Source organism: Enterococcus sp. NBRC 3427, assembly GCF_007996925.1.
Taxonomy (GTDB): Bacteria; Bacillota; Bacilli; order Lactobacillales; family Enterococcaceae; genus Enterococcus_B; species Enterococcus_B lactis.
Map to the genome: position 1 here is coordinate 1 of NZ_BJLL01000003.1, position 57,671 is coordinate 57,671.

Sequence of the window (57,671 nt, forward strand, 5' to 3'; positions counted from 1 at the left end):
ATTCGGAAAAGGGCTGTGACAAGATTATTGTCACAGCCCTTTTCCTAGTATGTTTTAGAGTTAAGCATTATTTTTTAGGCTTCAACGGTAATTGGACTTTAAAATCAACTCCTTGTGGAAGATAATTGGATACAGAAATTTGTCCGTGGTGCTGTTTGATTATCTGTTTTGCAATCGCCAAGCCAAGTCCGTAACCGCCAGTTTCCTTCGCACGAGATTGATCTTCCCGATAAAATCGATCAAAGATTCTTACTTGATCTTCTTCACTGATAGAAGGGCCAGTATTCTTTACGTGAATCAGCCATTCTTTATGGTTAACAGACGAATCCAAAATGATTTTATCTTTTGGATTCGTATATTTTAAGGCATTATCTAGCAAAATAACCAAAACTTGATGGATCTTTTTTTCGTCAATTGGTATTTCTGATGTTGCCTCGTTATGAAGGATAAACTCTTTTCCGTCTATGATGGCCATCTCTTGAAATGGTTTAACAAGATTTTCGATATATTCCTGTGTATTAATCATTTGTTTTGAAAGTAGCTGCTGATCAGAATCGTTTCGGGCAATCGTCAGCAGATCCGAAGTCAATCCAGTGAGCCGTCTCGTCTCTGACAATGCTTGAGCAATACTTTCAGATTCCTCAATGATGGTATGATCAGGTTTGGTAAATAGATGTTCCAAACTATTTTGAATAATCGTTAACGGTGTACGTAATTCATGAGAAGCATTTTCGACAAATTCTTTTTGCCTTCTCCAAGAAAGAATGATAGGGCGCATGCTTAGACTAGACAAGTAGTAACTAATGCCAATTGAGATAAGCCAGAAAACAACCATACACAAAATCATAATTGTGCGAAAAGTCGCTAATGAATCCTTGATTTGATTTGTATTTTCTAAAATTTGGATATAGGCAACGCCAACTTGATTCGTCTCTGCTTTTTTCGTAATCGAACGGAAGGAGAGAGTAGACGAGTCGTTTTCTTCATTTAATTCAATATTTTGGATGGTATTCAGATTTTTCGTATCCATTTTTAATTCTTTGATCTGATTGAAGCGTCCACCAATAGCTGCCTTATTCAATATCTCACCTTTTTCAGACCACAAGATCACTTGAGTGTTAAATCGGTCATTTGATGGTTCCATCAATGGTTGTTCCATGTTGGGTCTGTTTTGTTCCGTTTGTGTCTGGTTCAAAAAGGGATCACCTTGCTGATACCTTTGTATCTCTAATTGCACTGTCCGAGAATCAAAATCTGTTTTCTCTAATGAAAGATCCGTTTCTCTGTATGCGGATTGGTTCAATATCTGTAAAGTAATGAACCCCAGAAGAAAAAAGATCAAGGCAAATGCTGCTACATTCGTTGCAAAAAAACGGCTGCGCTGCTTGCGTGTAATATCTCCATTCATTTCATCACACCTCTTGCAGTATATAACCGACGTTACGTAAGGTTTTGATTTCTTTATCCAATCCAGTACTTCGCAGATGTTTTCGTAAGTTGCTCATATAAACTTCAATAACTGTAATCGTCGTATCAGAATCAAATCCCCAGATCCGGTCAAATATCTGCTCTTTTGTCAAAATGATTCCTTTATTTTGCAAAAAATAAACGAGCAATTCAAACTCTTTTCCTTGTATGGGCAAAACTTGTTCTTTATACAAGACTTCATTGCTTTTTAAATCACAACTGATATCCTTATACTTCAGAACGTTTTCATCAAAGAGACCTAGCGAGCGTTTCAATAATGCTTTCACGCGCATGATCAATTCTTCTCGATAGAACGGTTTTGTCAGGTAATCATCTGCACCACGTTCAAATCCTTCAATCTTATCCTCCAAACTATCTTTTGCTGTCAAAATCAATACAGGAGTCTGTATTTTTTCTTTCCGTAGCTTTGCTAAGACTTCATAACCATTCATTTCCGGCATCATCAAATCCAAGATTGCAAGGTCGTAAACACCGCTTTCCAACTCAAATAGTCCTTCACTACCGTTATAAACTTGTGTTATCTCACCAATTGTAGTGAGTATTTCTTTTATATTATTGGATAATACTTTATCGTCTTCTACTACTAATAGTTTAATCATTTTCCCACCTCATTGATTTGGTCACTTTAGTTTATCATGGAAAGCATAAATAAGACTTAAATAATCCTATTATGCCACATGTTAAGATTTTATGGAAAGATGTCTTAGACAATTTATTGATAAAAAATCCAACAGAAGTGACAAAATGTCACTTTAGAGTTACACTATTCAACGAGTGACATTTTGTCACTATCAACATATCATAGGGAGGAAAACCAAATGTTTCTAGCTATTAAAGAAATTCGCTATTCTAAATTACGGTATGGCTTGATCATCGGGATCATGTTCTTGATTGCGTATGTCGTATTTATGTTATCTGGACTAGCAAATGGGCTTTCTGAAGAATTCAAGAAAGCAATCGATGATTGGGATGCACAAGAGATTGTTTTATCAGAGGACGCCAATCAAGTATTTGCTGCTTCACAATTAACAAGAGAAGATCTGACATATATTGAAGGAGGAGAAAAAGCACCGATTGGATTATACAGCGGTGCAGTCAAAGGAAAAAACAAAGAAAATGTCACAGTTTTCGGCACGTCAAAAAAAGCATTCTTATTACCAAAACTCACGAAAGGGCATGAATTCAAAACAAAGAATGAAATCATCATTTCGCAAAACCTGGCTGATTCAGGTTATAAAATCGGAGATACAATCAAAATTGGCAGTTACAACGATCCTTTGACGATTGTTGGTATCTTTCCTGCAACTTATTACACTGTTTCTCCAGTCATCTATACATCTCTTGATACGTGGACTGCTTTGAAGTATGGAAAACAGCCATTTGCTTCTGAAGAGGAACAGCCAATCAATGGAATCGTTACAAAGAATTCTGCTAAAATTTCGAAAGAAAAAGCATCAAAGGAACTACAGTTACTAACTATTGAGACGTTCATTGAAAGCATTCCTGGCTATTCTGCCCAAAACATGACCTTAAACGCGATGATCTACTTTTTGTTCTTAGTAGTCGCTGCCGTGGTCGGTATTTTTATGTATGTGATCACTCTTCAAAAAACCGCTATTTTTGGAGTAATGAAAGCACAAGGAATCAAAAATTCCTTCATTGCTAAATCTTTAGTCGCACAATCATTTATTGTGGGGTTAGTAGGCGTACTGATTGCTCTTGTGTTTGCTTATCTGACTAGTCTGATTTTACCAAGTGCGATGCCTTTTGCTGTTTTTTGGTCCCAATGGCTGCTATATAGTGGGATTTTGATCATTGTCGCGATGCTAGGCGGTCTCTTTTCAATCCGTACAATAACAAAAGTAGACCCAATTACAGCAATAGGAGGTTAATAAAAATGAAAGAAATATTGACGATGAAAAAAGTTACCAAGACATTCGGTTCTGGTCATACAAAGGTCTCAGCTTTGAAAGGAATTGATTTTTATGTAAAGGAAGGGGAATTCGTCAGCATTATTGGTCCTTCTGGTTCAGGTAAAAGTACGTTTCTCACCATTTCAGGAGGATTGCAAACACCGACTTCCGGAGAAATAGTGATCAACGGTCATTCATTAACCGAACTTCCAGAAAAAAAACGAGCAGATTTGCGTTTTCAAGAAATTGGATTTATTCTCCAAAGCTCTAATCTGATTCCTTTTTTAACGGTAAAAGAGCAATTTGAACTAGTTGATCAAGTCACTTCAAAAAAAGATGTTTCCAAAAAAAGCGATTCTTTACTGCAATCTTTAGATATCCAGTCACTAAAGAACAGTTATCCTAAAGATCTTTCTGGTGGGGAAAGACAGAGAGTGGCAATTGCTCGCGCTTTATATAATGAACCGAGCTTGATCTTAGCGGACGAACCAACAGCTAGTTTAGACACCGATCATGCATATGAGGTCGTGAAATTACTGGTTAAAGAAGCTCATGAAAAACAAAAAGCAACTATTATGGTTACTCATGATGTCCGTATGATTCAGTGGAGTGATCGCGTTTATCGAATGGAAGATGGGTACTTGACAGAAGAAGAGAAAGAGAAAAAATGAGTACTTCATGACAAGGATGGGCAATCCACGTATAATCAGAGATAAAGGAGAGATGTGGATGCCAAAAGAAACTTTTTTCAATTTGCCGAAAGCAAAGAAACAGCGAATCGACGACCTATTGTTAGAGATATTTTGCTCACAGCACATCAGCCAAGTAAAAGTCTCAGAAATTGTTGAGAAGATGGGAATGTCGCGCGGCGCTTTTTATAAATATTTTCAAGATCTAGAAGATGCTTATTTGTATACGATCAAAAACAGTTCTCGTATAGTACATCAAGATATCTTGACATTCATTAGTGAAAACAAACAACATTTCTTTTTAGGGATCGAAAAGTATTTGGAGTGGTGCAGCAATTTAGATCACAATAGTATCTATTGGCAAAGATTATACTTGTTGACCCAGAGAAATGATCAGCAGACAACCAAACGCAGAGAGCTAACTGCTGATTCTCCTATGAACGACAAATGGCTAGAATTACTAAAAATTAATCATTTTACCATTCAATCGTCGGAAGAAGCAGTTAGCTTCTTATACTTTTCCATGTCTCTCGTAATGAACTCATTGACGGATCTCATTGCAAATGGCTGGACAAAAGAAGAACTATTAAAAGATTTTCGCTATAAATCTCGTTGGATTGCGGAAGGTATACAATAAAAAGAAACAGCTATGTCTATTTGTCCTGATATTTTTATCAGGATGGTAGAGTATACATAGCTGTTTTTTGATTGTTTATAGTTCAAATAAGCGGATCAACTCTTCTTCATTTGCGAATGACACACTATCATCAATCAACATATAAGGAACATGGGTATTCGGAATTGGTTGATTCGTGACGATCAGATCATACTCAAGAAGATTGTACTTCGAAAGTTGATTTTCAGTGATAGCAGTTGTCTCAGAGTGAATCTTATGCACAGCAAGAACATCACTGACATATTCTTCAATGTATCGACTATGTCGAAGACTTAAGTCACTGACGATCAGTATTTTTTTATCGGAAGTATAATGGTGTATTTCAGGATTACCAATAAGCATCCAAAATATATAGCTAGATAAATAATAAATCAAATTTCGATTCAGTAGGGTGGAATAAAATTGAAGTTCTGCACGAAATCCAGCATATAGACGTATATGGCGATGTTGCATCTGTTCCGCAAAGAAAGTGGCACGGATCGTCAAATGAGTCGTATCGTATGGAAAAATACGTGAGAAAAAATAAATTTGAGTTAAGAGTCGAACAACAAATTCTTCGTTTTTTTCTTTGCAATCAGCAGATGAAAATGAACAATAGGATATATTTTTTCGTATCTGTTCACTGATTTCATTTTTTTCTTTCTCCGAAAATTCCGAAAAAATCGTATTGACAAAATAGTTCACTACTTTTATATAGCTGCTGTACTTCAATTTCCCTAAAAGATTTTTCAAGATCAAAAAGTCTTTTTTATCTATATTTATCAACTTTACATAAGGGTCTCCAGCTTTCCATTCGAATGGATTTCCTTGTGATTCCCGCATAAGATGCACAACAAAATACATAATAAAGAAAGATTGCTCATAAGGACTTTCTAAACACAAAGGTACACTTCCTTCAACAGGTGGTAAGGGAATCTATCTTTATATTGGTGCAGGAGTGATCCTTCTATTGATTGCTGGATTGTACTTTGCTAGACGCAAGCATAGTCAGATTTAATCTTTGTACATGAATTGGAAAGAGGAGCAGTGGCTTACGCAATTGCTCCTTTTTCTTTTATTAACAACTAGCCAGCACAAGGAGAACACAAATGAAACAAAAGAAAAGGAACTATCTAGATCTGCTAATGATCCTTCTGCTTCTGTCAGGGATAGGCGTCTTAGCTTATCCCTTCGTTAGCGATGCTCTGAATAACTACTTGGATCAGCAAATCATCTCTCATTATCAGCAACAAGCAGTAAAAGAAAATGAAGCAGTCATGGCCAAAACCAAAAAAAACATGACAAAGAAAAACCAGCAATTAGCAAAAAAAGGAGGAAATCCCGGTGTCGATCCCTTTACTAAGAAAAAGGAACCAGTGAAAACGGACAAAACCTATTTTGAAAAACATACGATCGGCGTTCTGACGATTCCTGAAATCAATGTCCATTTACCGATTTTTGACGAAACAAATACCGTGCTGCTAGAAAAAGGTGCTTCGTTATTGGAAGGGACATCTTATCCTACTGGGGGAGAAAGTACACACGCCGTTATTTCTAGTCATCGGGGACTGCCTCAAGCAAAGTTGTTCACTGACTTGCCAAAACTGACTTTAGGTGATTCTTTCTATATCGAGATCAACGGACAGACACTTGCTTATCAAGTCGATCAGATAAAGACGGTAGAACCAACTGATACAAAAGACCTGAGTATCGAAAAAGGAAAGGATTTCGTGACACTATTGACTTGTACACCTTATATGATCAACAGTCATCGCTTACTTGTCAGAGGGCATCGCGTTCCTTATCATGCAAAAGAAGTGCAGAAAGAAGTACAGAAAGTATCTGAGAACAAACGTTTCTTCCTGTACGGATTGATAGCTATAAGTATACTGATTTTTCTGTTTCTTATTTATCTTTTTCGGCAAACATTTAAAATAAGAAACAGAAGGTAACTGTGTCTCTTTTCTATGATAGATGTATTCAAAGCAATGCGTAAACAAATAGACTGGCTGAAGTTTGAAAAAGAAAACTTCAGCCAGTCTATATTTATAACGATATCAAAGAAAGCTTGTCTCAATTTTTCCGATATTCTTTAAGAAGGCCTTTTTGCATCAATTCTTGTTTGTTTTTCAAGTTGCGGATATTCTCTTCAAAATTTTGAGAATATATCACTGAGAATAACGTATTTAATACGTAATCGAAGGCAATTTGAGAGGAGAAAGTCGCTACTTTAGCAAAATCATATTCCTCCTGCGATATAACAAGACACATATCAGCCTGTTTGGCCATTTCTGAATGCTGATTTCCGGTAATCAATAATGTTGGAGCTCCTACATGCTTTAGATAGGTCATTATCCGTTCATAATGATGGATACGACCGCTGTAGCTAATAAAAACTGCGCAATCCTCGCTAGTCAAATTGGCTGCATTCCAAGAAGAATCACTATATTCTTCGGCCAAGATCAAAAATTTATTCAACTTGACCATTTTATTCTGGAACTTCCTTGCCGTGATTTGGGAATCACCTTTTGCAAAAAGAAAAATTCGCTGTGCATTGTTCAATACTTTACTGATGTTATCCAAATCTTGATGCTCGATCTGCAATTGCGCTTTTTTTATTGACTGGATCGACAAATCTGCCATTTTCTTTGCAATTTGCTGTGTGTTATCTTCACTTGAAAAAGGAAAATTAGGATCGACTGTTTGATTAAACTGGGCAATCAATTGATGAACTTCCCGTCCTAATTCGAAACGAAATTCTTTAAATCCGCTGAAGCCCATTTTTTTGCATAAACGAATAATAGCTGAATGGGAAGTATACGTAGCTTTTGCTAATTCTTCAATCGTCATGTAGACTGCGGCTTCGATATTCCTCCGAATATAATCAGCAATCCGTTTCTCTGTCGTGGTAAACAACTCTTGTTTGGTTAATTTTTCTTCAATAAGCATGATCTGACCTCCAAATTCTATCTTACTGATAAATGCTTGGTTCCGCCACTCTCTTTTTGATTTTTTACCTTACTTTGAACATAAATTTCACCAAACCAAATGATAACAAATGTTTTTCTGAACTTTTTTGCCAGAATGGCTATTATAGACACTTTCTATATTTTTCTAAGATATACTGAAAACAACAATAAAAGGAGGCATAAATCATGCTTACAATCGCTTATCTCGGCAATGGAAAGAGTACAAATCGCTATCATTTGCCATTTTCAAGAAAACTTACGGATAAAATCAATATCAAAAAAATTTTTTCCCCATCTAAACCAGTATGGGAAACATTTGAAGACATCGAATATACCGATCAATTGTCTGATCTTTGGAATGATCCTGAGATCCAATTAGTTGTCATTACTACGCCAAGTCAATTTCATTATGAATATGGAAAAATGGCACTCGAACATGGAAAAAATGTATTGGTAGAAAAACCTTTTGCAGAAACGTCAAAGGAAGCAGAAGAGTTATTTGCATTAGCAAAAGAAAAAGGGCTATTTATCCAATGTTACCAAAACAGACGGTTCGATTCTGACTTCTTGACAGTCCAAAAAGTAATCGAAAGCGGAAAATTAGGGGATATTTTAGAAGTAGAAATGCATTACGATTATTTCAGACCAGAAGTACCAGAAACTACACATGAATTTTCTACTGCAAACAGCTATTTATATGGACATGCTTGTCATACAGTAGACCAAGTTCTTTCTTATTTCGGCGAACCAGATGATATCCGTTATGATGTTCGTCAACTATTAGGGAAAGGACGAATGAATGATTACTTCGATCTGGACTTTTTCTACGGAAACATGAAAATTTCGATAAAATCCAGCTATTTCCGTATCAAAGAACGTCCGAGTTTCGTCGTTTATGGAAAAAAGGGGATGTTCGTGAAACAAACGAAAGATCGGCAAGAAGAACATCTTAAAATGTTTTATATGCCTGATCATGAAGACTTTGGGATCGACTTGCCCGAGCACTACGGTGTATTGACTTATATAGATGAACAAGGCGATTATCATGAAGAAAAAGTGATTTCCGAGGTCGGTGATTACAGTCGCGTCTACGAAGGCATTTACGAGACATTAGTCAATGGCGCAGAAAAAGTCATTAAAGATGAAGAAACAATCTTACAGATGAAAATTTTGGAAGAAGGAATCAAAGGCATTCAAGAATCAGAAGGTAAAAGATGAAAACATGACATATTTGTAAGAATCGGGTTTGTTTTTTGACGCACAAACTGTCTTATTGTACGATGAAAAAGTATAGAATTACTAGGAGGAACCAATATGACAAATTATGATGGTGAAAAACACAAACGATTAAGAGGTTCAATGGCCCCTAAAACGGAAGAGGAAGTAGCTCTAGCAGGTACTAATTCTGGTGAAACAGAAGATAAAGAAGAATCATTAGCTGGCACAAACTCCGGTGAAACAGAAAACAAAGAAACAGCTTTATCCGGTTCCAATTCTGTAGAAGAAGAATCAGAGTCTAACGAACCTAATCGCTTTGAAAAAGATATCGAAAAAGCGGTTGAAGAGGTCAAAGAAAAATTTGAAGAACTGACTTCAAAAAAGAAACACGATCATCATTGATCGAACGAAATTGATTGAAATTTATTCATAAAAGCAGGGAGCCATTTGGTCACCTGCTTTTTTTCTGTAACTCGATAGAGGTCGTTTGGTACAGTCGTAAAAAAAATCTAACTGTAAGTTGTACCAAACGACCCTCGATTTAAAAGCGGTATCATACTAGAATACAAATAGGAGGTGAACAGCGCTGTGAACTACAAAATTAGTTATCTCCTGAAAACACCCAGAGAAATCAGTCTAGAAAAAGCAGCCGAGATCATCGAAGTAAATATAGACGAGGCAATCAAACAACTTGCTCCCTTTGCCGAATATATGGATGAGACCCATGTCCGTCTGAAAAAATTTCGAGCGATCGACTGGGCAGAAAAATACGTGAATATCACTCGCTTTGAAGCGGTGTACACCGAACAAGAGCGTAGAGATCTTCTTTATTTGATGGTCTATTCGAATACCATACCTATTTCTGTATTTCATTTTCAAGACTTTCTTCAGGTTTCTAAAGGAACAGTCCTATCGGGTATCAAAAAAGTAAGAAAGGAATTAGAAGGGGAAGAATGTCAGCTGACATATACTAGAAAAGCAGGCTTTAGGCTACTAGGGTCAGAAGTGATATTGAGAAGGGAAGCAAAAAATCGCACTGCTCATTTAATGCAATCGCTTGCTGGAAGATTTGGTCTTACGTATTTAACCGCAATGCTTTCTCTTGATTGTTATGCAAAAGCTAGAGATTTGTTAGACAACACAATCTCTCTATCAGATCTTCGCTTTGCACCCAATCGAATGGATGAGTTAGCGTATTATTTAAGTTTGACCACTAATCGAATGGGGAAAATATCTGTAGAAAAGGTAAAAGATGCTGAACTTTTAGCTTCTCTTGCAATCAATGACATCAGCCGACAAATATTGACTGGCTTAGGCTACTCCGAACATCTAGAGTCAGAGATTCTATTTTTCTCTCTTTGCTTAGCCTCAATTGTTGAAGGAGATATCCAAGAGCCTGCGCTTGATTTTTTGCTGGAATGTTCTTCAGAAGTCATCCATCGCATGGAATTCCTGATGGCCATAGAATTTGATTCATTTCGTGAATTATTGATGAATGTCTTTTATCACTTGGTACCTGCCTATTTTCGTATTTCTTATTCTTTTTATTTGCCTAATGTGATGATTGATCAAATCAAACATCAATATGCTTCCATCTATGAAATGACAAGAAAAGCATTGCGTCCGTTAGAAAAACGGATAGGGAAGAGCATCCCTGAAGAAGAGGTTGGTTTTTTCACTATACTATTCGGCGGAGAAATAAGAAAAGTAGATGCAGAAGAGAGGAACAGAAAAATAAGAGCCGTGATCGTCTGTCCAAGTGGTATTAGCTCTTCATTGATCTTAAAAAGCGAACTTCAGCAATTATTCCCGATGATCCTTTTTACAGAGACCAATTCAGCTGATCGCTTGCACGAGATTGACGGAACTTCCTACGATATTGTTTTTTCTACTGTGCCTCTCACGCTTACGAATAAGAAAAAGTCATTGTATGTCCTACAACCAATCATGACTGACTTGGAAAAAAACCAACTGATCAATCAAGTACAAAGAGATTGGCTGATACCAGGATTCTCCATGCCTTCTGCTCAAGAATTGCTAGCTGCGCTACTTCCATATATCGAATTAAAAGAAGGTGTAGATGAAGAAAAGCTCTATCAAGTCTTAAATCGTAAAATGAACAAACTTTTAGAAAAGAAGGAGGATCAACGTCCTATGCTATCTGAATTATTAACAGAAGAAATGATCCAATTATCCGATCAACCAAAAAACTGGCAAGAAGCAATCACACTTGCCGCACAGCCACTATTATTAAAGAATAAAATAGAGGAGAGTTATATCAAAGCGATGATTGAACGTGTGAAGCAGTATGGTGCGTTTATCCACATCGGCGACCACATCGCACTGCCGCATGCTCGTCCGGAAGACGGTGTAAACGAAGTAGGGATGTCTTTGCTGAAACTTCAACAACCAGTTGATCTAATCGATGATCCTGCTCATCCCATCAGCTTATTTATCTGTTTAGCCGCTATCGATAACGAGGCACATCTTCGAGCGTTGGCAAATTTAACCAAGCTGCTTTCTAATAAACAAAATCTTCAAGAGCTATTACAAGCCTCAACAAAAGAAGAAATACTAGCAATCATAAAAAAAGGAGACGAATAACATGAAAATTTTTGCAGTGTGTCAAAGTGGATTAGGAACAAGTTTTATGGTAGAGATGAACATCAAACAAGCTCTTGCAGATCTTGGAGCAGATGTGGACGATTTCGAAGTAAGTCATACGGATGTTGGGAGTGTATCTAGCGATATGGCGGATTATTTCTTCATTGAACATTCTTTGAAAGATACACTTACTTCTATACCGGATGAAAAACTCGTGCCGTTGCAATCGATCATCGACAGTGATGAAGTAAAAGAAAAAGTAGGACAAATCTTGTCAAAAGAATAAAAATGATTCAAGGGAGGAAATATCAATGGATAAATTGTTGAATTTGTTTGTTTCAATCGTCAGTCAGCCCTCCATCCTCGTTTCTCTGATTGCACTACTTGGGCTTGTTCTGCAAAAGAAGAAGTTTTCAGAAGTGATCCAAGGAACCATCAAAACATTTGTCGGATTCTTAGTATTGATTGGCGGCGCTGGACTGATCAGTAATTCATTAACCCCTTTCGCTTCGATGTTCCAAACGGCTCTGCATACCCAAGGCGTGGTTCCAAGCAATGAAGCAGTAGTAGCGATTGCTTTACAACAATTCGGGACACCTACTGCCTTGATCATGCTAGTAGGGATGATCGTGAATATTCTACTTGCTCGATTCACAAGATATAAATTTATTTTTCTTACAGGTCAAGCGATGCTTTATGTTTCTTGTCTGACAGCAGTCATTTTAGTAAGCGCTGGATTTACTGCAAACGTGTGGATGATCTTATTAGGAGGGATTTTTGAAGGAACACTATTAACTATTACGCCCGCTCTTTGTCAACCATTCATGAAAAACATTACTGGGAACAACCAAGTTGCGCTGGGGCATACCGGCAATATCGGTTACGCGTCTAGCGGGTGGATCGGTAAGTTCTTTGGAAATAAAGACCGCTCTACGGAGGACATAAAGATTCCTAAAAGTTTCAGTTTTTTGCGAGATTCTACTGTATCGATCATGCTCTTGATGTCAATCGTATATGTCGCACTTGCCTTATTAGCAGGTCCTGGATTTGTTGAAAGAGAATTAAGCAATGGAGATAATGCTGTAATCTTTGCATTGATCCAAGCTGGAACATTTACAGCAGGGTTTGTTATCGTCCTTCAAGGGGTTCGGATGGTGTTGGCAGAAATCGTTCCAGCATTCCAAGGAATCGCTAAAAAGCTTGTACCTGATTCTAAACCAGCGTTAGATGTCCCTATCGTTTTTCCATATGCACCTAATGCTGTATTGATTGGCTTTTTTGTCAGCTTCTTTGTAGGAACGCTATCGATGTTTGCCATGATAGGCTTACAGACTACAGTCATCATCCCTGGAGTAGTTGGCCATTTCTTCTGCGGAGCTGCTTCTGGTGTTTTCGGCAACTCGACTGGCGGTAGAAGAGGGGCGGTATTAGGTTCTGCTTTCAATAGCTTATTGATTAGTTGGTTGCCATTATTTATCCTTCCGGTATTAGGAGATCTTAAAATCGCTTCTTCTACATTTGCCGATACTGATTATCTAGTACCAGGACTTGTACTTGGGAAACTAGGAGAATACGGTCAAATGGCATTGACAGTCGGAATCATCGCTTTCTTTTTACTTGTCGTATTATCTAGCTTTCTTTTTGCCGGAAAAAGAACAAACATTGTTTCTAAAGAACAGAATTAAGCAAGTTTCAAAATAAAAACTGCTTGGACAATATCAGAAGACGATTTAATGTTTTCTGATATGTCGCAAGCAGTTTTTTGTTTTATGCATTTATTGAAAGACTTATCCGTGTATTAACTAAACTCAATCAATAGAAGAAGAAAAAAGTTGATGGCACCATATAGGAGATAAGTTGCTATAAATGGATGTTTTAGTAGTGGCTGTTTCCACTTTTGCTTCTTTTCATTTGATAAATACTCACTAGTAAGCATACAGTGATGATAGATACGCTGATCTTTCTAACTTGGAAGATTAGCGTCCATAGATGAGAATCCATTGTTAATTGGACACGTGGCAGAAAAAAATAGAGTACACTCAAAAAGACATACTTTATCCAAGATGAACCATTGGACTTATTCTTCATAATATTCACTCATTTCAATAGATTCGTCAGACAGATAGACTTTTGTTTGGTACATCTCATAAGGTATATCCGATACTAGTGTACTCATTTCTTATCTTTCAATAAACATATAGAAGGAACAGTTTTTTCATAAATAAGAAAAAGCAGTTCCTTTTTTAAACTTCTTTTATTGTATCCTTTAGATAATGTGATTGAAGAAGGGAGGAGGAGATGAAAATGGTAAAGGCTTGGTTGAGTGGTTTAACTGCTTACAGCGTTGTTGGACAAACTGATTTATTTTCTGCGTTCGCTATGTACTTGTCTAAGTATCGTTTTGTGTTATTAGGTGCTCTTTTTTTCGTGATTCTATTAACTGTTCTGTTGAGCAAAAAGATGTCCGCAAGTTCAAGTACGAAGAGTAAAGTACCTGGTAATAAGGGTTTTCAGAAGCAGCAGCAATATAAAAACTATCGTAAGTGATATTTTCTATCTCTTTAAAGAAATCAAAGGATGATACGGCAACTATTTACTATTTACAATGAGGTGAAGCATGGGAAATTTTGCATTTATCATAACTTTTTTAAGCGAATTTGCTGTCTTAGCACAAAATGAAGGAACTGGTATTTTTGCCACCTTCGTTGCTATGTATCTCATCCGATACGGATTGTCCACGTTTTTTGCCGTCTATCTGTTCATTTTTATCGTCAAACAGTTCTATGAATATCTAAAAGGCACCAGTATACGAAAAAACAAACGCCGATTTAAAAGACAGTTAGCTGCATCCTATAAAATACAAAAGAAAACGATCCAAGAAAATTACGAAAAAGGATTGACTGATACGGATAAAGTAAAGAAAAACGTTTATAATAAAACAAAACTTTAGATGGGACAATGAGGGAGCAGAGCAAATGGATATAGGGATTTCAATCGTAAATGAAGGGATATTGATTTTAGGTGCGATTGGCTTTTTATTATGGTTAATTATTTTTGGCTTGGTTTTATTTTCAGTTCTAAAGCGTACAAGGAAAAAGTATAGCTTTGATAAAGGCGGAGCTAAAGTAGCTCCATTAGTGATAGCGTTAGTACTTTTAGTTGTGTTAGCAGGGTACATGGGTGTAATCGTTTATCAGTTATCTGTTGTACGTATTTAGGAATTCGTTTCCATCAAAAATTATAATAACAACTATTATAATTAACATATTGATAAAATGAATAAACAAGACTATAATTTCCATGAAAGTAACAAATAGTTATGAAAAAGGAGCTGTTTATTCATGAAAAAAACAAGTCGTAAAGTAGTAATCGTCGGTACAGGTTTTGTTGGAACAAGTATCGCTTATGCAATGATCAACCAAGGAATCTCTAATGAATTAGTCTTGATCGATGTGAACCAAGAAAAAGCAGAAGGGGAAGCACTGGATCTATTAGATGGTATGGCTTGGGGCGATGAAAACGTTGCTGTATGGTCAGGCGGTTATGAAGAATGTAAAGATGCAGATATCGTTGTTATCACAGCTGGTATCAACCAAAAACCTGGTCAATCTCGTTTAGATTTAGTTAAGACAAATGCGTCAATCATGCGCCAAATCGTCAAAGAAATCATGGGCTCAGGATTCGACGGAATTATCGTTGTTGCTTCAAACCCAGTAGATATTTTAACATATATCGCTTGGAACGAATCAGGCCTGCCAACATCACGTGTTATCGGTACTGGTACAACATTGGATACAACTCGTTTCCGTAAAGAAATCGCATTGAAATTAAAAGTAGACCCACGTAGCGTTCACGGCTATATCTTAGGTGAACATGGTGATTCAGAAGTTGCTGCATGGTCACATACAACTGTTGGTGGTAAACCAGTTTTTGAAATCGTAGAAAAAGATCATCGTATCGCTAAAGACGAATTAGATGTAATTGCTGATAAAGTTCGTAATGCTGCTTATGAGATCATTGATCGTAAAAAAGCAACTTATTATGGTATTGGTATGAGTACTGCACGTATCGTAAAAGCTATCTTGAATAACGAACAAGCTGTATTGCCTGTATCTGCTTACTTAACTGGTGAATACGACGAAAAAGATATCTTTACAGGTGTGCCATCAATCGTTGACGAAAATGGTGTTCGTGAAGTTGTTGAATTATCCATCAACGAAGAAGAAAAAGCAATGTTCAGCAAATCAACAAGTGCTTTAAGAGAAGTATTGAACACTGTATTATAAGAAATAATGAGTAAGAACTAAAAAGTCAAAACCTGCTTAACAGCTGAAATATCTGTTAAGCAGGTTTTTTATTGATATCTATAGGTAAGCAAATAAACAGAATGATTATAATTGATCCGGTCGAAAATGATCCATACGTATGAAATGTAATCTGCTGATTAAATAATCGAATCGATATCAATGACAACTAAAACTTAAGTAAATGATTTATCTATGTGATTAAAAATCCTTCAGTGATGGCAAACACAAATACAGTGAGTCATAATCTGATGAACTGTATAAAGAAAATGGTTTTTATCATTTAATTAAACGTTAAAAAAGTAAGAAAAACTGCAAAATTTTTTTATAATTTTGCACAAGTAGATTTTGATGGAAAAATGACGATTTTTGATAAAAAACCGTTCGAGAGAGGTTTATTATTTTTTAAATCTACTTTGTATAATATATATTATGTAAACTAAAATATATAAAAAATCAATCTACTAGTTCTAAACCACTATTTCCTGCTACTCACTCTTTCGTATTCCTTTTAAATCAATTATTTCACAATTAATCCATATTTTTATGAAAAAACTATTTTGTATGATCAATCATACAAAAAAATCAGCATATTCCTTAATGACATGCTGATCTAATTGAGAAATAAAGTTTTTAATTCGTTCATTTTATTGCGGTTTGTCGTAAATAATTGGTTATCTTGGACTTTAGTGAATCGAAATCCAATGAACTAGTGGTAATCATTATGATAAAATCAACAGCTTCTTGACGAGAAAAAGCAACTGGACAATTATTCAATTGAAGAAACAACAACATGGCAACAAGAGCAGTTCGTTTATTGCCATTATGAAAAGGATGTTTTTTAGCTAAATTAATTGCTAAAATCGCCGCTTTTTCGTAGACTTCGGGATAGAGTTCTTGATTAAATACCGCTTGTGAAGGCTGTTTAACAGCCATATCTAATGCATTGGCATCTTTTACACCAATCATTTCGCCTGGTGAGTAACGTAAAATAACTTTTGCGTTGATTTTGATAATTTCTTTAGTCGAAAGATACCTCATAAATCAACCAAATCTTTTAACGCGTCTTCATATTGATTCATGATCGAATCAACTAACGAATCAATATCAGGTTCTTCTTGTGCTTTAATCATTCGTACAGAACCATCAGATTGAAAAACATAACTGATTGCGTCACCTGTCTGCACACCCATGAATTCTTTTACTTCTGGTGGGATAGTTGTTACATCGCTATTGCCAGATTTTCTAATTTTATACTTTTTCATTTTTTTCATATTTCGCCACCCTCTATACCATTCTATAGTAAGTACATTATATCCAAGTATATACATTTAATCAATGTATATACTATTGATTTACTTTTTCTTACGAAAAAATGACAAAGAAAAAAGTTTGTGACATGACTTTTGTCACAAACTCTCGTATTCTTAACCAAAATATTGATGGAATACTTGTGTAATAACTGGTAGGAAATAAATAATAATCATAGCCGCTACCACCATCAACAATTGTTTACGCTGTTTCTTTCGCTTCAATATGCTTGTCGTTTTATGAAAAAAATAAGTAGCGCTTTTAGCTCCTGCAGTCAAAGTCGATAAAATCAGCGTTGGTGAATATGCTGTTTGATTGTGCGTCAATGACAACAACTTCGTCCCGTAATCAGGATACTTTAGAAATGCTTGGTACACAGCCACAATCGTGATTGCTCCCATAAGATAATTTAAAAATGAATGCACTTTTTTCAAATAAAAAAACTCCTTGCTATCTATATAAAATCAGCCTACCCTAACTTTTTTGCTTGATTGACTGATATTTTTTAGTTTTATTAGTATTTATATTCTCACTTTTCGGAATAAATATTCTGCTATTTCATTGTTTTCATTTACTCTACTTCGTTTTCATTATTTTTTCTTGATGTTTCTTTGTTTCCATCAACTGCTTTTGTTCCACTGTTTTCGATCCAAGGAAAAGAAAAACCAATCGTCATATCTTCTTTTAATACTAAAACTGCATCGAATTTTCCTTTTTTACCAGTAAAACCTTTGACAACTTTACTTGTCTTTCCTTTTGAAAGCAAATCTCTGAGATTCGTTTTAGTCAGCTTCTTTTTAGCTACTGTTGGCCACAATTTGAAGTCGCATTCCGGGTTCAAGCATGTAGCGATTTTAGGATAAAGCATGACTGTCCCTTTTTTACATTTTGGACATCTTCCTAATTGATCGTTTTTCTTCTCCATCGCTTTTATCTGGCGTGTTCCGCTGATCTCATCTGAAAAATCTACCTTATCGATTTGATTAGGTACTTCTGTCAATAAATGTAGGATGAATTTTTTGATGTTCTCTAAAAAAACAGATGGCGTCCCTTCTTGGTTACCAATTTTTCTCAAGTATCCTTCCCAGCGTGCAGTCATTTCTGCACTTGTCAGCAATGGTTCATTAGCTACTGCCTTACAAAGAGTGATTCCTTTTGGCGTAACGATTATTTCGTTTTTATTGACTTCGATGTAATGTTTCTGCTTAAGATTTTCAATGATATTGGCCCGTGTAGCTTCTGTTCCTATTCCTTCTACTTCTTTGAGGATTTCTTGCGCTTCATCATTATCCAGCGTTTTTCCCGCAGTTTTCATTGCTGTGATCAACGTTCCTTCGGTATAGGGTTTCGGAGGTTGTGTTTCTTTCTCCATACTTTTCAGCTCTACTTCTGCTTCTTCATTTTCTACGATAAGAGGAAGAGTCTGAGCTTCTTTCTTTTTTGACTTGATGCGCAAGATTTCCTGCCACCCTTGCTGTAATGGGATCTTTCCGATGCTTTTTAGCTTTAATTGCTGTACACCTGTCATTACAGTCGTCTCTTCATAAATATAATCTGCGGCAAACATAGCCACAGTGGTACGTAAGACTTGCAAATAGATTGCTTGCTGTAATTTAGATAGCTTCGCAAAGCGTGCAGGAGTCGGAATCGTCTTTGTCGGAATGATTGCGTGATGTTCTTGAACTTTTTTCGCATCGACATACCGTTTCTTTGCTCTGATCTCAGTTGTCTGTACTTCTTCTATTCCTAAAAACTTTTTATAGTTTTGCAGATGTTTAACCAGATACTGATGCTCATTTTCTGTGATGTAAAAGGAATCCGTTCTTGGATAGCTTAGAAACTTGCTTTCATACAGTCCTTGAGCAGCATCAAGTGTGGCTTTAGCACTTGCTTTCATTAGCTGATTCATCTTTGTCTGCAAACTAGATAGCGAAAATAAACGTGGGCTATGCAACCTCTTTTCCTTTTTCATAACTTCAAGAATCCGTCCGTTTTGCTTACCTAAATGCGCTCCGAGTCTCTCTATTTCCTTCGTTAACTCTTCTTGGGTTTTAAATGCTTTTTTTGGTACGATTTTTCCAGAAAACTGTCCTTTGTTTGTCGTAATTAAACCTTCTCCTTCAAAGTAGGTTTCTTTTTTGAAGTGTTTGATTTCTTCTTGCAGCTGATAAATCATATAGAGTGTCGGCGTTTGTACACGACCAAGAGAAAAACTGCCATCAATCCCTTTTCGTTGAAGCAGTAAGCTATATAATGGGCTTCCGTTCATTCCAATCAGCCAATCAGCATTCTGCCTTGCTTGCGCTTCTTTATATTTTGGAAAATAGTTCTTTCCAGGTTGGAGATTCTTAAAGCCTTCATATATTGCTTCTTTTTCAAGAGAATTGATCCATAAACGCAAATAGTTCTTTTCTTTAGAAAAGGCGTTTGCTTGTCGAATAATTGACCACGCGATGGCTTCACCTTCTCGATCACCATCTGTTGCAATAATGATGGTATCGGCTGACTGCAATTCTCGTTTTACGATCGAAAATTGTGCACGTTTGTCCATTGGAACTTCGTAACGGAAGGTTTCTGGGAAAATAGGCAAATTTTCTAAAGACCATTTTGCCCAACGCTCTTCATAAGCTCCTGGAGCAACCATATCTACCAAATGTCCAAAACCATAAGTGATGGTTACTTCACCAGCAAACAATGGATCGCTGATTTCATAATACCCTTCATGCCGCTTTCGCTGTTGGAAGGTTTCGGCATAGGCTTTTGCTTGTGAAGGTTTTTCAGCTAGTATCACCGTCTTCATCTTCTGACCTCCGTTACTTAATTTTTTGCGGACTTCTCTATTATGGAACATATTTTCGCATCTGGCAATAAAAAAAAGATACCGTATAGTCGAAATAGGCACAAAAAACATCAAGCAAACAAACGATGTTCCGTTTGCTGCTTGATGTTTCTAGAAAATATCTTTAGCTGTCACTCTTGGTTAATCTGCCAGTTGATGCCAAATCGATCAGTTACCATCCCATACAACTGAGCCCACGGAACAGCATCCAGCGGCATCTCAATCTTACCACCCTCAGCTAAGCTTTCAAATAGACGCTTCGTTTCTTCTTCATTTCTTGTCTGGATGACTAAAGAAACATTATTTCCAACAACTAATTCAGGACCAATTCCTTCTGGCGTATCTGCAAACATAACTAATGTATCATAAATGTTCAACCGTGCATTCGTGATTAGATTTTTTGCTTCTTCTGGCAAGTTCATTTGTTCTATTCCAGGCATTTCACCGTATGTGGTGATACCTGATGCTTCAGTCTCAAAAACTTTTTCATAAAAAGCGATGGCTTCACGAGACTCATTTTTGAAGTTCAGATAGATATCCAATGAAAACAGCTCCTTTCTTGGTTATAATCTACCATAAGAAAGCGTTTTTTACGAGTGAATCGTTTGATTGATTCATGACAAAAGCCTTGCCGTAGCTTCTTCTTGATCTTTTTTATGATCATTTATTCAAAAAATCTGTAATAGCAGATTGATTCATTTGATTATCAATTTCAAGAATACTTCCAGCATAATCACTTTGCCCATAATTCCACGAACCGTCTACTGGCACACTTATTCGATCAATGCCACCAGCTCCTCGTGCAATCGAAAAGAGGTTTTTCGTCAGGAACCAAGCAGTGACATCTGTGGATGTATACCCTAAAGCTTTACCAGCTGCATAAGGTGCACGGATCAGATTCAATGGATTCTTCAATTGGCTGAAAATAGCATTCATTACTTGTTGTTGGCGTCTGACACGGCCAAAGTCTCCTTCTTCATCCATTCGGAAACGTGCATATTGCAAAAGAACATGTCCATCCATCTTCTGGATCCCTTTTTTAATATCTACACCATCCAGATTCAGATCTTTTTCTGCATCGATCTTCACTCCGTTCATGAATAAGGCATCGATCACTTTTTCAAACGATTTGAAATCGACTTTCGCATAGTATTGACAATCGATTCCAAAATTTTCTACTAAAGTTTGACGCACTAGATTGGCTCCTCCGTATGCATAAGCTGAATTGATCTTATTTTGTCCTACCCCTGGGATCGTAACGAAGCTGTCACGCATAAAAGAAATCAGTTTCGGCTTATGGGAAGGACCATCCAACTGTAAGACCATGATCGTATCGGCTCGCCCGGCATCTTCTCCGCGTGTATCACTCCCAAGAATCAAAATATTATGCGCACCATTCGTCGCTTTTTGCCCATGAAAGGTTTCTGAAGTCGCTGCCTCTAAGCTCGTGTCATGTTCAGCTACATATTTACCAATAAAAAATGAGATTCCTGAATAAAGGATCAAAACAAGCAAAATCGATAGAATGATTTTTTTCCACGATTGCTTTCTTCGAGGCTTCAACGGTTTGTTCTTCTTTTGCCGATTGAAAAATTTTTTATTTTTTTGTTGTTCTTCTGCTCTTGGTGCATCTCTATATATCTGTTGTTCGTGTTGGTTCAAATGTTCAAATGAGTGCTGCTCTCTTTCATAAATACGGGTAGCATCTTCCTCATTTTCCATACGCGTTTGTTTTCGTTCTCTTCTAGCAAAAATACTCCCCGTATCCCGCTTCAGAGGTTTCGCCTTCTTATGGATGTCCTTATAGCGATCCATCCGACTCATTGTGGTTCCTCCTCGTTTCTTACTGATAAATAAAGGATACGATAACCAATCGACAAAAGCCTATCATTTTTTGATAATTTAATAAAAAATAACGAAATAAATGCTTCGATACATAAAGGATTACTTTTCTTGAGACCGTTTATGCGAGATTAAAAAATCTTTATCTATTATCCTTCTTTAATCAAACAGCTTTTCAATCACATGGATCGGCATCTTTTCCTTTGTCCATAATTCAAACGCGATTGCTCCTTGGTAGATCAACATGCCAAGTCCATTGTATCCTTTTGCTCCTACTTTTTTTGCTTCTTTTAATAAACGTGTTTCTCTAGGTTCATAAATCAAATCAAAAACCGCTAGATTCTCATGCATCATGTTTATATCTAAGAGCGGTGACTGATTGATTTTCTTTCCCATCCCGATATCTGTTGCATTGACTAGAAGGCAACTTTCTTTCAAGTCTTTTCTTAATTGATCCGTATCGGCAAAGTCACGAACTTTTATCTTACAAGAAGTTCGATAGCTGAGTTGTTCGAATGTTTCTTTTACTTGAGCGAATGTTTGGTTGTTTCGTTTATAAACTACGATTTCCTCAGCGCCGTCTAACGCTGCTTGAACAGTGACTGCCTTTGCTGCACCTCCAGCGCCCAGTAGAGTCATTTTTTTCTTTTCGATCGAAATCCCAGCTTCTTGCACGGATTGCATGAAGCCCGCACCATCGGTATTATAGCCAATCAAACGACCCTTTTCGTGCACGATCGTATTCACTGCTCCGATCAATTGTGCTTCCTGACTTACCTCATCCAGGTAAGGAATAACCGCTGTTTTATTCGGCATCGAAAGGTTTACACCTAACATATCAAAAGTTCGAATACTTTCGACTGCTTGCTTCAAATTCATTGGATTTACTTTGAAAGCTAAATACACCGCATCGATATCGTTTGCTTCAAAAGCAGTATTGTGCATCAATGGAGATAAACTGTGAGAAGCTGGATCAGCAAAGAGCCCAGCTAATTTGGTTTTTCCAGAAATCATCTTATTCCTCCTTTGTTCTTACTTCAATAAAAAAAGCCACTTAGCGTTTGTTACGAAAAAGTACGAAACGTCTAGGTGGCAAAGTAGCAAATTCTTTTCTCATCGTTCACTTGTCAGAGCAAAGAATATTCTATTTAATTGTTAAAATCATTGACTACGCGATCCTACAAAACACCCATATATGTTCAATTGTTTATTGTTTTAAGTATAGGATGAATCAAAGGAAGATGTCAATGAGTTTTCAAGTCCTTCTACTGGAAGGAGACTTTCTGTCGAAATCAATCCACTACTTCTTCAAAGAATTGCAAAAGGTCGCCCATTGTCAAATGTTGCTTTTCTTTTTCAGAAAGATCCTGAACGATTTTTCCTTTTTGAAGTACGATCAGACGATTTCCGTATTTCAAAGCGTCTTCCATTCGATGCGTGATCATGAGACAAGTCAATTTTTGTTCATTGATCCGCTGATTGGTTAACTGCATTAATGCTTTAGCTGTTTTAGGATCTAAAGCGGCAGTATGTTCATCTAATAACAGTAATTCAGGAGCCGTGATCGTCGCCATCAGCAAACTTAATGCTTGGCGTTGACCGCCAGATAATTCCCCTGCTGGAGTATCCAAATGTTGTTCTAGGCCATTACCGACTTCTTGACATAGTCTGAAAAAATCTTCTTTTTGATTTTTCAAGTTACGTAAACGGAATTTCCGCTTTTGCCCTCTTTTTTGTGCAAGCAGCAGATTTTCTGCTACAGTCATCCGGGGTGCCGTTCCCATCTTAGGGTCTTGGAAAACCCGAGAAAGGAATCGTGCTCTTTTTTCTTCTGAATCTTTTGTGATCAGCTGATCTTTAAAAGAGATCGATCCTTGACTGAGTTGAAGCGTACCAGCGATTGTATTGAACAGTGTGCTTTTTCCAGCACCATTCCCGCCAAGGACAGTGATGAAGTCTCCTTCTCTGATTGTAAGGTTGATTTCATCCAATAGTACTTTCTCTTCATTCATTCCATTGTTTACGACTTTTCTGCCATTTTTGATTGTCAATATATCTGTCATTACTATGCCTCCTTCTCAAAACCCGTTTTTAAGTTCAGTGCTTTCTTCAATTGCGGGATCATCAGACAAATAGCTAAGATGATAGCGGAGAACAACTTCAGATAAGTCGTGTCAAACCCTAGTTTGATTACTACTAAAATCAATAGCTGATAAATGATACTGCCGACAACAATAGCAATCAATCTTTCTGCTAGCGTCAATTCTTGGAAGATCACTTCACCGATGATGATGGAAGCAAGACCGATGACGATTACGCCAATCCCTTTATTTACATCTGCATATCCGTCGTTCTGGGCAATCAGCGCACCGGATAATGCAATGACACCGTTCGACAAAGTTAAACCTAAAATTTTCATACGATCGGTTTTTATCCCTAACGACCGAGCCATCGTTTCGTTGTCTCCTGTCGCAATATAGCCTTGACCTAAATCTGTATTGAAGAAGAATAGCAGTACAGCAATCAAGATGCCCAAAGAGATGAAGCCAAGAAGGACTGTGTCAAAGTAATCAGGTAACCCAAAGCGATGGAAGCTGTCTTGTAGAATCGGATGATTCAATAAAGAAAGATTTGGTGTTCGCATCACAAACAAAATAACTGAGTTCAATCCTGACATCACTAAAATCCCTGCTAGAATAACCGGTATCTTTCCTTTTGTATAAAGTAACCCTGTAATGAGTCCTGCTACCATACCAGCGCCTACGCCCAATAACGTAGCTAAAATCGGTGCTACCCCATGAGTGATAGCTGTCACACAGACAGCAGCACCTAATGGGAAGGACCCTTCTGTCGTCATATCAGGAAAATCTAAGATCCGATAGGTCATGAAAATCCCTAATCCTAATATTGCCCAAAGCATGCCTTGTGAAATAGCTGATACGATCATTTGTCATCCTCCTTAGATGTTTCTTGTTGCGACTCATCTGTAATGATTTTGGCTTTTTCTTTCATCGATTGAGGAATAGTGATTCCTAAGCGATCAGCCTGAGATTGATTGATCACTGTATCCCCTTGATCAAATGTATAAACAGGCGTCGTTTCCGGTTTTTCTTTTCCGCTCGCAAGTTCTGCCGCCATCTTACCGCTTTGAAGCCCTAATTGATATTGGTTGATCCCGATTGTTGCTAGTCCGCCTTGTTCTACCATTGTATCCACAGATGGAATGACGGGGATATTTGCTTTATTCGCTTCTTTCACCACTGTCTGCATCGCATTGGCAATCGTATTGTCTAATGGAACATAGATAAAATCGACTTGTCGGCTCATCACTTGTACCGTTTGTGCAATCTCATTAGTGGAAGGCACCGCATATTTTACTGCTTCTAACCCTTCTTTTTTTGCAGCTTCTTCCGCTTGTGCGACTTGGTATTTTGAATTATCTTCCGAAGAAGCATACAAGATCCCGACTTTTTTTGCATTTGGCAACAAATCAGAAGCAAGCTTGATTTGTGAAGCAACAGGTGGCTGATCAGAAACACCTGTCACGTTTCCACCAGGCTTCTCTAAAGAACCAACTAATCCAGCCCCCACAGGATCCGTTACAGCACCTAGTACAACGGGGATCGACGAAGTCGTGTTTGCTAATGATTGAGCAGCAGGCGTTGCGATTCCGATCAAAACATCAGGATCGGATTGTACTAGCTGTTGACTCATTGTGGCTAGCTTGCTCTGATCGGCTTGTCCATTTTGAAATTTGATTTCAAGATTTTCTCCTTCTTTTAATCCTTCTTCTTTCAGACCATCTTTGATCCCTCGATAAATCTCATCTAATGCCGGATGGCTCACATATTGCAATACCCCGACAACTGTTGTTTTCTTTGTCTGGTTCGTCGAAGTACTTTCTTTTTCTCCTGAGGCTTTTCCATAAATAAATGCACCAGCTAAATAAACTAAAATAATTACTACAACTGTTATTAAACGTTTGTTTTTCATTTTTTTCCTCCTGCAAAGTCAATCTTTTTATTTATTATAATCAGGCAAGTATCCAGTCTACAAAAAAAGACAATGGCCAAAACGGTCATTGTCTTTACACAAAAAACCGCATAGATAGGATCTATGCGGCAGTCAATGTTCATGTCTAGCATAGATACAAGCTTTAGAAATGCACTCTAAAAAGTTGTATCTATGGGAAAGTTTCACCATTAATACAACTTATCTACGCCAGCTGCGCCAATTTTTTTTGTTCTCTGCTGAAATACGTTTTGATAAGTTCATTACAGGTCACCCTTTCCTTAAGAATTGATTTAAGTCTAATCGAATTTTTGAATTTCGTCAACTATATTTTTCATTTTTTTCATTTGTTATTTTGAAGATCAAACATCACTTGTTCTGATAATTAAAAATAGCGCTATATAGACCCACCATTTCATCACACTAACGACTCAATTAGCAGTCTCGGCGTTTGGGGAAGCTGTTCCTGTTCTATCCATTTCTTCTTCTAATTGTTTAATATTGGCTAACGGTAGTCGATTCAGCTCAGGGATCAACTCCTTATCAAAATCAGTTATTCCTCCCTTACCCGCAGTTATCCGATTTGCTTCTTTTCCTCCATCAAAGAAAATAAATGTCACTTCATCCGTTCGTATGTTATATTTTTGTTCCAGTTCATGTACATCATAAACGATCGGATAATAAAAGATCGGTCGATTCAATTCTTCCATAAGCTCAGGATCATTAAAGACATCCAGCATATCCTGATAGGTTTTCCCGTTCGGTTTGCTGAACATCACCGATATCGCTCGGCTTTGTTTGATTTTCTGATCCGCTTGGCTGTAATCAAAAGGTTTTAATTTTCTGGTTGGTATGGATGAATAAACAAGACTATTTACTTGCTCTTCTCGGATTTTTTCCGGCAACAAAAACATCGCAATTGTTAGCAGCAATGATAAGATGAGCAGAAACACAAGACGTCGAAAATACTTACTTGGATTTTCTGCGAATGACACTGAGAAATGTTCATTCATTTCTTGTACTCTCGATTTAACTGCTTCCCAAATAACAAACACCTTCTTTTCTACTTTTTCTCCTATTTTTTATTATACCTAAAAATTTGGATTTCAACGATAGAAACACTGTTTTTTATGTAATTAGTCCAAGTTTTTTCTAGACTTTTGCTTCACTATTCGGACAAATTGGTTTTTCTTCTTTTTTTCGTTATAATGAACATACTTATGAAAAGAAATGAGGAATGAACCATGTCCTTTGATGGTGTATTTACCCATGCGATGGTCAACGAATTGCGTGAAACGTTACTATCTGGTCGGATCTCGAAAATCCATCAGCCTTATGAAAATGAAATCGTGCTGGTGATTCGTTCACGCGGCAAAAACCATCGATTATTATTATCTGCGCACCCTAGTTATGCTCGTGTACAGATTACCCAAATCGATTATCAGAATCCTGATAATCCACCTAACTTCGTGATGATGCTTCGAAAATATTTGGATGGTGCTATTTTAGAAAACATCGAACAAATCGAAAACGATCGAGTGATCCATTTTCACTTTGCTAAGCGCAACGAGTTGGGCGATCTACAGAATATCATATTGATCGTTGAATTAATGGGGCGTCATAGTACAATCGTCTTAGTTAATCAAGAAACTGGGAAAATATTGGACGCGATCAAACACATCGGAAGCTCTCAAAACACTTATCGTTCTTTGCTTCCCGGCGTAGAATACATTGCTCCGCCAAAACAAGAGGTCTTGAATCCATTTAGCTCCGATAAAGAAAAAATCTTTCAGCGACTTTCTCAAACTGAACTAGAACCAAAAGCAATCCAACATCAGTTTCAGGGAATCGGTTTCGATACTGCTCAAGAGCTGACCAAGAGATTGCTTGAACGTCCTAATGAAAAAATGGTTGTTTGGGACGAATTTTTCTCATCGATCATCAATCACCCAGTTCCTACTTTTTACGAAACGACAAATAAAGATTTCTTTACGCCAATTGTTTACCAAGTATTTTCCGAACAAGCATCTGCTGTGACAACTTATCCAACACTCAGTCAATTATTAGATAGCTATTATCATGAAAAAGCGGAGAAAGATCGAGCAAAACAACAAGGCGGAGAACTGATCCGAAAAATCGAAAATGAACTAAAACGAAATAAAAATAAATTGAAAAAACGTGAACAAACACTCAAAGAATCCGAAAACGCTGAGAATTACCGTAGGGATGGCGAACTACTTACTACCTTTCTGACACAAGTACCACGTGGCGCAAAAGAAGTTGTTTTACCTAATTATTATGAAGAAGATCGGCCAATCAAAATAGCATTAGATCCGGCACTGACGCCAAATCAAAATGCACAGAAATATTTCCATCGATACCAAAAGCTGAAGAACGCCGTTAAGTTGATTGGCGAACAAATCCAAGAAGCCAAAGATGAAATCCAATATCTTGAATCTGTCTTGTCTCAACTGGAAATTGCCGGTCCGATGGATATCGAAGCAATCAAAGAAGAATTGACTGCTGAGGGCTATTTGAAAAAGAAGACACAGAAAAAACAAAAGAAAAAGAAACCATCTCAGCCTGATCAATACTTTTCTTCTGACGGAACGCTCATTCTTGTTGGTAAAAACAATCTTCAAAATGACCAGCTGACAATGAAAACAGCTAAGAAAACCGACTATTGGCTTCATGCAAAAAATATCCCTGGTTCGCACGTCATCATCAAAAGTGATCAGCCTTCAGATGAAACAATTACCGAAGCTGCCGAGTTAGCTGCCTATTTTTCAAAATATCGATATTCTGCCCAAGTACCAGTTGATCTTGTACAGGTGAAGCATATCCGCAAGCCAAATGGTGCCAAACCTGGTTACGTCATTTATGAAAATCAGAAAACAGTCATCGTGACACCAGAAGAAGAGAAAATTATAGCTATGAAACAAAACGGGTAATGAATGTATTTTCTTAGAATCATATTTTCGTACTTTTTCATAAAAGCAATCAGTTATAGATTGCTTTCTATAAAAAGAGGGGTTGTGACAAAATTCGTGTCACAACCCCTTATTTCGAATAAACTGTTTTGTTTGGCTGTTCTTTCTACTTAATATCAGTCAGATGTTCCGTCTACTTTTCTTAATTCTGTTGGTCCAGTAACCGAGTAAGCTCTTTGATAAATCTTTGAGCGATTTCACTGAGCGGGCGCTTTGCCGAATAAATGATATAAAATTCATTTAGTTCGCCTTCTGCTAAAGGAATTAACCGCAAGTGCTCACGAATTCCTCCAATCACAATACCAGACCCTGAAGCGTACGCATCAGTTTCAAGAACGATATTCATCAAAGTCCCTCGGTCACTGGTATAGATCACTGTCTCTTGATCAGGAATCTCGATAAGGTCTTCATAAAAATACGGAAAATTATTTCCATCCTGTGTAAAACGAACTTGAGGATAAGATAACAATTCTTCTTTTGTGATCTCTGCGTGTGTAGCTAGCGGATGTCCATGCCTTAAAAAAATGTGTGTTTTAAATTTTCCAATGCTGCGGCCACTTAGTTCTCCTTGTTGCAAATATCTTCTGATACCAGCTTGATTATGCTCGTTCATATAAATAATGCCGATTTCACTGTGCTGCTCTTTGACTTCTTCGATTACTCTCGCCGTCGTCGTCTCCATGATCCGAAATTGTTTGATTTCATCTTTGAATTCCTCGAGTAGCTGTGCGGTCAAAGGACCTAAGAAATCATAATGCTGGGCAGCGATTGAAAAATTCTCTCTCTTTTCACTCGTTAGATAGTGACTTTCTAATGTATCAAGCTGAACCAAGATTTTTTCGGCACGATTTAAGAAGTCTTGTCCTTCTTCTGTTAAATATGCACCTCGATTCGTTCGAGTAAACAGCGTGATCCCTAACTCGGTCTCTAATTCTTTGATACCAGCTGAAAGACTTGGTTGTGAAACAAACATTTTCTTTGCAGCTTCTCTGAAACTACCATTGTTTGCCACAGCGACCACATATTTCATTTGTTGAATATTCATTGCTCAAACTCCTCAAAATAATAAATTTCTCTTCCATTCAAGGGTTGAATTGGTCGGTTGTTCGGCTGTGCATACTGCCCTTTGAAGGGTAGAAGAAACTCTTGGTTCAATTTTCCTACATGATCCATCACAAACCATTGGATTGGCCCGCTGGTAGGTGGAGTTGTCAATGAACCTACATAATGAAAATGGCTTTTTTTCTCTGGAAAGAAGACATCCGGATTTACCCAGTGTTCATGTTTTTCTAAATTCCATCTCTCTCCGTTTTCTTGATCATAAAACCAACCTTCCTGTTCCATTAACTGATACATGACTCCCACGACCAGATTCTCTTTTTTGCTGTTCATATGAACAAAATGAAACTCAATATCTTCCTGGTTCCCGTCGATGATATGTTCAGATGGTAAGTGGAAATGAATATCTGTCAAATAATAGCGTTCTTTCTTGAACTCTACATAACTGAGTTGATCAAAAGGTACTAAATGAATCGTATTTTTGAATTCCTTGTCAGTAAAGCGTTGCTTTTGATAATGAAACGAAAGTGTATCTCCTTTCGTTTTTATTTCTTCACCTTTTGTTAAATGAATAGGTGACTGCAACGGAAATTCCGCACCTCTCGCAAACCAATCACATAAATTCGCCCAATTTTCCGGACCTCTGTCTCCAGAATAGCCCCATTCGACATCCATATTCTTTTTCAACTATACTTCCCCCTGCATCTCATATCGTTTTTATTTTTCTTCTTTCTTTACAATCGTTGAGACGGTTTCTAAAAACGCCTCTTTTCCATAAAATTCCTGGTTCAATAGTTCCGGAAATATCTCTTTAAAGAAATACTGAACAGAAGGCCGATGTTCAAAACTTTTGATAGTAGTCACTGCCTCAATGAACATCTCCTTGTAAACTTTTTCTGGATTATTTTTGATGATTTCATCAAAAGACTCATAAAGAAGGTCAACCTTATCTGAAATGGCTAATAGTTCTCCTTCTACGGTTTCATCTTTTCCTTCGAACAACCGACGGCGATAAACTTCTTGGAACTCAGCTGGAATCTCTTGGTTGATGAATTCGTCCGTCATCTTTTCTTCAACTGTTTGCAGCATCCCTCTTAATTCTTTGCTTGCATATTTCACTGGTGTTTTGATATCACCGATGAAACGTTCGGTATAGTCATGATTCAATGATTTTTCATAGAGCAGTTTCCAATCGATTGGCTGCCCATTTGCTTCTTCAATATCTCCCAGAACTTGCGCAATAGATGCTACACGATACGAATGTGCTGCAACTGTATGCTCTGTATATTTAAAAAAACCAGGTGCCCTTGTGATCGTCTCTAAATTGTTCAATCCTAAAATAAATTCATTCAATCCCATAAAAGTTACCTCCCTTTGAGATTTCTTTTTCCGAATATCATATCATTAAATAACTGACATTCGCAACATTTCCGCTCTTTTCCATTTTCGCAACAGCCCGCTTACCAAAAAATAGAGAAAATCTCGATAGAATAGAGTCAGAGAAGAGATTATTCTCTTCTCTCTGCTAACCAGTCTTAGCAAAATAAATTTTGCAAAAGTCAAAAACTGATCACGATAGAAATTTCTTTTCATACCTGATGAAAAGATGCTTCTCGCAATCAGTTTTTGGATTGTTTTTATATTGATTGACAATCATTTTTTCTCTCAATCAATTAATTATATGATTAAGATTCTTGTTCAAAAATTTCACGAAGTTTCGGGGCATTTAAATCTTTTTCAGATAGTTGAATTAATCTATATCGTAAGTTTCGATTATTTTGATGATATCATTCAACTCATCAATCGCGATATCTGCTTGTGTCTGATCAAGGGGCAGATCTTGCTTTAATGCAATCGTATATAAATTAGCTGCTTTTGCTGATGCAATACCAACAGGAGAATCTTCTACTGCGATGCAATGTCTACGCTCCAATGCATTGACTGCGATTTGATAAATTTCTGGATGTGGTTTACTTTTAGATAGCTTTTCCCCTGAAATGACAAAATCGAAGTATGGTGCTAAAGCATTCTGTGTCAGCATTTTGTCGATTTCTCTTTGCGGAGAAGAAGAAGCAAGAGCAATTTTGATACTTTTCTTTTTTAAATAATCCAAGATGTCTTCCGCACCCTTTCGCAGTGCTATTTTAAAGTCAATAGGATGTTTTTCCCGGTACTTAAGGTATTCTTTTCTAAGATCAGCTCGTTGGTCTTTTTCTGAGACCAATACTTCCCAAATCCCATTTTCTGTCAGTCCAACGAAATCCAACTTATTCGTCGAACCTGGTAGGATGTTTTTTTCTTTGAAAAATTGCATACGTCGATCAAAATAAAAGTTTTCTGAGTCAATTAAGACACCATCCATATCAAAAATCATGCCTAAATTCACAAACCTTCCTCCTATCCATAAATAATTTCATGAATCAATCGTAATTCCAATGTGGAAATCTTGATAGTATACTCACTCTCTATCTCGAAAAAGGCACGATGAATCTGTTCCATTTCTGCACCTGCTTGAGTCGTATATTCCTCTATATCTTCTTGTTCATCCACACTTTCTTTCCTTAAAATTCGTTCAATCATACAGCAGCAATGCAGGTATAGTAAAAACAATTTACTATTAGATAGAGTAATCTCTAAGGTTTCTTCAGCTTCGGATACAGCACTTTGCACTAAACGCAACAGTTTAGTTGCGTCCAAAATCGTTAAATTCTCGATGATTTTATTAATTGAAAAGCTGAACATCAGCTGTTCTTTTAAATCTTTATCACGTATGTCAAAATAATCTTGTAGAATTGAAATGAACTTCTCAACATCTTCACCGTTAATTAAATGATCAAGACCAATATAAGGAACCTGTTCGATTTTGGGATCTTCTGTTCCTACAATCATCAATACTTCATATATCTGGAAAGGATCCTCATACATTTTATTTTTTTGCAATTTTTTGTAATCATACGGAATAATCGTCAATTCTTTGCAATGATTTTCTAAACAAGATTCCAAAATCTCCTGTATTTGAGTAGCTGAACCTATTCCAGTGTAACAGCAAGTTAAGATTGCCTGTGTTTTTTCTTTTTTTGGTAGAATTAGCTGTTTTTTTACTTTGTTTTCTATATCTATTTTTTGGCTGATTTCTGCGATAGACATTTGTCTTTGGATCAACTGCCCAATCTCCAATACAAGAGGCGTAGAGACATAATCGATAATCAGCAGTGGTCCACGTATTTTATCTGCTAGCTTTTTTCCGATTTCGTTCAACGACCCCATATCTACTAATAAAATCAACCCGGCGTCCGTTTGATGATCATTGATAAAGCGAATAACTTGTTCTTCTACTTTAGCTAACGTGATATTGATTGGCATATCATAAGCTTGAAAGATATTCTGCTTCAGCATCCGATTGCCTACGTTCGCCATACTGCTAGCAGTAGAATAACCATGAGCTAAAATGACACTCTTGATTTTCTTTTCTCCTAGCGTGATCTGCAGCCCATGAAAATAAAAGGAAATAAAAATCAAATCTTCCTCTTTAAAATCTTGATCTAATTGTCGAGAAATATGTCCTAGTACTTTTTTAGCATACCAATAAGAAGTATCTATGGAACTCGAAACCAATTCTAACAACTTGTCTTTGACACTTTGCCATTCATGGTTTTCTGCAATCATATCTGTGTTGTTTTTATGGTAGAGATACTGCGCTAGGGCAATCACACGATTACCATCTTGTTCCAATCCGTAGTTTTCATGCATCCATTCAAAAGTTTCTCGTATCTGATAGGTTAGTACAGAATAAAATGATTCTTCTTTCGAATAACTATCTTTAAAAATAAACTCGTCCATCAAATGATTGATTCGATTTACCGTATGATCAATAAAATCTTTGATCATTAATTCTTGCTTTTCAACTTTTTGATACATTTGCACTATTTTTTCAAATAACTGCCTGATCTGCCTGACTTCTGAAGATTCTAAAAAGACTTGATTAGCTGTATGTGGCAAATATTGGCGGTCTGGTAAAGCTTTGATTGTTTTTTTCAGCTGCTCTTTTAGCTGCATTGTATTTTCAGTTGGAAGATCCTTCAAACGAACTAGAATAGACAGACTATTTTGATTTTTGGCGTACGCACTACCGCAGACATATTTCACGATGTTCTTTATCTTCCCTACATTGCCTTCTAAGTCACTATTAAGCAAAAAGTCCACTAGTTGATAACTTACATCGATGCGTTTTGACAAAATATTCGCTTCATTGATAAAAAATGTGTCTATCAGTTGCATACGCTCTGATTGCGGGCGACGTTCATAATTCGGCAACATGACAATCACTGACAAACGGCGAATAAAGGTCGGCAAAAATGTTTGATAGACATTCTCAGTTGTTGCAAATATCATACGGACGTTTGCTTTATGTCTGATTGCATTGTCCCCCATCGGTGAAATTTCTCCTGTATCCATAAATGTAAAAAGCTTTTCTTGCCCTTCATCACTTAAGCGGTGTACCTCATCCAAAAATAATACGCCATTATCAGCTTTTTCTATCAATCCAATATGTTCTTTTTCCGCTCCAGTAAATGCTCCTTTGACATGGCCAAACAAAGCAGAAGACAAGAGTTCAGGATTGTTGAAATATTGGGCACAATTATAAGAGATAAACGGAGCATCTTTTGGGATGACCTTTTCTGCTACAGCATATTCATAGATTTTTTCTGCTAAAAATGTTTTTCCTGAACCGCTATTGCCTGATAAAAGAATAGGTAACCCATTCCCAGGATAAAGTACTGCTGTCTTTATTTGATCAACTACTTCTCTTAAGCTGCCATTTGCTCCAATCACCGTTTCTAATGCATTGGCTTTTTCTGCTGCAAATAAGTCTTCCCAAGTTTCATATTCAGATTCTCTGTGGAAAATGCCAAGTTCAGCTAAAGTTTCAACATGTAAAAAAGAGACGGGGTAACTCTTGACCTTGACCAATACTCCTTCTTTCATTCCTTGATTTAAGTAGAAACTTGTTGTACTGCGATTCAAACCGACATTTTCGCTAATTGATAAAGCTGAAAAATCTTCTGCATGATGCTCACTATAATTTTTTGTCAGCTCTTTTAAATATTTTTCTACTTTTTTATTCATGATCAACACCACCCAATTTACTCTTGCTCAATCAATTGTACGAGAATAAGAAACCCTTTTCAATGCAAGGGAAGAAAAGCCGAGGCACTTGGCCTCAGCTCTAATTTAATACTTTAGTTTCCACATATAACGACGCTTTGTCAGCGGATGCTGGCGTACTTCAGCTAATTCTTCTGCATAGACACGGAATACTGCTGTGATGACGAATGGATTGAAGTAATCAAGAACCTCTTTCGCAATGTGGGCTGACAGTCCCCAATCTAGAGCATCTACGATTTCTATTTTTGCATCGAAACGATTCAAAAAGGTCAGTGCTCGAGCATCCATTTGACGCGTACGACCATCATTCATCAATAAGATAAATGGTACGTCTTTGTCCGTGATTTCAAATGGACCATGGAAAAATTCACCAGAATGGAAAGTACCAGAGTGAATCCATTGCATCTCCATCATTAAACAATTAGAAGTGGAATACGCAACTTCATGAGTGGCTCCTGAACTCATAACATATATCACCTTTTCATTTTTGAAACGTTCGGCGAATTTTTTTGCTTGAAGACGTGCTCCCTTTGCGCTTTCTTGCGACAAATCATAAATTTTGTCGAAACCATCCATCATCTTGTCGTAGTCTTTATACCCTTCGATCTGATTTAGTAGTTCAACTGCAAGTTCTAAGCAGTAACCTGTTTTTTCTAGTTTTGCCGCGTAATCTTCTGTGAAACGATGATAAATCACATAGTCTGCATCTTTCGTTAACGGAGAATCTACGCTATGTGTTAAACTAATAACTGTGGCACCTTGTTCTTTCGCTACTGCGTTAGCTTGAACAGTTTCAGGAGTCGTACCTCCCAATGAAGCTGAAATAACTACAGTATGATCGTTGATCGAGCGAGGTGTCGCATAATTGAATTCATTTGCCGTAAAGTGGCTGATACGTAATTTGTTTGCGTTTTGTTCTAAAAAATATTTTGCTGGATATAGATCTGCTTTCGATGCACCACAGCCGACAAATACGATGGACTCCACCTCTTTGTTCGCGATGATTTCTTTGACGATATCTTTTGGACTTAATGTTGAATTCATGTTTGAATTCCTCCTCATACTATTTATTTTTAACCTAAATTAGGTTGGTCCCTTAATTAAAAATCCCGCATAAACTTAGTAAAACACCACCAGCGATACAAATAGTGAGCATCAAACCGGTCCGAACTTTCTTTTGCAACAACCAATACATAAAAAATGTCAGCCCTAAAGGAATCAACTGGGGCATGATATTATCTAAAACATCCTGTAAAACAAACGCCTTGCCGAATCTTAGCGGTGTGGTGATCCCAATCATGCTAGCAATCATAGCTCCAATGACCATCAAACCGATAATCGTACAAACATACATCACTTTATCCATCAGACCTTCTTGATACAGTTTCGCTAAATATTTATTCCCAGTATTATAACCAATTTTTCCGCCATAATATGTAACGAAAAAGGACGGAATGAAGGAGATGATGATGGCCAAGATAGGGCCTAAGATACTACCTTGCTGAGCGAGATTGATTCCAAAGCCAAAGGCCAAAACACGTATGGTTCCTTGGAAGAAAGAGTCTCCGATTCCTGACAAAGGTCCCATAAGCGAAGTCTTCAAAGCACTGATGGTTTCCGGATTGAAATTCTCTTGATCTTCGGCATATTGTTCTTCCATAGATGCTGCTAGTCCTAAAACGAATGAACTTGTTTGCGGCGTACAATTGTAGTAAGCCATGTGCCGCTCATAAGCATCGATTTTCTTTTGTTTGTCTTCTGGCTTGTCATAGATTTTATCCATGATTGGTGCGATACCATACATAAACCCCATATTCATTTGTCGTTCGTAATTCCACGAAGCTTGTATTGCCCACGAACGCCAGAAAAATTGCCAATACTTCCAACTATTTTGATCTTTCTTAGTCATAAAAAAACTCCTTTCTATAAATCATCTAAAGGATCAGGTTCGCTTACAGCTGTCCTATTATCTTTACCATTGAATTTGACTTGTGCCATCACAAAGGCCACAATGCAAGCAAAAGCTGCGATACCTGTGATGCTTAATCCGGAGTAAGCTGTGATTAGAAAACCAAGTAATAAAAACGGGATCATTTTTTTCGTCAACATCGTTTGTAACAACAAAGCAAAACCATATGCTGGTAAAATTTTGCTTGCTAAAGTCAGACCATTTGTCAACCATACTGGGATACTGCTCACGATATTTTTCACTAAATCTGTTCCAAAGTAAACAGCTAAAAAGATAGGGATAAAATACATCAGTGAATATAAGACCGTACCATAGATTATGTGGATCCGTCGTGCTCTGCTGAACTTTCCTTCATTGATTAAATTATCTGCCCAATGTGTCAGATTTGAGAGTACCGTCCGCATCAATATTCCAAGCATTTGTCCTAACACAGAGATTGGAATGGCAATAGTCAGAGCAGTTTCAGCATTGGAGCCAGATAGAATAGCAAAAGCTGTAGCAATAATGGACGCCATATTCATATCCGGTGGAGCTGCTGCTCCAATATTTACCAGACCAAGCGACATCAATTCCAGAGAAGCACCAACCAACAAACCTTTTTCCAAGTCACCTAATACTAACCCAACTAGCGTACTCACGATTAAAGGCCGTTCAAAATTCATCCTCCCTAGTAGTCTAGAGTCCAAGATGCACATGATTCCGACCAGACCTAAGGCAATCGATTGAAACAACATAACGTAAACTCCTTTCTTTTTAAATCATTGTATTCAAATCCTCTTTTTTGGAGGTTGGAACCTGTTGCATGAACTGTTTGATGCCCATTGATTTTAGTGCTTTCGCATCTTCTATCTCATTTTCAGTCAAGAAGATAGCATTACTGAATTGTTTTGATCCTTCTTTTTTTATGATGCCTCCGTAATTGATTTCCTTAACGTTTGAGTAATTTTCGCAAAACTGACGAACATCTTTGGTATTGCCAAAGATCATCATGATGTTTTCGCTCAATGCTTCTATTTTAGATATTTTTGTCAATGTATTTTCAACGGTAAGTATATTGAGTTTGATTCCTTGAGGTTTTGATAGTTCTAAAGACATTTTTTTAAATTCATCGTTGGCTGCTTCATCATTCACCACTATAAGTCGGTTGATTTGCAAAGATTTACTCCAAGAAAACACCACTTGTCCATGTAACAATCGGTGATCGATACGAATGAACTTGATCATAGATCATCTCCTCCTTCATTTGATTTTTTTAGTAATCGATTGCAATCAATCAATGACTGCCGACTTTCTTCAATAATCAATTCTAAATCTGCAGCAGCAATTGGGTTAACTTGCGTGGCGATTGAAATCACCAAGGGTAGATTCATTCCAGTGATCAATCGTATTGCTGGCTCTTTCTTTAACAGTCCTATCATTTCATTATTGACACTTCCTCCTAAGATATCTGTGAGAATAAATAGATTTTCTTTTCCTAATTTTGTAACTATACTTTGTATTTGTTGTTCTATCGGCTCATCTTCATCGCGATAAGCTGATAATGCATAAATATTAGTGGCAGGTCCCAAGATCATTTCAGCTGTTTGTTTTAGCCCTTGAGATAATGCGCCATGACTAGCTAGAATAATCGTATTCATTTTCATTTCCTCCTCGCTGACAATTTTATATAAAGCAAATACCGTGCCAACTTCTGTTCAGCCTGTAAAAGCTATAGTTACAACTATTTCCCAACACTTTTATCATTTACTGATAAGTGTTCAATCGATTTTGTAAAAGTGTTGGACTGCTTTTCTACATATATAAAACAAAGATAGCCCCTCGACTGTGGGATAGGAACACAGTTGAGGGGCTATTTTGACTCGTTGAAGTCGTTCATACTTTGTGTAATCAACGCTATTGAAGATCATGCATATGTATCTTATGGATATATTTCCTCATCAAAATCATCCATGCAGGATTATGAAAAAATAAGGATACAGTTTATGTAACTGTATCCCTAAAAAATATAACGGTGTAGAGAAATGGTAATTTAGAAATATTCAAAATAACATAGCTTTATTTCTTTAATTATCTATGTTTTTTGTACTTAAGACTGCCAATTTTCAGGATCTTTTTTCCATTCTTTTAGCAGAGTTAATTCTTGCTCATCGATATAACGATCTTCTAAAGCTACTTCGATCAATACAGAATAATTGGTCAACGTCATAAGAAGGATTTCGGCTTTTTCGAAATTTGCTTTTCCTTTTGGCAACTCATACGTAAAGATAGCTGCAACACCAAGTATATCCGCACCTTCTCTTTTTGCTGCTTCAGCTGCTTCCAAGACACTGCCTCCTGTAGAAATCAGATCCTCGATCACAACCATCTTCTGACCTTCAACTATACGCCCTTCGATTTGGTTACCTTTCCCATGATCTTTCGCCTTACTTCGAATATAGACCATTGGCAAGTCTAATATTTCCGCTACCCATGCAGCATGAGGGATTCCTGCCGTTGCAGTTCCAGCAATTACTTGTACTTCAGGGAAAGCTTCTTTGATTTTGCTTGCTAAGCCTTTTGCAATCTCTTTTCGGACTTTTGGATAACTCATCGTGATTCGGTTATCACAGTAAATGGGGCTTTTGATTCCACTTGCCCAAGTAAAAGGATCACTTGGATTTAAAAATACTGCTTCAATCTCTAATAGATCTTTTGCGATACTTTGTTCTACATTCATTTTAGGTTGGCTCCATTCTGTTTGAATCGTTCGGTATGCTTCATAAGGATCAGTTGCCTGTGTGATTGGTCGTCCCACAACGATGAAAGTTGAGCCAATCTCTCTTGCTTGAGAAGGTGTGACTACTCTTGTCTGATCTCCTGCGACTGTTCCTTCTGGTCTTATCCCTGGAGTTAAGCAAACAAATTCATCTCCCGCCGTTTCTTTGATTGCTTCTACTTCCCAAGCAGAAGAAACCACACCATCTAATCCTGCTTTTTTGGCACAGTTAGCGTAATGGATCACACTTTTTTCTAAAGGAACTTCGATTAGTTGGTCTGCATGCATCTCCTCTTCACTTGTAGAGGTAAGTTGAGTGATAGCTAGAAGTAGCGGACGTTTCCCACCTTCTGGCGTTCCTTCTTCTAATCCACGCATTGCCGCCTCCATCATGCGAATACCGCCAGCTGCATGAACACATGTGACATCAACACCAAGCTTTGCCAGTCCCCGCATTGCTTTTTCGACCGTATTCGGAATATCGTGAAGTTTCAGATCTAAAAACACATCGTGCCCAGCATCCTTTAGATAACGTACGATTTCAGGTCCTTCTTGGTAGAACAATTCCATTCCGATTTTCACAAACAATTTTTCTTCTTCTGGGAAAAAACGAAGAAAGTCTTCTACTTCTTGCCAAGTTGAAAAATCTAATGCAATGATTGGTCGTTGGTTTAGTTGGTTCATCGTTCACGTTCCTCTCTCACTTCTTTGATTAATCTTTCCAGTGACTCAATACCTAGTTCGCTCATTCGCACTGGGAGCTCTTTGATTAGTTTAGGACAGATATAGGGATCGGTGAAATTCGCAGTCCCTATAGCTACAGCGCTTGCTCCAGCCATAAACATCTCAAGAACATCGTCCACTGTCTGCACGCCGCCCATCCCAATGATTGGAAGACTGGATATACTTGCCACTTGATGAATCAAACGGATAGCGACAGGCTTGATTGCTGGTCCGGATAGTCCACCTGTTTGATTGGCTAAAATCGGTTTTCTTGTCTTAAGGTCAATCCGCATACCAAGTAGTGTATTGATCATTGTAAATCCATCTGCCCCTCCAGCTTCGATTGCCTGAGCGATTGGAACGATGTCTGTCACATTTGGGGATAGTTTGACATAGACAGGAACAGAAGCAACTTTCTTTACTGCTTGTGTTAATTGAAAAGCAACATCTGGATCTGTTCCAAAAGCAATTCCGCCATGCTTGACATTTGGACAGGAAATATTCAGCTCGATTGCTTTCACATTTGGTGCTTCGCCGATTTTGCTACAAACTTCTACATAGTCTTCTTCACAAGCACCAGCAACATTTGCGATGATAGGTAACTCATTGTACTCCTCTAATTCTGGAAGAAGTTTATTCATAACAACGTCTAGACCAGGATTTTGTAAACTAATCGCATTCAACATGCCAGATGGTGTTTCCGCCACTCTCGGTGTGGGATTGCCAAAGCGAGCATTTGGAGTCGTTGCCTTGACCATGATCGAACCAAGCTGATTCAAATCATAGTATTTTCCGTATTCTTTGCCAAAACCGAAACAGCCACTTGCTGGCATGATAGGATTTTTTAATTCTAGGCCAGGAAGTTTGACTGCTAAAGGATTCTCATTCATATAATTACCTCTCCTATTTTAAAAATCGGTCCTTCGTCACAAACTTTCACACTTTTTGTTCCTGTTTCATCTTCCGGCGTATGACAAACGCAAGCATAGCAAGCCCCTATCCCACATGCCATGCGGGATTCTAATGATAACTGGACATTTTGATGCGAAGAAAACAACTGTTCCACTGTCTTCAATAACCCGTTTGAACCACATGCAAAAACAGCTGTAGGTTTCGTCTTCGTTCCTAATAATAAATTACCGACATTTCCGTGCATACCGTATGTTCCATCGTCAGTAGCGATTCTTGTTTCTCCTAGACGATTAAATTCTTTTTCATAATAAACGACTTCATGTGTGGCAAAACCTAAAAAGTGCGTTGGCTTGATCCCTTTTTTGACTAACTGCTTTGATAACTCATACAGAGGAGGGACACCGATTCCCCCACCGATTATAAATACTTCGTCTCCTGTATGAAGATCAGATAAATCAAAGCCATTACCTAAAGGGCCCATAACATCTAAATAGTCTCCGGCAGAAAGAGTAGAGAAAACACTAGTCCCATCACCTTCCACCCGATAGATAATACGGCAAGTATTTGTCTCGTGATCGATATGATTCAAGCTAATCGGTCGGCGTAGCAGCAAGTCTGCACGCGGCACGAGGATATGCAAAAACTGTCCTGGTTGCTGCATTTCTTTTACTAGATCACCTTTTAATGTCATTTCAAAAATCTTTGGTGCCAGCTGTTTTTGCTGAACGATTTCCATCATTTCTTGTTTCATCTGTCCCCTCCTGTAACGGATTTTCTTCTTTCGGTCTTAACATGTGTACACCGTTAAATAGGGTTGGTTGAAAATGCACGGGATTCCATCACTCGAACGATCGCATCTGCTGTGTCTAAAGAAGTAAACAACGGAATACCATGTTCAACTGCTTCTCTTCGGATAATGAAGCCGTCTTTAGAAGCATTTCCCCGATCTTTATCAATCGTATTGACAACCACTTGTGTTTTACCATCTCGTATCAAGTCGACTACATTTTTTTCTGCTGCTTCCTCAGAAATTTTCGCAACTGTTTCAACGACCAAACCATGTTTCTCGAAATAGGCAGCTGTATGTTTCGTTCCTATCAGACTATAGCCGATTTCTGTAAAACGTTTAGCCAACTCTAGTGCTTCTTCTTTTGTTTCATCCGCAATCGTAAACAATACGGCTCCATATTCAGGCAAGTGTAATCCAGAAGCTTCGAATGCCTTGTACAAAGCTTTGTCTAATTGTCTGTCAGATCCCATTACTTCTCCAGTCGATTTCATTTCAGGTCCTAAGTAAGTATCGACTTTCTGCAATTTAGTAAAAGAAAAGACGGGCGCTTTAACATGAACTTCTTTTGTTTCCTTATAAAGTCCGTTTTCATAACCAAGTGCCTTTAATTTTTCTCCCAAAATAGCTTTCGTCGCAATTTGTGCCATTGGAATTCCTGTCACCTTACTTAAGAATGGAACAGTCCGACTTGCTCGAGGATTGACTTCGATCACATAAACCTCATTTTCATGGATGACAAACTGGATATTCATCATCCCGACACAATTCAAACCTAATGTTAAACGGATCGTGTAGTCTTCGATCGTTTTCTTGATCGATTCAGATAATGTTTGAGGTGGATACACAGCCATTGAATCCCCTGAATGGACACCAGCACGCTCAATATGCTCCATGATCCCTGGGATGAGTACTGTTTCACCGTCACAAATCGCATCCACTTCGCATTCACCACCAAGCAAATAGCGGTCCACTAGTACTGGATGTTCTGGAGAAGCTTTCACAGCATGTTCCATGTAGTCTTCTAAATCTCTCTGATTTTCAACGATTTCCATCGCACGTCCGCCTAATACATAGCTTGGACGAACAAGAACTGGATAACCAATTCTCGAAGCGATAACCACGGCTTCTTCTTTACTTGTAGCAGTATCCCCTAAAGGTTGAGGAATATCCAACTCTTTCAGCGCTTGCTCGAATAAATCACGATTTTCCGCACGATCCAAGTCTTCGATCGTTGTCCCTAAGATTTTTACACCAGCAGCAGTCAAAGGTTCGGCTAAGTTGATTGCTGTCTGACCACCGAATTGAACGATTACTCCTATCGGCTGTTCTAGCTCGATCACATTCATCACATCTTCGAAGGTCAATGGCTCAAAATATAATTTATCCGAAATAGAAAAGTCAGTAGAAACTGTTTCCGGATTGCTGTTCATGATGATTGCCTCGTATCCTGCCTGCTGGATTGCTTTGACAGAATGCACAGTCGCATAGTCAAATTCAACCCCTTGTCCGATACGGATAGGACCAGATCCCAGTACTAGAACTGAGGGCTTTTCTGATCGTGAACTTTCATTTTCATATTCATAGGAACTATAAAAATAAGGTGTTTTTGATTCGAATTCCGCTGCACAAGTGTCAACCATTTTATATACAGGAATCAAATCATTTTCTTTTCTCATCTGGCGAACGGCTTCTTCGCTTATTTCCCACAGCTCCGCCACTTTTTTGTCTGTAAAACCATTTTGTTTCGCTGTTTTCAATATCTTGTCATCCAACGGCTGCTGTTTCAACTGCTGTTCGATTTCTACGATATACAACAGTTTATCTAAAAAGAATAAATCGATTTTTGTCAAATCTGCCAATTCTTCTATGGTGTACCCTCGTCTAATAGCTTCAGCTACATAAAACAGGCGATCATCTTGTGCTCGAACCACTTTTTGGATTAGGTTATCGTCTGTGATGTCTGCCAACTCAGGAAGTTCGATATGGTGTGTACCGATTTCTAAAGAACGCACAGCTTTCAATAAAGACTCTTCGATATTCCGACCGATAGCCATCACTTCACCAGTTGCTTTCATCTGCGTGCCTAAAAGCCGTTCTCCGTTTTCAAACTTATCAAACGGCCAGCGAGGAATTTTAGCTACAACATAATCTAATGCAGGTTCAAATTCTGCAAAAGTCGTTCCTGTGACAGGATTTTTCATTTCGTCTAATGTTAATCCAAGCGCTATTTTAGCAGCTAGCTTAGCAATCGGATAGCCAGTCGCCTTACTTGCTAACGCAGATGAACGAGAAACACGCGGATTGACTTCAATCACATAATAATTAAAACTATGCGGATCAAGAGCAAGTTGGACGTTACAGCCTCCTTCAATCTTAAGTGCGCGAATAATCGAAAGAGAAGCATCACGAAGCATTTGATATTCATGGTCAGACAATGTCTGGCTAGGAGCAAATACGATAGAATCACCTGTATGGATACCCACTGGGTCAAAATTTTCCATATTGCAGACAACGATTGCATTATCAGCCGAATCTCTCATCACTTCATATTCAATTTCTTTAAAACCCGCAATACTTCGTTCAATCAAACATTGGGTAGCCGGGGAAAGACTTAATCCATTTTCTGATACTGTCCGTAACTCTTCTTCATTTTCACACATGCCTCCACCAGTCCCGCCTAAAGTAAAGGCTGGACGAACAATGACGGGATAGCCGATTTTATTTGCAAACGCTACAGCTTCTTCTACTGTATTGACGATTTCAGACTCGGGGATCGGCTGATTCAATTCTTTCATCAACTGTTTGAATAGATCACGGTCTTCTGCTTGATCGATCGCAGAAAGCTTCGTTCCTAGAAGTTCTATGTTCAATTCTTCTAAAATACCAGATGCTGCCAGCTCCATTGCCATATTGAGGCCTGTCTGTCCGCCTAAAGTTGGAAGGAGAGCATCTGGACGCTCTTTTCGAAGAATCCTTGATACAAATTCAAGTGTGATCGGTTCGATATATACTTGATCTGCCACTTCTTTGTCCGTCATGATCGTCGCAGGATTAGAATTTACTAAAACTACTTCATATCCTTCTTCTTTTAAGGCAAGACAAGCTTGTGTTCCTGCGTAGTCAAATTCTGCGGCTTGACCAATGATGATCGGACCAGATCCAATCACCATAATTTTCTTGATATCTGTACGTTTCGGCATCTGTTTACTGCTCCTTTCCTGCATCCATCATTTCCATAAATTCATCAAATAAATGTAGTGCATCGTGCGGACCAGGGGCAGCATCTGGATGAAACTGCACACTGAAAGCGGGATAATCTCTGTGTTTGACTCCTTCTACTGTTCCGTCATTTACTTCTACATGAGTTACGATGAGTTTTTCTGGATCAATCGTGGCTTCATCGACTGCATAGCCATGATTTTGAGAAGTAAAATCAATTCTTCCGGTCGCTACTTCTCGTACCGGATGATTTAATCCTCGATGTCCGAATTTCATTTTATAGGTATCTGCACCGTTGGCTAAAGCAAATAACTGGTGACCAAGACAAATACCAAAAATCGGTACTTTTCCTTGAATTTTTTTGATCATTTCGATTGCTTCTGGCACATCTTTTGGATCACCAGGTCCATTCGTCAGCATGACTCCGTCTGGTGATAGCGCTAAAATCGTCTCGGCATCTGTGTTATAGGGAAGTACTGTGAGGTTACAGTTTCTTTTACTCAATTCTCGTAAAATACTATGTTTCAAGCCGAAGTCAATGACGATGACTTTCCGTCCTGTTCCTGGACTTGGATAGGGTTTGTTAGTGGAGACTTGCTGCACTTGATTGGTTGCTAGAACGGTTGCTTTCAGCTGATCAAATGCATGTTCGAAGGAATCTCCAGCATCAACGATACTTGCTTTCATCGTTCCGACTTCACGGATTTTACGAGTAAGGGCGCGCGTATCGATACCTGATATTCCAGGAATCCCTTTTTGTTTCAAAAATGAATCTAGCGTCATTTGGTTTCGCCAGTTTGAAGCTACACGCGCGTGCTCTTTTACTACTACTCCTTTGCATGTTGGAGAAATCGATTCATAATCATCTCTATTTACCCCATAATTGCCTACCATAGGATAGGTAAATGTAATTATTTGACCGTTGAAACTTTGATCGGTGATGGTTTCTTGATAACCAGTCATACTTGTTGTAAAAACGATTTCTCCGAAGACATTTGCATCCGCGCCAAAAGCTTTTCCTTCGAAAACTGTTCCATCTTCTAATATAAGCAAACGTTCCATACTTTTATTCTCCCTTCTGCCACACAAGTTTTCCGTTGACAAAAGTCATTTGTGTTTCACCTTTTACTTTCCAGCCGATAAAAGGTGTATTTTCCCCTTTTGATAAAAAGTCTTCTTTATCGATCGTGCAAGTTTTTGTAATATCAAAAATTGCTACATCGGCGGGTGCACCGACTGTCAGTGTTCCTGCATTCAAACCAAAAATCTCGGCCGGTTTAACTGCCAACCAATTGATTACTTGTTCCAATGTGAATTGTCCAGTTTCTACAAAATGAGTGTAAATCAGTTGAAATGCTGTTTCGCTTCCTACGATGCCAAATGGTGATTTCATGAAGCTTTGGCTTTTTTCTTCTAATCCATGTGGGGCATGATCTGTAGCGATACAATCGATTGTGCCGTCAAGCAAACCTTCGATCAAGGCTTCCCTGTCCTCCCGTCCTCTTAGCGGTGGGTTCATTTTCCAAAAGCCGAAATCTTCGGGAATATCTTCATCGATCAAAATAAGATGATGGGGCGAAACTTCCGCTGTTACGTGGATTCCTGCTTTTTTTGCGTCTCTGATTACTCGGACACTCTCTTTAGTAGATACGTGGCACACATGGTAATGAACACCAGTTGCTTCAGCTAGCAACAAATCTCTGGCGATTTGAGAAGACTCGGTTACACTTAAGATCCCGGGAAGACCAAGTTCTTCTGCCTTCTTGCCGGCGTGCATAACACCGCCAAATAATAAAGATTCATCTTCTGTATGGGCTACTAGTGCTTTATTGTTTTTCGCAGCTTCTTTCATAGCCAGATACATCGTTCCAGCCGTTTGAACACCTACACCGTCATTTGTGAAAGCAAAAGAACCTTCTTCAATCAGTGCTTCTTGATCAACTAATTTCTCACTTCGCAGATTTTCTGTGATTGGCGCATACTGTAATACCTTCACAACTGCATCTTTTCTAATGATGTCATATACTTGTTTCAGCTTTTCTGCCGTATCAGGTACAGGATTTAAATTCGGCATCGCGCATACAGTAGTAAAACCACCACGTGCAGCTGAGCGAGTTCCAGCTTCGATCGTCTCCTTGTATGTAAATCCTGGCTCTCTCAAATGGACATGGACGTCCACTAAACCAGGTGTGATCAATTGTCCCTTTGCATCAAACACTTCATCAAATTCGGCTTCTGAGAATCCTGTACCGATTGCTTTGATTCGCCCATCTTCTATCCAAATTTCTGCTGGTATCGTCATATTTTTTCGTGTATTGATCTGACCGTTTTTAATGAGTGTTTTCATTTTTTCATCCTCCTATAATTACGCTTTTCCATTTAGCACTGCTTCTAAGATTGCCATTCTGACAAAGACACCATTGCTCATTTGTTGAACGATTCGTGACTGTAATCCTTCCACTAATGAATCAGCTAATTCCACATCGCGGTTAACTGGTGCTGGGTGCATAATGATTGCATGTTTTTGCAGCTTCTTCGCACGTTCAACTGTTAAACCATATTCCTGATGGTAGCCTTCTTTTGAGAAGCTTTCTTTTCCATCATGGCGTTCGTGTTGCACTCGAAGCATCATCATGACATCAACTTGATCTAGTAGTTCGTCCAATGGCATATAATGTCCGTATACTTCGAACTCCTCATCGTACCATTCTCTAGGACCTGAGAAGAATACTTGTGCACCTAAGCGTTTTAACATCTGCATATTGGATTTCGCTACCCGAGAGTGAGTGATGTCCCCTACAATGGCAACTTTCAGTCCTTCAAAGTGTCCAAATTCTTCATAAATCGTCATCAAATCAAGCAAGCATTGGGTTGGATGCTGTCCGCTTCCGTCTCCCCCATTAATAATCGAGCACTGGATGGTTTTGCTTTGTATCAGTTCGTCATAATAGTTCTCATCACCATGACGGATGACCGCTACGTCTACACCTAATGCAGACATCGTCAGTACTGTATCGTATAACGTTTCTCCTTTTTGGACAGAGCTTGTACTTGCTTCAAATTCAATCACTTCGAGCCCTAGTTTTTTCTCCGCTACGTCAAAACTTTTATGTGTGCGGGTGCTATTTTCGAAAAAGAGGTTTGTAGCAAAGTACTGGCGCTTTTGCGGAGTCCAATTAGCCCCTTGCTTGAATTCTTGCCCTCTGCGAATCAAGCCCATAACTTCTTGGTCAGTAAGTGCCTCAACGGTCAATAAATGCTTTAAACTGATACGTTCTGATTTGATGATCATAATGTTTCCTCCTTAGTTTTCTTCGCTTCGTGAAGTTTCTGGTAAGATAAGATTTAAAATGATGCCAAGTACAGTTGCTAACGCCATTGCCGACAATGTAAATGTGCCTACTTCAAAGACAAGTCCGCCAATTCCTACTACTAGGATAACTGAAGCAATCAACAGATTTTTCTTTTTGTCAAAATCGATTTTGTTCTCGATCAAAATCTTCATTCCACTTGCTGCAATGACACCAAACAAGATAAAACTGATTCCTGAGATGACTGGTCCAGGAATACTTAAAATCAAAGCGCTTAATTTTCCTACGAATCCCAAAACGACTGCAAAAACTGCAGCTCCCCCAATTACAAACACGCTATGGACGCGTGTGATAGCCAGAACACCAATGTTTTCGCCGTAACTTGTTACAGGAGGTCCACCAACGAAGGCTGCTACGATTTGTGCTAAGCCATCACCTGTCAACGTCTTATGAAGACCCGGTTCTTCAAAGAAATTACGTTTAGTTAGTTTATTCAATACCATAAGATGGCCGATATGCTCTGTCATCGTCACAAAAGCGATGGGTGCCATTGTTGTGATTGCTCCAAGATATAGCTTTGGTTCATATTGTACAAAGGGAATCTCAAAGTTAGGAACAGCAAACCAGGCAGCGTCTACGATTGGCTTAGTATCCACGATTCCAAACAGCAAGGCTACGATGTACCCGCTAATAATACCTAGTAAAATCGGAATCAATCCGAGAAAACCTCTTAGCCACATGTTGAAGAAGATGGTCAATCCTAATGTGATCAGTGCTACGGCAATATACTTGAAATCATATGTGCCTTGATTATACATAGCATTTGTTGCTGCATTTGCCGCAAGTCCCAACCCGATAACCATGATGACTGGGCCGACGACGATCGGAGGCAAGATTTTATCCAGCCATGCTGAACCGATCTTTTTGATAATCAGCGCAACAATCAAGTAGACTAATCCAGTTGTGACTGCTCCTTGTGCAATCGCTGGATAACCATCTGTTTTCATCAAAAGCTGCATCGCCGCAATGAAAGCGAAGCTGCTTCCTAAGTACGCCGGTATCTTTCCTTTAGTAGTAAATAAGTACACCAATGTCCCTAGTCCTGAACTGACTAGCGCGATGCCTGGATCGATCCCTACTAAGATAGGTACTAACACGGTTGCTCCGAACATCGTGAACAAGTGTTGTAAACTTAATCCAACCCAATGTCCTGGGGTTGGGCGATCGTGGATATCTAACACCACGTCATCATTATGAAATCCTTTTTTCTCCGACATGTTTCTCTCTCCTCTAATCTTCCTCTTTCAAAATCATGATGCGATCTTGTCCATCAAGCTCTTGCATCTCTACTAAAATCTCTTCCGCCCGAGATGTTGGAATGTTCTTCCCAACATAATCTGCACGGATTGGCAATTCTCGATGCCCACGATCTACTAGGACTGCTAATGAAATTTTTCTTGGTCTGCCAAAATCCATTACTGCGTCCATTGCTGCTCGAATCGTTCGTCCTGTATACAAAACATCATCAATCAAAATAACTTCTTTTCCTTCTAAGGAAACTGGGATGTCAGAAGAATGAAGTTCCGGTTCTTCTGGATTTTCTTTTTTGTCATCTCGGTATAAAGTGATATCTAGTTCTCCCACAGGAATATCGATATCTTCTAGTTGCTTCAAACGTTCAGCGATTCTTGATGCAATGTAGATCCCTCGTGTTTTGATACCTACCAATACGATATCTTGGATACTATGGTTTCTCTCGATAATCTCATAAGTGATTCGAGTCAATGCTCGCTTCATCGTTACCTGATCTACTACTTCTTTTGCTTGCATTTTCATTCCCCCTACTTTTTTGCATAAAAAAACTCCTGCCCTAAGAGGACAGGAGGAATGTTTAGACTGAGCGTATACTGATACACTGATAGCTATACTATGTCAATGAGCAATTTACTTTATGGCGCACCATACGTATCCTTGCTCCCACCCTTCTTAGCCTCACGGGACTAAACTTAAAGGAATTCTATTAAGTTTTATGCTTTCGTTGTTAATTACTATACCGTTATCTAAATTAAAATGCAATGTTTTTTCTTAATTTTTCTAAAGTTTTTTCAAAAACTTCTGGAAGAGGTGCTTCAAAGACCATCTTTTCATTTGTAGTCGGGTGTGTAAAACCTAGCATTTGCGCATGAAGAAACTGACCATTGCCTTTCAAAGTTTTCTTCGGTCCATATACTGGATCTCCAGCTAACGGATAGCCGATATACTTCATATGCACGCGGATCTGATGTGTTCTTCCAGTTTCCAGTTTTAATTCAACCAGAGTAAAACCTTCAAAACGTTCCAACACAGTAAAATGCGTGACAGCTGGCTTCCCATCTTCTCTTATCGCCTGCATTTTTCGGTTTTCTTTCGAACGGCCGATTGGCGCATTGATCGTGCCTTTTTCGTGAGGAATCTCTCCATGGACTAAAGCAACATATTTACGTAAAGAAGTCTTATCTTTTAATTGCTCAGCTAATGATTCGTGTGCCTGGTCATTTTTAGCAACCATCAGCAGACCTGAAGTATCTTTGTCGATTCGGTGGACGATACCTGGTCGGATAACCCCGTTGATCGTAGAAAGATCCTTGATATGATACATCAGCGCATTGACCATTGTGCCATGCGTATGACCTGCTGAAGGATGAACGACCATTCCTTGGGGTTTATTGATTACCGCGACATCTTCATCTTCGTAAACGATGGTCAACGGGATGTTCTCTGGGACAACATCTAAGGTTTCTGGTTCAGGGATCAAGACAGTGATCTCGTCTCCTTGTTTTACTTTGTAATTTGCTTTGACTGGTTGTCCATTGACAGAAACCGCACGTTCTTTCAGCCACAATTGAATTTGCGAACGGCTGTAATCACTGAATAAATTAGTCAATACTTTATCGATCCTACCAGATTCATGGCGAATCGTTGTTTTAAGTTCTGTCATTTTTTTCTTTGATCCTTTTCATCTAAAATAATATAAATTAATATACAGATCACTCCGCATACAAGTGTCACATCTGCTACATTGAAAATTGGAAAGTTCATAAAGTCTGTTTGAAACATATCTACTACATAGCCAAGTCGGAGACGATCAATAAAGTTGCCAATCGCACCAGCTAGAATCAGGCTCAATCCAATCATGAACCAGCGATTACCTTTTTCACGATTTTTAATCATCAATGTGAGAATCACAACGACTGCAATGAGTGTCACTATAGTAAAGAACCACATCTTCCCTTCTAGCATACTCCATGCGGCTCCAGTGTTTCGAATATGATTCAGTGACAAAATACCTGGTATAAGACTTTTCGTCTCTCCAAGCGCTAAATTATCAGTGATCCACCATTTGACCAGCTGATCCACTCCCACTAGCAGAGCGCTGAATATCCAATAAATAATTAACAAAAAATCAATCCTTTTCTATTTGTTTATAAATATCGCGAGGTCGTATGATCCCAAGCAGATTACCATCGGGATTCCCATCTTTAGTGATAAGTACGGCTTCCAAAGTTCCTTGCTCGCGAAACATCGCTTCAACCTCGTAAATATGTGTTTTAGCTGGAACAAAATGATAATTTGTGTACTTCCCATTCTGGATAATCAAATCCAATGCTCGTTTATTTGTTAAATCAACAGGACCTTTTTGGCTTTCTTTTGCTAGCCAAAATCCGATATTCCGTAAAGTAATCAATGCTACAAATTTTCCTTTATTGTATAACGGAAACTGTGAATACCTTTTTTCTGCTACTATCTTTAACAGTTCAAGTAGCGGAAGATCTTGCTCAAAACCTGTTACACGTTTCGCAAATCGAGGTAGTACGGTTTCTGGGCGTATTAGTTCTTGTTCGATCAGCTGGATTCGCTTGACTGTCCAATCATTTGGTTCGGCAATGACAAAATCGACGGCGATTCGGTCATGGACGATCGCATTCCTCAACTGAGCAAGCTGTAAAAGATCATCTTCATATTTTCTGATCATCAATTGTTTTCTTTGAGCTAGGCGTCTGACAAGTTCGGTAAATCCCATGTTTCGTGCATTTCCCATCTCGTCTCTCATCCATTTTTCGATTCGATTGAAACTGATTAAAAAAAGATCAGAGTTTGCCATAATTTTCCTCCTTGATCAAATATGCCCGGTTTTTTATATAGAAAAAGAACGCAAACAACACGATAACTGCAAAAAAACTGAAAAATAGATTTTGTAGGAAAACGGCCCCCAACCCAGTTGCCAGAAATAAGAACGGGTAGATTTGAAGAATCAAACTATTCATTGTGATCACATAAACAGGCTTTGCTTCTTTCACTGTATAAACGGGGCTTTTTAGCCAATAAAAGGTGACCTGCATCGTAAAGGGCACTTCCAGATCAAGCGTTACCTTTTGTTCATGATTGAGAACACTGCGTTTTTCATTATTGATTCTTAATTGAATCGAGCTGCCCATACCGTAAAAACCGGTTTTTCTTATAAATGTCGTTTTCATCGTACCCTCCTATTATGCTTTAGTATAGCTCAAAATACAATAAAGAAAAAGAATGATCCTAGCGCAAACACAATTAATCTCTTGATACCTTCAAAAAAAAGAAGCTGTAGTCAAAATACAGCTCCTCTTATGTTTAATGAAAGTTATTTAGTATACGGTAGATTATAATCAAGCTTAAAACAATCCCAATACTTCTCCGTCGTTTGTCACGTCCATATTTAATGCAGCAGGTTTTTTAGGCAAACCAGGCATCGTCATAACATCCCCAGTTAAGGCTACTAAAAATCCTGCCCCTAATTTTGGAATGATCTCACGTATCGTGATAGTGAAATCTTCAGGTGCGCCTAGCAATGAAGGATCATCAGAGAATGAATATTGTGTTTTCGCCATACAAATCGGCAAATTATCCCATCCATTTTTCGTAAATTCTTCTATTTGTTTTTGCGCCTTTTTACTAAAAACAACACCATTTCCTCCGTAGATTTTCTTGACGATTGTTTCAGTCTTTTCTTGTATCGTTTCTTCTAGGCGATACAATGGCTTGTAATCAGCTTCTTTTCTATCAATCAATCGTACCACAGCTTCTGCTAAATCAACGCCACCTTCTGCTCCATTTGCCCATACACTTGCTCTTTTAGCAAGGATTCCCTGATCTTCGCACAAGTGCTCTAGCAGTGTAAGCTCACTATCTGTATCTGTTACGAATTCATTGATTGCGACGATCACAGGGAGTTGGTATTGTTCCATGTTACGTATATGACGTTTTAGATTTGCAAAACCTATTTTCAAAGCGTCAAGATTCTCATTTTTAAGTTCATCTTTTTTCATTCCGCCATGCATTTTCAATGCGCGGATAGTTGCGACGATCACCACTGCATCCGGCGTTTTTTTCAAGTTAGGTACTTTGATATCTAAAAATTTCTCTCCGCCAAGATCTGCACCAAATCCTGCCTCTGTGACAACGTAATCTGCTAATCTCAATGCTGTCTTGGTAGCTAAAATACTGTTGCAGCCATGGGCGATATTGGCAAACGGTCCCCCGTGGACAAAAGCTGGTGTTCCGTAAATTGTTTGTACAAGATTCGGCTTGATTGCATCTTTCAGCAGTAATGCCAGAGCGCCTTCTGCTTTCAAGTCTCCAGCAGTCACAGGCTGACGGTCAAATGTATAGCCGACAACGATCCTTGCAAGACGAGCCTTTAAATCTTCAAGGTCTGCCGCAAGACACAAGATAGCCATGATTTCGCTGGCAACTGTGATATCAAACCCATCTTCTCTTGGGACACCTTGGATTGGCCCACCCAAGCCAACAATTACTTTACGCAGTTCACGATCATTGAGATCGACTACCCGTTTCCAAATCACTCGGCGGGCATCGATGTTCAATTCATTTCCTTGATGAATATGATTATCTAAAAGAGCAGATAATGCATTATTAGCTGTTGTGATAGCATGCATGTCACCAGTAAAATGCAAGTTGATATCTTCCATAGGCAATACCTGTGCATATCCTCCGCCTGCAGCACCACCTTTGATTCCCATCACAGGACCAAGTGAGGGTTCTCGCAATGCAATAACAGATTTTTTATTGATTTTATTGAGCGCGTCTCCTAACCCTACAGTGATCGTTGACTTTCCTTCGCCAGCTGGTGTTGGATTGATGGAAGTAACTAAGATCAAATGCCCCTCAGCGTTATCCTTTGATCGATTGATTCCAGAAAAATTGATTTTCGCCTTATATTTCCCATAAAGTTCCAAATCGTCTTCCTTAAGATCTAATTTACTAGCTACTTCAATAATCGGTTCTAGCTCTGTTTCTTGTGAAATTTGCAGATCACTCTTCATTTGATTACCCCTTTTCACGAACTTTATTCAACAAAATATCTTCTTTGTTAAGATATGCCAATTATACCTTTTTTTATTCAGAAAAAAAACATTAAATTACAGGTTTTTAATTTATTTGACGTACTTATAAATACTCTTTATAATGAAGGCTATGATCAGACTTTAGAAAGGTCGTGAGTGCTTTGACCACAGGAATTGTAAAATGGTTTGACAACAAAAAAGGATACGGCTTTATCAGTTATGATGACACAGAAGAAATTTTTGTACATTTTACTGCGATTGAAGAAGAGGGATTCAAAACTTTGGAAGAAAATCAAGTGGTCGAATTTGAGATCATCGAGGGGAATCGAGGAACACAAGCTGCCCATGTCAAGAAAGGCAGTGTTCAGACTTCCGAATCCAGTATACATTGATTTAGATAATCAAATAGAGTGAGACGCTTAACGGGTTGATCCGTACGTCTCACTCTTTTCTTTTCCTACAAAGATTCATTTCTTCAGGGCCTATTTTTTAAAATTAACTTTTTCTATTTTTCGTATATGGGGTATTATTTCTTTGCTGTTGAGAAGATGGTCCTACTTTAGGCCCGTTTTTTTCAAGATGATCAAAAAGAACCACTTGATCTTTTTTTCGCATCATAAAAACAGATGGGTCTTTCTCATTTTGCAATGTCATTTGTACTCCTGTATTAGTCGGTGTCAAAGACCGAATCTGACCGACAGTTATTTCTCGGTCTTTCCAAAAAGCAGCATAGCGTATGATGACCGAGTTGGATTTTAAAATAAAAGAACGCCGCCATCCTAGAAATAGAAAAACAAGAAAAACACCTAAAACAATATTGCTTTTCCAATAAGGACCTGTGTTTTCTAAAGAAAGAATCAGACTAAAAAACAGAATGATCAAGGTCAATGACCAATAGATGATCGTATGTGCCAGTTCAGGCTGCCATCGAATATTTTTTTTCATTCTCTAACCTCTCACCGATTCAGTAATGATATAATCTTACCATAACATTAATTTGAACAAAAAGGAGAATCTCTTTTTATGTTAAAAGTATACATTGATGCCTCTACAAAAGGCAACCCTGGACCTAGCGGAGGAGGGATTTTGATTGTCTATCAAGGTAAACAAGAACAGCTATCTATTCCCCTTTCCGTGGGGACAAACCATCAAGCAGAGTTCGAAGTCTTTTTAAAAACTTTAGAATTTCTAAAGAATAAAGATTTACAGAATGAAACGATTTTCTGTTTTTCAGACAGCAAAACACTGGTTTCTACAGTCGATAAAAACACAACGAAGAACGAGCTTTTCCTTCCCTATCTCCAAAAAATCAAAGAACTTCTGCCTGAATTTTCCTTATTGATCCTGCAATGGTTGCCCGAAAACAAAAACAAAGGGGCAGATAACCTCGCACGACAAGCCCTACAAAAACAATTAAAAGAAAGATAGACTCTTTGAAGAAAAAACTTTAAAGAGTCTTTTTAGTATCTTATCTTTAATACAAAAGATAATTGTGATCAAACGTGATTTCCAAATGATAATCTCCGATTTTCTCTTCTATTTGAATACGTAAGATTCTTTCGAGTTCTGTATCATCAAATTGGAATTTTTCAGGAACAACTACATCAAACTGCAGCGTTTTCCCTTGATGGATGACTCTAAAATCATGTATATCGAGCCCTCTACCTGTTTCAAGAAGAATTTGCTTTAATTGATGCAAGATATTATAGTATTTTTCGTTATCAACAGGCATTGGGTCCAAGTGACAGACAAGTTCCACGTCCAAAGACTTTTTAAAGTCTTTTTCTATCAGATCAATAATCTTATGTGCTTCATTCAAATTCATTGATTCATCTACTTCGATGTGGACTGATGCAAAGCGTTTATTGGGTCCATAGTTATGCACCAGCAAATCATGATAGCCAAGTATATCGTCGCAGGCATTCAAGTGCTCTTCCATTTCTTCAATCTCTGCTGACGTTGGACGACTACCTAATAGTTCATATACAAAATTCCGAAGCATCGTCAATCCACTATAAAGGATATATAATGCTAAAGCAAAACCGATATATCCATCGATACGCCATCCAGTTACCCATTCGATTGCTGCTGAAAGCAATACAGCCAGTGTAGTAAAGACATCATTATAACTATCTGTTGCTGTAGCTCTCAATGTTTCAGAATCAATGGATCGTGCAATAACCTGATACATTTTTCCTTGTGCAAATTTCAAAAAGATGGAAATGATCAGGACAAAAAAGACGATGGGTGCTAAAGAGACATTTTCTGGATGGATGATTTTTTCAACGGATGACTCTAAAAATTGAAATCCTACATAAGTAATGATGATTGAAACAAATAACCCACTGATATATTCGAAACGTTCATGTCCATAAGGATGTTCCTGATCCGCTGGCTTTGCAGCAATTTTAAATCCAATCAAAGTCAATATGGATGAAGCAGTGTCTGATAGACTATTCACTGCATCAGCCATAATGGAGACACTCCCTGAAAAAAGCCCGATCATTAGCTTAGAGACAAACAAGATCAGATTCGTAACCAATCCTAATATGCC

The 57,671-nt window shown here is 38.1% G+C and carries 57 protein-coding genes and 3 pseudogenes (1 of these 60 running past the window's edge); 17 read left to right on the forward strand and 43 right to left on the reverse strand.

What is annotated here, in order from left to right:
* Positions 1-67: 67 nt before the first annotated feature.
* Both ESP02_RS01035 and ESP02_RS01040 read right to left on the reverse strand, forming a co-directional pair.
* Entirely contained in the window at positions 68-1,408 is a 1,341-nt protein-coding gene (locus tag ESP02_RS01035; RefSeq protein WP_002400206.1) for a cell wall metabolism sensor histidine kinase WalK, read from the reverse strand.
* Positions 1,409-1,412: 4 nt separating this feature from the next.
* The gene (locus ESP02_RS01040) at positions 1,413-2,087 is read right to left on the reverse strand and encodes a response regulator transcription factor (protein WP_002400205.1); all 675 of its coding nucleotides are present in this window, start codon (positions 2,085-2,087) and stop codon (positions 1,413-1,415) included.
* 219 nt (positions 2,088-2,306) lie between these two features.
* On the opposite strand from ESP02_RS01040, the gene ESP02_RS01045 reads away from it, so the two are divergent.
* Genes ESP02_RS01045 through ESP02_RS01055 form a run of 3 tightly spaced genes read left to right on the forward strand, consistent with a single transcriptional unit; the run spans position 2,307 to position 4,727 of the window.
* Entirely contained in the window at positions 2,307-3,380 is a 1,074-nt protein-coding gene (locus ESP02_RS01045; protein ID WP_002400204.1) for an ABC transporter permease, read from the forward strand.
* Between the two features lie 5 nt (positions 3,381-3,385).
* Positions 3,386-4,072, forward strand: coding sequence for an ABC transporter ATP-binding protein (locus tag ESP02_RS01050; RefSeq protein WP_002400203.1), 687 nt, complete (start codon positions 3,386-3,388; stop codon positions 4,070-4,072).
* A gap of 7 nt (positions 4,073-4,079) precedes the next feature.
* Positions 4,080-4,727 carry a TetR/AcrR family transcriptional regulator gene (locus tag ESP02_RS01055; protein WP_002400202.1) on the forward strand — a complete coding sequence of 216 codons (648 nt, stop codon included), beginning with the start codon at positions 4,080-4,082 and terminating at the stop codon, positions 4,725-4,727.
* Positions 4,728-4,802: 75 nt separating this feature from the next.
* Here the strand turns inward: ESP02_RS01055 and ESP02_RS01060 are convergent, their stop codons facing one another.
* On the reverse strand, positions 4,803-5,588 hold the full coding sequence (locus ESP02_RS01060) for a hypothetical protein (RefSeq protein WP_025478280.1): 786 nt from the start codon (positions 5,586-5,588) through the stop codon (positions 4,803-4,805).
* Positions 5,589-5,637: 49 nt separating this feature from the next.
* Here ESP02_RS01060 and ESP02_RS01065 point away from each other — a divergent pair.
* Positions 5,638-5,763 (forward strand): annotated as a pseudogene (locus tag ESP02_RS01065) (LPXTG cell wall anchor domain-containing protein); the annotation flags it as partial.
* Between the two features lie 91 nt (positions 5,764-5,854).
* Positions 5,855-6,697: a class C sortase gene (locus ESP02_RS01070; RefSeq protein WP_002400199.1), complete on the forward strand. Its 843-nt coding sequence runs from the start codon at positions 5,855-5,857 to the stop codon at positions 6,695-6,697.
* Between the two features lie 121 nt (positions 6,698-6,818).
* On the opposite strand, the gene ESP02_RS01075 is transcribed toward ESP02_RS01070, so the two are convergent.
* Positions 6,819-7,694: a MurR/RpiR family transcriptional regulator gene (locus ESP02_RS01075; RefSeq protein WP_002400198.1), complete on the reverse strand. Its 876-nt coding sequence runs from the start codon at positions 7,692-7,694 to the stop codon at positions 6,819-6,821.
* 206 nt (positions 7,695-7,900) lie between these two features.
* Here ESP02_RS01075 and ESP02_RS01080 point away from each other — a divergent pair, with 206 nt between their 5' ends.
* The 9 genes from ESP02_RS01080 (at position 7,901) to ESP02_RS01125 (ending at position 15,822) form a co-directional block, all read left to right on the forward strand.
* On the forward strand, positions 7,901-8,932 hold the full coding sequence (locus tag ESP02_RS01080) for a Gfo/Idh/MocA family oxidoreductase (RefSeq protein ID WP_002400197.1): 1,032 nt from the start codon (positions 7,901-7,903) through the stop codon (positions 8,930-8,932).
* 96 nt (positions 8,933-9,028) lie between these two features.
* Positions 9,029-9,334, forward strand: a complete 306-nt coding sequence (locus tag ESP02_RS01085) for a hypothetical protein (protein WP_002400196.1) — start codon at positions 9,029-9,031, stop codon at positions 9,332-9,334.
* A 186-nt stretch (positions 9,335-9,520) separates the two neighbouring features.
* Complete coding sequence (locus tag ESP02_RS01090; protein ID WP_025478279.1) at positions 9,521-11,536, forward strand: PTS sugar transporter subunit IIA; 2,016 nt, start codon at positions 9,521-9,523, stop codon at positions 11,534-11,536.
* 1 nt (position 11,537) lies between these two features.
* Positions 11,538-11,822, forward strand: coding sequence for a PTS sugar transporter subunit IIB (locus tag ESP02_RS01095; protein ID WP_002315031.1), 285 nt, complete (start codon positions 11,538-11,540; stop codon positions 11,820-11,822).
* A 25-nt stretch (positions 11,823-11,847) separates the two neighbouring features.
* Positions 11,848-13,221: a PTS ascorbate transporter subunit IIC gene (locus ESP02_RS01100; RefSeq protein WP_002313768.1), complete on the forward strand. Its 1,374-nt coding sequence runs from the start codon at positions 11,848-11,850 to the stop codon at positions 13,219-13,221.
* A gap of 619 nt (positions 13,222-13,840) precedes the next feature.
* Complete coding sequence (locus ESP02_RS01110) at positions 13,841-14,083, forward strand: hypothetical protein (protein ID WP_038398919.1); 243 nt, start codon at positions 13,841-13,843, stop codon at positions 14,081-14,083.
* Between the two features lie 70 nt (positions 14,084-14,153).
* Positions 14,154-14,486 carry a hypothetical protein gene (locus ESP02_RS01115; RefSeq protein ID WP_002309277.1) on the forward strand — a complete coding sequence of 111 codons (333 nt, stop codon included), beginning with the start codon at positions 14,154-14,156 and terminating at the stop codon, positions 14,484-14,486.
* Positions 14,487-14,511: 25 nt separating this feature from the next.
* Complete coding sequence (locus ESP02_RS01120; RefSeq protein WP_002329193.1) at positions 14,512-14,754, forward strand: hypothetical protein; 243 nt, start codon at positions 14,512-14,514, stop codon at positions 14,752-14,754.
* Between the two features lie 123 nt (positions 14,755-14,877).
* Positions 14,878-15,822 (forward strand): L-lactate dehydrogenase, encoded by a 945-nt coding sequence (locus tag ESP02_RS01125; protein ID WP_002400190.1) that lies wholly within the window; start codon positions 14,878-14,880, stop codon positions 15,820-15,822.
* A gap of 660 nt (positions 15,823-16,482) precedes the next feature.
* Here the strand turns inward: ESP02_RS01125 and ESP02_RS01130 are convergent.
* The 11 genes from ESP02_RS01130 to ESP02_RS01180 all read right to left on the reverse strand — a co-directional run bounded on the left by ESP02_RS01130 (position 16,483) and on the right by ESP02_RS01180 (position 26,898).
* On the reverse strand, positions 16,483-16,881 hold the full coding sequence (locus ESP02_RS01130; protein WP_002400189.1) for a type II toxin-antitoxin system death-on-curing family toxin: 399 nt from the start codon (positions 16,879-16,881) through the stop codon (positions 16,483-16,485).
* Complete coding sequence (locus tag ESP02_RS01135) at positions 16,878-17,114, reverse strand: AbrB family transcriptional regulator (protein WP_002289715.1); 237 nt, start codon at positions 17,112-17,114, stop codon at positions 16,878-16,880. Before ESP02_RS01135 ends, ESP02_RS01130 begins: the two co-directional genes overlap by 4 nt.
* Before the next feature lie 153 nt (positions 17,115-17,267).
* Positions 17,268-17,552: a hypothetical protein gene (locus tag ESP02_RS01140; RefSeq protein ID WP_002400186.1), complete on the reverse strand. Its 285-nt coding sequence runs from the start codon at positions 17,550-17,552 to the stop codon at positions 17,268-17,270.
* Positions 17,553-17,722: 170 nt separating this feature from the next.
* Positions 17,723-19,951, reverse strand: coding sequence for a type IA DNA topoisomerase (gene topB / locus ESP02_RS01145; protein ID WP_044146630.1), 2,229 nt, complete (start codon positions 19,949-19,951; stop codon positions 17,723-17,725).
* A 170-nt stretch (positions 19,952-20,121) separates the two neighbouring features.
* Positions 20,122-20,532 (reverse strand): VOC family protein, encoded by a 411-nt coding sequence (locus ESP02_RS01150; protein WP_002299733.1) that lies wholly within the window; start codon positions 20,530-20,532, stop codon positions 20,122-20,124.
* A gap of 118 nt (positions 20,533-20,650) precedes the next feature.
* Positions 20,651-21,814, reverse strand: a complete 1,164-nt coding sequence (locus ESP02_RS01155) for an LCP family protein (RefSeq protein ID WP_002400183.1) — start codon at positions 21,812-21,814, stop codon at positions 20,651-20,653.
* Positions 21,815-21,991: 177 nt separating this feature from the next.
* Complete coding sequence (gene aroE / locus ESP02_RS01160; protein WP_038398913.1) at positions 21,992-22,846, reverse strand: shikimate dehydrogenase; 855 nt, start codon at positions 22,844-22,846, stop codon at positions 21,992-21,994.
* A gap of 278 nt (positions 22,847-23,124) precedes the next feature.
* Positions 23,125-23,895 carry an ABC transporter ATP-binding protein gene (locus ESP02_RS01165; protein WP_002309294.1) on the reverse strand — a complete coding sequence of 257 codons (771 nt, stop codon included), beginning with the start codon at positions 23,893-23,895 and terminating at the stop codon, positions 23,125-23,127.
* A 2-nt stretch (positions 23,896-23,897) separates the two neighbouring features.
* Positions 23,898-24,779, reverse strand: a complete 882-nt coding sequence (locus ESP02_RS01170) for an ABC transporter permease (protein WP_002309295.1) — start codon at positions 24,777-24,779, stop codon at positions 23,898-23,900.
* Positions 24,776-25,825, reverse strand: coding sequence for a tryptophan ABC transporter substrate-binding protein (gene trpX / locus ESP02_RS01175; RefSeq protein ID WP_038398910.1), 1,050 nt, complete (start codon positions 25,823-25,825; stop codon positions 24,776-24,778). The genes ESP02_RS01170 and trpX overlap by 4 nt, the downstream gene beginning before the upstream one ends.
* Positions 25,826-26,274: 449 nt before the next feature.
* Positions 26,275-26,898, reverse strand: coding sequence for a hypothetical protein (locus tag ESP02_RS01180; protein WP_002372636.1), 624 nt, complete (start codon positions 26,896-26,898; stop codon positions 26,275-26,277).
* Positions 26,899-27,087: 189 nt separating this feature from the next.
* Here ESP02_RS01180 and efbA point away from each other — a divergent pair, with 189 nt between their 5' ends.
* Positions 27,088-28,794 carry a fibronectin-binding protein EfbA gene (efbA, locus tag ESP02_RS01185; protein WP_002372452.1) on the forward strand — a complete coding sequence of 569 codons (1,707 nt, stop codon included), beginning with the start codon at positions 27,088-27,090 and terminating at the stop codon, positions 28,792-28,794.
* Between the two features lie 181 nt (positions 28,795-28,975).
* Here the strand turns inward: efbA and ESP02_RS01190 are convergent, their stop codons facing one another.
* The 26 genes and pseudogenes from ESP02_RS01190 to ESP02_RS01310 all read right to left on the reverse strand — a co-directional run bounded on the left by ESP02_RS01190 (position 28,976) and on the right by ESP02_RS01310 (position 55,096).
* Positions 28,976-29,878 carry a LysR family transcriptional regulator gene (locus ESP02_RS01190; protein ID WP_002372451.1) on the reverse strand — a complete coding sequence of 301 codons (903 nt, stop codon included), beginning with the start codon at positions 29,876-29,878 and terminating at the stop codon, positions 28,976-28,978.
* Entirely contained in the window at positions 29,875-30,567 is a 693-nt protein-coding gene (locus ESP02_RS01195; RefSeq protein WP_002372449.1) for a carbonic anhydrase family protein, read from the reverse strand. Before ESP02_RS01195 ends, ESP02_RS01190 begins: the two co-directional genes overlap by 4 nt.
* Before the next feature lie 42 nt (positions 30,568-30,609).
* Positions 30,610-31,251: a YfbR-like 5'-deoxynucleotidase gene (locus ESP02_RS01200; protein WP_002288886.1), complete on the reverse strand. Its 642-nt coding sequence runs from the start codon at positions 31,249-31,251 to the stop codon at positions 30,610-30,612.
* Between the two features lie 37 nt (positions 31,252-31,288).
* Positions 31,289-31,545: pseudogene (locus ESP02_RS13565) on the reverse strand (hypothetical protein).
* A gap of 97 nt (positions 31,546-31,642) precedes the next feature.
* Positions 31,643-32,278 (reverse strand): HAD family phosphatase, encoded by a 636-nt coding sequence (locus tag ESP02_RS01210; protein ID WP_025478251.1) that lies wholly within the window; start codon positions 32,276-32,278, stop codon positions 31,643-31,645.
* Positions 32,279-32,289: 11 nt separating this feature from the next.
* Positions 32,290-35,019, reverse strand: a complete 2,730-nt coding sequence (locus ESP02_RS01215; protein WP_038399222.1) for a sigma 54-interacting transcriptional regulator — start codon at positions 35,017-35,019, stop codon at positions 32,290-32,292.
* Positions 35,020-35,124: 105 nt separating this feature from the next.
* On the reverse strand, positions 35,125-36,102 hold the full coding sequence (locus ESP02_RS01220) for an SIS domain-containing protein (RefSeq protein WP_002372440.1): 978 nt from the start codon (positions 36,100-36,102) through the stop codon (positions 35,125-35,127).
* A gap of 52 nt (positions 36,103-36,154) precedes the next feature.
* Positions 36,155-36,967 (reverse strand): PTS system mannose/fructose/sorbose family transporter subunit IID, encoded by an 813-nt coding sequence (locus tag ESP02_RS01225; RefSeq protein WP_002372439.1) that lies wholly within the window; start codon positions 36,965-36,967, stop codon positions 36,155-36,157.
* 14 nt (positions 36,968-36,981) lie between these two features.
* A complete protein-coding gene (locus tag ESP02_RS01230; RefSeq protein ID WP_002313784.1) occupies positions 36,982-37,761 on the reverse strand; it encodes a PTS sugar transporter subunit IIC in 780 nt (259 codons plus the stop codon).
* A gap of 19 nt (positions 37,762-37,780) precedes the next feature.
* Positions 37,781-38,251: a PTS sugar transporter subunit IIB gene (locus tag ESP02_RS01235; protein WP_002372438.1), complete on the reverse strand. Its 471-nt coding sequence runs from the start codon at positions 38,249-38,251 to the stop codon at positions 37,781-37,783.
* A complete protein-coding gene (locus tag ESP02_RS01240; RefSeq protein ID WP_002324822.1) occupies positions 38,248-38,664 on the reverse strand; it encodes a PTS sugar transporter subunit IIA in 417 nt (138 codons plus the stop codon). Before ESP02_RS01240 ends, ESP02_RS01235 begins: the two co-directional genes overlap by 4 nt.
* Before the next feature lie 449 nt (positions 38,665-39,113).
* The gene (gene pyrE, locus ESP02_RS13410; protein WP_029682485.1) at positions 39,114-39,743 is read right to left on the reverse strand and encodes an orotate phosphoribosyltransferase; all 630 of its coding nucleotides are present in this window, start codon (positions 39,741-39,743) and stop codon (positions 39,114-39,116) included.
* A gap of 9 nt (positions 39,744-39,752) precedes the next feature.
* Positions 39,753-40,466: pseudogene (gene pyrF, locus ESP02_RS13415) on the reverse strand (orotidine-5'-phosphate decarboxylase); the annotation flags it as partial.
* Positions 40,463-41,395, reverse strand: a complete 933-nt coding sequence (locus ESP02_RS01250; protein WP_038398906.1) for a dihydroorotate dehydrogenase — start codon at positions 41,393-41,395, stop codon at positions 40,463-40,465. The pseudogene pyrF and the gene ESP02_RS01250, both read right to left, overlap by 4 nt.
* Entirely contained in the window at positions 41,392-42,168 is a 777-nt protein-coding gene (locus ESP02_RS01255) for a dihydroorotate dehydrogenase electron transfer subunit (protein WP_002372434.1), read from the reverse strand. Before ESP02_RS01255 ends, ESP02_RS01250 begins: the two co-directional genes overlap by 4 nt.
* Positions 42,169-42,221: 53 nt before the next feature.
* On the reverse strand, positions 42,222-45,407 hold the full coding sequence (carB, locus tag ESP02_RS01260) for a carbamoyl-phosphate synthase large subunit (protein WP_038398904.1): 3,186 nt from the start codon (positions 45,405-45,407) through the stop codon (positions 42,222-42,224).
* A gap of 4 nt (positions 45,408-45,411) precedes the next feature.
* Complete coding sequence (locus ESP02_RS01265; RefSeq protein ID WP_002345088.1) at positions 45,412-46,488, reverse strand: carbamoyl phosphate synthase small subunit; 1,077 nt, start codon at positions 46,486-46,488, stop codon at positions 45,412-45,414.
* Between the two features lie 4 nt (positions 46,489-46,492).
* Positions 46,493-47,773 carry a dihydroorotase gene (locus tag ESP02_RS01270; protein WP_002372430.1) on the reverse strand — a complete coding sequence of 427 codons (1,281 nt, stop codon included), beginning with the start codon at positions 47,771-47,773 and terminating at the stop codon, positions 46,493-46,495.
* A gap of 18 nt (positions 47,774-47,791) precedes the next feature.
* The gene (locus ESP02_RS01275) at positions 47,792-48,718 is read right to left on the reverse strand and encodes an aspartate carbamoyltransferase catalytic subunit (protein WP_002335694.1); all 927 of its coding nucleotides are present in this window, start codon (positions 48,716-48,718) and stop codon (positions 47,792-47,794) included.
* A gap of 12 nt (positions 48,719-48,730) precedes the next feature.
* On the reverse strand, positions 48,731-50,014 hold the full coding sequence (locus tag ESP02_RS01280; RefSeq protein WP_002315063.1) for a solute carrier family 23 protein: 1,284 nt from the start codon (positions 50,012-50,014) through the stop codon (positions 48,731-48,733).
* 13 nt (positions 50,015-50,027) lie between these two features.
* Positions 50,028-50,567, reverse strand: coding sequence for a bifunctional pyr operon transcriptional regulator/uracil phosphoribosyltransferase PyrR (gene pyrR, locus ESP02_RS01285; protein ID WP_002295862.1), 540 nt, complete (start codon positions 50,565-50,567; stop codon positions 50,028-50,030).
* Positions 50,568-50,802: 235 nt separating this feature from the next.
* Positions 50,803-51,714, reverse strand: a complete 912-nt coding sequence (locus ESP02_RS01290) for an RluA family pseudouridine synthase (RefSeq protein ID WP_002372427.1) — start codon at positions 51,712-51,714, stop codon at positions 50,803-50,805.
* A complete protein-coding gene (gene lspA / locus ESP02_RS01295) occupies positions 51,711-52,175 on the reverse strand; it encodes a signal peptidase II (protein ID WP_002309326.1) in 465 nt (154 codons plus the stop codon). Before lspA ends, ESP02_RS01290 begins: the two co-directional genes overlap by 4 nt.
* Positions 52,176-52,179: 4 nt before the next feature.
* Complete coding sequence (locus ESP02_RS01300; protein ID WP_002309327.1) at positions 52,180-52,878, reverse strand: CBS domain-containing protein; 699 nt, start codon at positions 52,876-52,878, stop codon at positions 52,180-52,182.
* Entirely contained in the window at positions 52,865-53,251 is a 387-nt protein-coding gene (locus ESP02_RS01305) for a hypothetical protein (protein WP_002372426.1), read from the reverse strand. The genes ESP02_RS01300 and ESP02_RS01305 overlap by 14 nt, the downstream gene beginning before the upstream one ends.
* Before the next feature lie 174 nt (positions 53,252-53,425).
* Complete coding sequence (locus tag ESP02_RS01310) at positions 53,426-55,096, reverse strand: formate--tetrahydrofolate ligase (RefSeq protein WP_025478247.1); 1,671 nt, start codon at positions 55,094-55,096, stop codon at positions 53,426-53,428.
* A gap of 182 nt (positions 55,097-55,278) precedes the next feature.
* Here ESP02_RS01310 and ESP02_RS01315 point away from each other — a divergent pair, with 182 nt between their 5' ends.
* Positions 55,279-55,509: a cold-shock protein gene (locus tag ESP02_RS01315; RefSeq protein ID WP_002315067.1), complete on the forward strand. Its 231-nt coding sequence runs from the start codon at positions 55,279-55,281 to the stop codon at positions 55,507-55,509.
* Positions 55,510-55,612: 103 nt separating this feature from the next.
* On the opposite strand, the gene ESP02_RS01320 is transcribed toward ESP02_RS01315, so the two are convergent.
* A complete protein-coding gene (locus ESP02_RS01320) occupies positions 55,613-56,062 on the reverse strand; it encodes an EbsA family protein (protein ID WP_002372422.1) in 450 nt (149 codons plus the stop codon).
* A 78-nt stretch (positions 56,063-56,140) separates the two neighbouring features.
* On the opposite strand from ESP02_RS01320, the gene ESP02_RS01325 reads away from it, so the two are divergent.
* Positions 56,141-56,545 carry a ribonuclease HI family protein gene (locus tag ESP02_RS01325; RefSeq protein WP_002372420.1) on the forward strand — a complete coding sequence of 135 codons (405 nt, stop codon included), beginning with the start codon at positions 56,141-56,143 and terminating at the stop codon, positions 56,543-56,545.
* 46 nt (positions 56,546-56,591) lie between these two features.
* Here the strand turns inward: ESP02_RS01325 and ESP02_RS01330 are convergent, their stop codons facing one another.
* Positions 56,592-57,671 carry the 3' portion of a cation diffusion facilitator family transporter gene (locus tag ESP02_RS01330; protein ID WP_002372416.1) on the reverse strand. 69 nt of this gene lie beyond the right edge of the window, so the window shows 1,080 of its 1,149 coding nt (coding positions 70-1,149); the start codon falls outside the window, past its right edge; the stop codon is at positions 56,592-56,594.

Coding starts and splice junctions, on each gene's coding strand:
- ESP02_RS01035 (WP_002400206.1), bottom strand. CDS start 1,408: ATGAATGGAGATATTACACGCAAGCAGCGCAGCCGTTTTTTTGCAACG.
- ESP02_RS01040 (WP_002400205.1), bottom strand. CDS start 2,087: ATGATTAAACTATTAGTAGTAGAAGACGATAAAGTATTATCCAATAAT.
- ESP02_RS01045 (WP_002400204.1), top strand. CDS start 2,307: ATGTTTCTAGCTATTAAAGAAATTCGCTATTCTAAATTACGGTATGGC.
- ESP02_RS01050 (WP_002400203.1), top strand. CDS start 3,386: ATGAAAGAAATATTGACGATGAAAAAAGTTACCAAGACATTCGGTTCT.
- ESP02_RS01055 (WP_002400202.1), top strand. CDS start 4,080: ATGACAAGGATGGGCAATCCACGTATAATCAGAGATAAAGGAGAGATG.
- ESP02_RS01060 (WP_025478280.1), bottom strand. CDS start 5,588: ATGCGGGAATCACAAGGAAATCCATTCGAATGGAAAGCTGGAGACCCT.
- ESP02_RS01070 (WP_002400199.1), top strand. CDS start 5,855: ATGAAACAAAAGAAAAGGAACTATCTAGATCTGCTAATGATCCTTCTG.
- ESP02_RS01075 (WP_002400198.1), bottom strand. CDS start 7,694: ATGCTTATTGAAGAAAAATTAACCAAACAAGAGTTGTTTACCACGACA.
- ESP02_RS01080 (WP_002400197.1), top strand. CDS start 7,901: ATGCTTACAATCGCTTATCTCGGCAATGGAAAGAGTACAAATCGCTAT.
- ESP02_RS01085 (WP_002400196.1), top strand. CDS start 9,029: ATGACAAATTATGATGGTGAAAAACACAAACGATTAAGAGGTTCAATG.
- ESP02_RS01095 (WP_002315031.1), top strand. CDS start 11,538: ATGAAAATTTTTGCAGTGTGTCAAAGTGGATTAGGAACAAGTTTTATG.
- ESP02_RS01100 (WP_002313768.1), top strand. CDS start 11,848: ATGGATAAATTGTTGAATTTGTTTGTTTCAATCGTCAGTCAGCCCTCC.
- ESP02_RS01110 (WP_038398919.1), top strand. CDS start 13,841: ATGGTAAAGGCTTGGTTGAGTGGTTTAACTGCTTACAGCGTTGTTGGA.
- ESP02_RS01115 (WP_002309277.1), top strand. CDS start 14,154: ATGGGAAATTTTGCATTTATCATAACTTTTTTAAGCGAATTTGCTGTC.
- ESP02_RS01120 (WP_002329193.1), top strand. CDS start 14,512: ATGGATATAGGGATTTCAATCGTAAATGAAGGGATATTGATTTTAGGT.
- ESP02_RS01125 (WP_002400190.1), top strand. CDS start 14,878: ATGAAAAAAACAAGTCGTAAAGTAGTAATCGTCGGTACAGGTTTTGTT.
- ESP02_RS01130 (WP_002400189.1), bottom strand. CDS start 16,881: ATGAGGTATCTTTCGACTAAAGAAATTATCAAAATCAACGCAAAAGTT.
- ESP02_RS01135 (WP_002289715.1), bottom strand. CDS start 17,114: ATGAAAAAAATGAAAAAGTATAAAATTAGAAAATCTGGCAATAGCGAT.
- ESP02_RS01140 (WP_002400186.1), bottom strand. CDS start 17,552: ATGGGAGCAATCACGATTGTGGCTGTGTACCAAGCATTTCTAAAGTAT.
- topB (WP_044146630.1), bottom strand. CDS start 19,951: ATGAAGACGGTGATACTAGCTGAAAAACCTTCACAAGCAAAAGCCTAT.
- ESP02_RS01155 (WP_002400183.1), bottom strand. CDS start 21,814: ATGAGTCGGATGGATCGCTATAAGGACATCCATAAGAAGGCGAAACCT.
- aroE (WP_038398913.1), bottom strand. CDS start 22,846: ATGATTTCTGGAAAAACCAAATTAGCTGGGCTCTTTGCTGATCCAGCT.
- ESP02_RS01165 (WP_002309294.1), bottom strand. CDS start 23,895: ATGACAGATATATTGACAATCAAAAATGGCAGAAAAGTCGTAAACAAT.
- ESP02_RS01170 (WP_002309295.1), bottom strand. CDS start 24,779: ATGATCGTATCAGCTATTTCACAAGGCATGCTTTGGGCAATATTAGGA.
- trpX (WP_038398910.1), bottom strand. CDS start 25,825: ATGAAAAACAAACGTTTAATAACAGTTGTAGTAATTATTTTAGTTTAT.
- efbA (WP_002372452.1), top strand. CDS start 27,088: ATGTCCTTTGATGGTGTATTTACCCATGCGATGGTCAACGAATTGCGT.
- ESP02_RS01190 (WP_002372451.1), bottom strand. CDS start 29,878: ATGAATATTCAACAAATGAAATATGTGGTCGCTGTGGCAAACAATGGT.
- ESP02_RS01195 (WP_002372449.1), bottom strand. CDS start 30,567: ATGGATGTCGAATGGGGCTATTCTGGAGACAGAGGTCCGGAAAATTGG.
- ESP02_RS01200 (WP_002288886.1), bottom strand. CDS start 31,251: ATGGGATTGAATGAATTTATTTTAGGATTGAACAATTTAGAGACGATC.
- ESP02_RS01215 (WP_038399222.1), bottom strand. CDS start 35,019: ATGAATAAAAAAGTAGAAAAATATTTAAAAGAGCTGACAAAAAATTAT.
- ESP02_RS01220 (WP_002372440.1), bottom strand. CDS start 36,102: ATGAATTCAACATTAAGTCCAAAAGATATCGTCAAAGAAATCATCGCG.
- ESP02_RS01225 (WP_002372439.1), bottom strand. CDS start 36,967: ATGACTAAGAAAGATCAAAATAGTTGGAAGTATTGGCAATTTTTCTGG.
- ESP02_RS01230 (WP_002313784.1), bottom strand. CDS start 37,761: ATGTTGTTTCAATCGATTGCCTTAGGTCTGGTCGGAATCATGTGCATC.
- ESP02_RS01235 (WP_002372438.1), bottom strand. CDS start 38,251: ATGATCAAGTTCATTCGTATCGATCACCGATTGTTACATGGACAAGTG.
- ESP02_RS01240 (WP_002324822.1), bottom strand. CDS start 38,664: ATGAATACGATTATTCTAGCTAGTCATGGCGCATTATCTCAAGGGCTA.
- pyrE (WP_029682485.1), bottom strand. CDS start 39,743: ATGAATGTAGAACAAAGTATCGCAAAAGATCTATTAGAGATTGAAGCA.
- ESP02_RS01250 (WP_038398906.1), bottom strand. CDS start 41,395: ATGAATGAGAATCCTTTAGCAGTCAAACTTCCTGGCCTAGAATTAAAA.
- ESP02_RS01255 (WP_002372434.1), bottom strand. CDS start 42,168: ATGAAACAAGAAATGATGGAAATCGTTCAGCAAAAACAGCTGGCACCA.
- carB (WP_038398904.1), bottom strand. CDS start 45,407: ATGCCGAAACGTACAGATATCAAGAAAATTATGGTGATTGGATCTGGT.
- ESP02_RS01265 (WP_002345088.1), bottom strand. CDS start 46,488: ATGGAACGTTTGCTTATATTAGAAGATGGAACAGTTTTCGAAGGAAAA.
- ESP02_RS01270 (WP_002372430.1), bottom strand. CDS start 47,773: ATGAAAACACTCATTAAAAACGGTCAGATCAATACACGAAAAAATATG.
- ESP02_RS01275 (WP_002335694.1), bottom strand. CDS start 48,718: ATGATCATCAAATCAGAACGTATCAGTTTAAAGCATTTATTGACCGTT.
- ESP02_RS01280 (WP_002315063.1), bottom strand. CDS start 50,014: ATGTCGGAGAAAAAAGGATTTCATAATGATGACGTGGTGTTAGATATC.
- pyrR (WP_002295862.1), bottom strand. CDS start 50,567: ATGCAAGCAAAAGAAGTAGTAGATCAGGTAACGATGAAGCGAGCATTG.
- ESP02_RS01290 (WP_002372427.1), bottom strand. CDS start 51,714: ATGACAGAACTTAAAACAACGATTCGCCATGAATCTGGTAGGATCGAT.
- ESP02_RS01300 (WP_002309327.1), bottom strand. CDS start 52,878: ATGGCAAACTCTGATCTTTTTTTAATCAGTTTCAATCGAATCGAAAAA.
- ESP02_RS01305 (WP_002372426.1), bottom strand. CDS start 53,251: ATGAAAACGACATTTATAAGAAAAACCGGTTTTTACGGTATGGGCAGC.
- ESP02_RS01310 (WP_025478247.1), bottom strand. CDS start 55,096: ATGAAGAGTGATCTGCAAATTTCACAAGAAACAGAGCTAGAACCGATT.
- ESP02_RS01320 (WP_002372422.1), bottom strand. CDS start 56,062: ATGAAAAAAAATATTCGATGGCAGCCTGAACTGGCACATACGATCATC.
- ESP02_RS01325 (WP_002372420.1), top strand. CDS start 56,141: ATGTTAAAAGTATACATTGATGCCTCTACAAAAGGCAACCCTGGACCT.